This window comes from Microbispora sp. H10836 (genome assembly GCF_012999525.1).
GTDB lineage: Bacteria > Actinomycetota > Actinomycetes > Streptosporangiales > Streptosporangiaceae > Microbispora.
Genome location: NZ_JABBWU010000039.1, coordinates 1 through 44,612, shown reverse-complemented (window position 1 = coordinate 44,612; position 44,612 = coordinate 1). Strand labels below are relative to the sequence as shown.

Genomic DNA, 44,612 nt, shown 5'->3' with positions numbered 1-44,612 from the left:
GCACGTCAACCGGACCAAAATGCTCAAGCGGCAGATGTACGGCCGTGCCAACCCCGATCTCCTGCGCAAACGCCTCCTGCTGGCCGACTGATCGGGGTCCAGTCACGGAAAGTGTGCCTGATCCAGTATTGGAGCGCCGCCGTCACGCGGTGACCGTCCAGACCAGCACGTGCCGGTTCGGAGTGTGCGGCCAGGTGCAGTCAGACAGACCCGCCCGAAGTAGGCATACAGCGTCGAGTGCGATCGTGGGCGAGCGCGTTCGTCTCCTGTCGGAAACCAGCAGCAACCACGCGCGAATCTCGGCACGGAATCCGGGCGGCGCCGCCGCATGGCAACTGTGGTCGATCCAGGCCCGCATCGTGGGCACGGTGTCGTCGACGAGCAGCCCCGAGCTCGTCCAGGACCTGCGCCATCCGCGACCATCAAGACACCGTCGGGGAACGCCTGTCGGACCATTGTTCCGGCCTGGACCGCGAGCCGCGTCTTCCCGCCCCCTCCCGGACCAGCGAGGGTGAGCAGGCGAGAGGCCTCCATAACGCCGCTTGATTTGGGCGAGCTCGCCATGGCGGCCCCCAAGCTGCTGATCGTGGCAGGTTACCGCGGGTCGCGTCGTCCTCTGCTCGTCCACGAGGCGGACTGGCACGCCGTTCGCGCGTCTCTTGAGCCCGTCGAATGGCGTTGCGCGCAGTTTCGCGACGAATGACGTAGGCGCGCCGAGTCAAACCTCCGCGCCGGTCCGGTCATTCGCGAGTTACCCCTGCTTCACCAGACGCTTAGCGTTGTTGCCGTCGTCCTCGACATCTGACTTCCTACCGTGAATCGAACAGCCGAGAAAGGCGATGGCTGCAGCAATGGCTGGGGAAGAGCGCCCCACCGCGCAGGCGATCAGCGCCTGCGCGCCCGGCAGGTCGCCCAAGCCGCCGGACACGACCGGGCGGTCGCATCTCATCAGTACCACGCCGACCTCAGTCTGTGCCGGGACTTCCACGCGGCTCGCAGCGGCGGGTTCAAGTCCATTGTGCAGACGGAGGGCCACCAGCGGGTCTACCCGGTCGTCGGCGACGTGCTGCTGTGAGCGACCCCGTCATCGTCCGGACCAGCCGTAAGGCCTCGGCACCTACACCATGCGTCCCCTACTGGAACGGCTCGGCGTTCGCTGCGTCGACGCCGACGATTCGGAGGAGTTTCGATGAGCACTTTCGTCCTGATCCACGGCGCCTGGCATGGCGGCTGGGCGTGGCAGCGCGTTGTCCCGGAACTACGCGCCGCCGGTCACGAGGTGCACACGCCCACCCTCAGCGGCGTGTCCGACCGCGCCCACCTGCTCCATCCCCAGGTAGGGCTCTCCACCCACATCCAGGACGTCGTCGCGCTGATCGAGGCGCACGACGCACGGGACGTCGTCCTGGTCGGTCATAGCTACGCCGGTCAGGTCGTCACCGGGGTGGCCGACCGGATCCCGGAGCGGCTCACCAAGCGTATTCATCTTGACGCCTTCGTCGGCGAGGACGGCGACGCGGCGATTGACCTGCTGCCCCCCACCGTCGCGGGCCACTACCGGGAGTCGGTGGCCGGTCCCGGGTTCGGCTGGCTCATCCCGGTGCGGTCGCTGGCGAAGCTCGGTGTGACGGATGAGGCGGACGTCGAATGGTTGACTCCACGGCTCACCCCGCATCCCTGGCTCACCTACACCGAGCCGCTGAGGCTGACCGGCAAGGACGACCAGGTCCCGGCGGCGTTCATCGAGTGCGTGGACTGGATGCGGGTGTTCACCCCGCAGGCCGAGAAGGCTGCCGCGCGCCGCTGGCCCACCTACGAGATCGCTACCGGCCACGAGGCCATGGTGACCGCACCCGACGAGCTGGCCGCGCTGCTGCTCGACGTCGCCGCCGCCTGAGCCGAGAGGGAGAGCCCCGTGGAGTTTCTGGTCCGCACCGAGAACCCGCTGCCGAACGACACCCCGGGCGAGGTCCGGGACCAGTCGAAGAAGGGTGAGCGCGAGCGCGCGGTGGGGCTGCGCGAGGCGGGCGTCCTCAAGCGGCTCTGGCGAGTGCCGGGCCGCAGCGCCGCGATCGGCCTCTACGAGGTGGAGGACCCGGCTACGCTGCACGACGCTCTGGTCTCGCTGCCTATGTGGAAGTGGATGGATATCACCGTCGGAGCGCTCGCCACTCACCACCAGGGGAAGAAGCCGTGAACCCCCGGCTGACCGGCGTGGTCGCGATCGTAACCGGCGCGGTGGGCGGTCTGGGGAGCGCGATCGCGCGACGGCTCGCCGCCGACGGTGCAACCGTTGCCGCTCTGGACCTGGTGAAGGACCCAGACCAGCCGCACGGGGACGGATCCCCGGGATCCATCGCCCACTGGACCTGTGACGTCACCGACCGGACGACCGTCAACCGCACCGTCGGCGAGGTCGTGAACCGATTCGGCGGAGTGGACGTCCTGGTGAACAACGCCGGGCTCCTCTCGGGCCGGGCGAGCCTGCTGGAGGCGACGCCGGAGGAGCTGCACCGCTACTACGACGTCAACACCGTCGGGCCGCTGCTCATGGTGCAGGCCTGCTTCCCCTACCTCCGGGAGAGCAGGCACCGGGGCCGGGTCTTGAACGTCGCCTCGCGCACGTTCTTCACCGGGGCACCGGGCCAGATCGGCTACATCGCCAGCAAGGGCGCCCTGATCGGGATGACCCGGGTGATGGCCCGCGAGCTGGGTGGGCACCGCATCTGCGTGAACGCGGTGATGCCGGCCCAGGTCGCGACGCCCGGCACCCGCGCGCACTCCGGAGACGAGGTCTTCGCGCGGACGATGTCCCAGCAGGCCATCCAGGAGTTCGTCACGCCCGACGACTTCGCCGGGCTGGTCGCGTTCCTGGCCTCGGCCGACGCCGCCCGAATCACGGGGCAGTCGATCGTCTGCGACGGCGGCGGCTTCCTGCACTGATCGTCACCGAATGTCGTGGCCACCCCACCGGACGGCCGCGCTGCACGCCCCAGCCGACCACGGCGCTGTTCACCGAGTTCGGCACCTCCACGGCGGTGTCCGTGCTGGTCGCGGTGGTGTGCCTGTTCAGCCTCGTCGCCATCCTGTCGGCGAATCACCGGATCCACTTCGCGGCCGAGCCGTCGACGACATCACCTGCTGTGTTGCCGGCGGGCGAGTCCGCGAGCTGACGGCACCTGAGACCCGGGGCCGGGGACGGCTGCCAACCGTCTCCGGCCCCGTCCCGCCCTTCGGGGCGCGATCGCCCTAACCATAGGAAGGACGCTTACCATGAGCACCACCCCGTTTCGAGCCGAGGTCGTCGGCTCGCTACTGCGCCCCCGGCACCTCGTGAGGGCCCGCGCCGCCCGGCATGACGCGACCATGGGTGCGCCGGAGTTCAAGCGCATCGAGGACGCCGCCGTCGACCGCGCGATCGCACTGCAGGAGGGCAGCGGCCTCGACGTCGTGACCGACGGCGAGCTGCGCCGCGGGATCTTCACCGGCCCGTTGACCGAGAACGTCGACGGCCTTGAGTACGTCCCCGGCGTCACACGCATCTGGTACACCGACGAGGGGCCGGTCGAGGAGGAGCTCCCGGTCGTCGTGACCGGCGCGCTACGCTTCCGGCGGTCGGTGGCGACCGAGGAGTTCGTCTACGCCCGGGCCCGCGCCCGTCTGCCGGTCAAGATCACCCTGCCGAGCCCGTTGATGATGTTCCTGCGCTGGTCTCCGATGCACTCGACCGCGGCCTACCGGGACGCCTTCGCCATGGCCGCCGATGCGGCCGACATCGTTCGGGAGGAGGTCCGGGAACTCGCGTCCCTGGGCTGCACGTACGTGCAGATCGACGCGCCGGAGCTCGCCACGCTCGTGCAGCAGGAGACCAGGGACTGGTACGAGCGCCAGGGCATCTCGACCGAACGCATCCTGACCGAGGGACTTGAGCTGCTCAACTCGGTGACCGACGTCCCGGGCGTGACCTTCGGCGTGCACCTGTGCCGCGGAAACCGGAACGGACGGTGGATGGCCGTCGGGGGCTACGACTACGTCGCACAGGCGCTCTTCCGGCGCTGTACGGGCTTCGACCGCTTCCTGCTCGAGTATGACGACGAGCGGTCGGGTACCTTCGAGCCGCTCGCCGCGACACCTGCGGATCGGACGGTCGTGCTCGGGCTGGTCTCGACGAAGACCTCGCGGGTGGAGTCGGTGGACGAGATCGTCGGCAGGCTCCACGAGGCGACCGCCCATATCCCCGCCGAACAGCTCGCGTTGTCCACGCAGTGCGGCTTCGCCTCCATGGTGGACGCCCATCCGGACCTGACCGAGGACGTCCAGGCCGCCAAGCTCGACCTGGTCGCCGAGGCCAGCGCGGCCTTCTGGAAGAGTTGATCCGGTTCACGGAGGTCGACGGTTGGGCTGCCGTTCCCTACGGCGTGCGGGGCGAGGTGCAGGCCACCCCTGGCAGTGGAGTGCGTGGCAAGGTCCATCTCGACGTCACAGTCGCGCGGCGCTTGGCGGAACCTCCGCGGGTGCCGCGCGGTCCCCGGCGTCCGTCGGCATTGCTTGGAGCACTGCGGTGAGGTGTGCTCGGAGGGCGTCGGCCGCCTCCGCCTCGTCTCCAGCGCACACGGCCTCGACGATCCGGAGGTGTTCCGCCAGGGAGGCGGTGAGCCTGTCCGGATTGAGGAGCAGGCGGAACCGACTCCGAGCTGTGTGCCCTTCTATCCGGTCGACGACCGCCTGCGCGGTGGAGTGACCGCTGCGCAGGAGACCGTGGAGTTCATGATCGAGGCGCCTGTAGCGCAATAGATCTCTCTCGCGGACAGCTGTCTCCATCGCCTCGCCGAGAGCGGCGAGTGCGTCGGCACCGTTGGGGGGTGATCCTGGCAGCGGCCGGCCTTGCGCACATCTCCTCCACGACCAGCCGCACCTCGGTAATCTCCCGGAGTTCGTGCGCGGAGACAGGGCGCACCCTCGCACCCCGGTACGGGTGCGCTCCACCAGTCCTTCGGTGGTGAGCTGCAGAAGCACCGTCCGGACAGCCATGCGGCTCGCTCCGAACCGCTCCGACAGGTCGGCCTCCACCAGACGCTGCCGGGCCGCGAACTCACCGCTGATGATCGCGTCGCGGATGAGAACCCCGACGTCGACCACTGCGCGAGATTCTTCGTGTGAGGGGGCGCGCCATACAGCTCACCCCAGAGCGGCGCGCACTGGGCGCTCCACCGCGGCCGCAGTGAGGGCGTTGGCGATCGCGGCCAACCGTCGTTCTTCGTCCTCCGCCGCCTGCGCGGCGTGCAGAGCCGCCGCCCCGCCGCCCGGGGCGGAGACCCGGGCGGCGAGGTCGCAGAGGAACCGGCCGGCAGGCTGACGGGCGAGGCCTCCGGTTCCCGCGTCGTGCGCGCTCACTGGAAGACGACCGTCCGGTCGCCGACGACCGCGATTCGGTTCTCGGTGTGCCAGCGGACCGCCCTGGCGAGCGCCCGGACCTCTGCTTCACGGCCGCGAGCGGCGAGCTGGTCGGGGCTCAGCGAGTGGTCTACCCGGATGAGCTCCTGCTCGATGATCGGGCCCTCGTCGAGATCCGCGGTCACGTAGTGCGCAGTCGCACCGATGAACTTCACACCGCGTGCGTGAGCCTGGTGGTAGGGCTTCGCGCCCTTGAAACTCGGCAGCATCGAGTGGTGAATGTTGATGGCCTTGCCCTCGAGCTGCTTGCACAGGTCGTCGGAAAGTATCTGCATGTAGCGCGCGAGCACCACGAGATCGACGTTCTCCTCGCGCACCATCTCTAGCAGTGCCGCCTCGGCCTCGGGTTTGGTGTCCCTGGTCACTGGGATGTGCTTGAACGGCACGCCGAAGCTGTCCGCGATGCGGCCGAGGTCAGGATGGTTCGACACCACCGCGACGACATCCAGGTTCAGGTCGCCGATGGAGTTGCGGAAGAGCAGGTCGTTGAGGCAGTGCCCGAATTTGCTGACCATGATGATCACACGCTGCCGGCGCGCTGCGTCGGCGAGCTGCCAGATCATGTCGAAGGTGCCGGCCAGCTGTTCGACCCGGTGTCCGAGCGCGTCGAAATCGAGAGGCGAGCCGTCGATGTGCGCGAACTCGACCCGCATGAAGAACATGCCGCTGGTGCTGGAGCCGAACTGCTGGCTCTGCACGATCGTGCACTTCTCCTGCACGAGCAGCTCGGTGACCGCGTGCACGATTCCGGGCGCGTCCGGGCAGGACAGGAGCAGAGCGCCGTGCTGGGCGCCGAGGGGCGGGGTCATGAAACCTCCAAGAGCGTGCGGGTCGGACCGGGCAGTGCGGGCCGTGCCTCCTCTATCGGCCGGCCGGTGAGGAGCCGGGCCGCGGTGACGGTGTTGCGGAGCAGCCAGACGTCGGTGACGGGGCCCACCCCACCCGGGACCGGGGTGATGGCGCGGACGCGGGGTGCGACGGCGTCGTAGTCGACGTCGCCGACCATGTGCACCTTGCCGTCTTGGCCGATGCAGGGGTTGATACCGACGTCGATCACCACGGCGTTCTCACTGACGTGCTCGGCTTTGATCAAGCCGGCCTTACCCGCGGCGACGATGAGCACGTCCGCCCAGCGCGTGTGGCGTCCGATGCCGGTAGTGCGGTCGGCCCACTCGTCGACCGACGCGATGGTGGCCTGCCGCTCGTAACCCAGCGAGATCGCCGGCTTTCCGACATTGTTGGAACGGCCGACGACCACGATCAGCGACCGGTGGTAGAAGTCGGCGCGGTCCTCGCCGACGGAGTCGAGCCAGGTGTCGAGCAGGTGGAAGCAGGAGGCCGCAGTGGAGGGGACGAAGCGCGGGACACCGAGGGCGAGCAGACCGGCGTTCTCCGGATGCACCGCCTCGATGTCCTTGCGGGGGTCGATCGCCCGGAAGACCGCGGCCTCGTCGATGTGAGCGGGCAGGGGCCGCAGGACGAGGATCCCGGATACCGACAGATCGGTGTTGAGCTCGGAGATCCGGGAGACGAGCTCTTCCTGAGAGATGTCGGCAGGCAGTACCTGGGGCGAGTAGGGCACGCCCAGGTCCTCAGCGAGCTTCCGGAGCCGCCGCTCGTAGGCCTTCGAGCTGTACCCCTCACCGACCACGACGGTGGCCAGGCCGATTCCGAGTCCCTCGCCGCGGAGGCGGGTGACGTCCGCCTCGAGGCTCACCTTGAGGGCGCGGGCACAGGCACGCCCGTCGATGACCTGGGCACTCATCGCTGAAGAACTCCTCGGGTGATTCCCCGTGGACCGGCCGGCGAGCGAGGGCGCTGGGATGACAGCACCGACCGGCCCGTGGGGGCGTTCGGAGCGCCGGTGATCGGCGCGGATGGATCAGGACAGCTTGGCGAGCCAACGCTGCCGCCAGGCCTCCGTGCTCTCCAGGTCGTTGAAGGTGAACACGTGGAAGCCCTGGAGGTTGTTGTCCGGGTGCGCGAAGGCAGGGGCGAGCCGCTCGATGAGCTTGTTCGGGCTGTACCCGCCGGGCAGGAAGAAGCGCCAGAACATGTTCTGCTGCTTCTTCAGGAACTTCGCGGATTGGCCGAGACCGAGCCCGGCCGAGACCCGGATGAGTTTCTGCCTGCTGATCGCGCCCGGGATGCCGACGCGGATCGGCAGGTCGACGCCGTCGGCGTTGACCTTGCGCGCCCAGCGGATCGTGGTGTCGGCATCGAAGCAGAGCTGGGTGATGACCTGCGTCGCGTGCGGCGCCTTGTCCTTGAGCGCCTGCTCGATGAGTTCGTCGCTGATCTTCCCGTGGCCCTCGGGGTAGCCGCCGATCCCCACGGTCGTGAACGGGTGGCCGAGGTCCTTGAGCGCCTCCAGCAGGCTGAGGGCGTCCGGGTACTCTCCGGTCTCCACCGCGTCGCCACCGATGACGAAGATGTGCTCGACGCCTGCCCCGGACAGCCGGGCGACGACGTCAGCCAGGTGCGCGCGGTCCTTGACCTGGCGCGCGGCCAGATGCGGCGCCGCCCGGTAGCCCTGCTCACCGAGCTTGACGGCGAGGTCGATGGTCGGACCGAGTCCCTTGGCCTCGGTGGTGGTCACAGTCAGGGCCACGTCCCTCGGGACGTGGGCGAGCACCTTCTCCTCGGCGCTCTTGAACGGCAGGATTTCGTAGGTCGCGTTCCTGAGGGCATCGGCGACGACCTGCCTCGCCGTCCGCGCGCCCCCGGCGGGAGTCTGCCGGTTCGTCACCGACGTCATCACTTGCTCCGGTAGTTGGTTCGGGCGAACTGGACGAAGGGCGCCGGAGCGACGGTCGCCCGGATCATCCAGGTCCTGTGCTCCTCGACCTGCGGCTTCGCCGAGTTGGGCTCCTCACCCCAGACGACGGTGACCTCGGTCCCGGGCTCGGCGTGCTCCTTGGCGATGGTCGCCAGCGAGACCATGGCGCGCTCGTTGGCGATGTAGCCGCAGTCCAGCGAGATGCCGATCTGCTTGTCGCCCAGCAGGACCTTGTCCTCCTGGTGCAGGGCGTAGCGGATCTTCGGCAGATCGAAGTACTTGGCGCCGGGCCCCTTGCCGAGCAGCGAGCCGATCGCCGCGGTGACGTCGTCGTCGTTCCAGACGAGCGTGACCTTGGTGCGCGGCGGGTTCTTCGCCAGCTCTTCCAGCGCCGCACGGCCGATGAACTCGTGGTCGAACTTGACGTTGCGGTCGTAACCGATGTCGTACGGCGTCAGGTAGTAGTCCTCGATGTCGTCGGAGTCGACGCTGCCGCCGATCGCGCCGACGGCACCGGCCGGCAGCCACTCGCGGTACTCCTTTAGCAGCGGGTCGTCGCCGAAGATCGCGGGGATCGGCGCCGGGACCCAGCCCGACTCGAGGTTGGCCGTGGAGTAGGCTTTCGCGCCCGCTCGGACCAGACCGTGCTGCTTGCCCGCTTCGAGGAGGGCCGCCAGCACGTCCTCGCCATCGGCCCACGGGCCGAACAGTTCGAACCCGGGCTGGCCTGCCATGCCGTGCCGCAGCCCGCGCACGGTGTGCCCGGCTATGGTGAAGTCCGTCATGTTGAAGAACTTGGTTTCCGGCAGCGCGGCACCGGTGGCCTGCTCCAGGACGGCCGCGGCGGTCGGGCCCTGCAGCTCGTAGCGGTAGAACTTCGGCGGCCCGGACTCGCGGACGGCGGAATTCTCGTCCCGCTCGGCGGTGACCTGGTAGCCGCCGCGCTCGAGGTGGAACAGGACCCAGTCGATCACCATGGGGTGGCCGACGAGGTCGAACAGCTCTTCCTCGAGGTGGAACAGGATCGCATCGCCGATCAGCTGTCCGCTGGGGTTGACCGCGACGAACTGCTTCGCCTTGTTCACCCCGAAGTTGGCGAAGGTGTTCACGCCGAGGTCGCTGAGCAGCTTCAGCGCGTCGGGCCCCTCCAGAAACAGGTCGGTCATGTGGTGCGACTGGTCGAGCAGTGCGCACGTCTCCGCCCAGGCACGCTGCTCCGAGCGCCAGTTGGTGAACTCCGGGGCGACGGGGAACGTGTGGGCGCGAGCCGCGGTGTTGCGCAGCAAGTCGACCGGGTTCCCGACGCGGGCGATGGCCGCCGCCAGACTCTCGGACGTCATGATCGTGTACGAACCTTTCCTCGGGTGGCCGTGATGTCGGATGCACCGCCTGCGAGGCCACCTCGGCGGCGCCGCCGGGCCGGGCTCCGGACCTGCTTCGACGCTAGAGAACGAGGCCGTAATCAGGGATCACGCGGATGACCTGATCTGGCTCGCCAGACGTCGCGCCCGGTCTACGACAGGTGACGTAGGCGCTATCGAGGGCACCGGCGCCTACGTCGGATGACGGTGACGGGACGGGCCGAACCGCCGATCCGGTCCCGGGTCATGGCGGGGCACGATTGCGGACATGCGTGAGGCCCCGGCGTCGTGAGGGCGGTTCGAGAACGTCGCCCCCGGGACGGCCACCCCCGCACGGCCGGGGCGGTGCCCTACCTCGACGTCAGCCGGTTCGCCGTCGCGAGCGCGGCCTCGAGCTCGTCGACTCCCTGCGCGGCCGGCGGCCGGCAGCTGGACATCCCCATCTCGATCCCCACCAGGAGCTCCGCATGACCCATCCGGCCGACCGTCTCGCCGAGATCGAAAAGGCGCTGGTCGCGCGATGGCCCGAAAGCAGAATCGACCCGAGCCTCGACCGGATCGCCGCGTTGACCGACCGGCTGGGAAACCCCCAGCGCGCTGTACCCGCCGTGCATATCACCGGCACCAACGGCAAGACGAGCACCGCCCGGATGATCGACGCACTGCTGCGAGCCACCGGGCGCCGCACCGGGCGCTACACCAGCCCGCACCTGCAGTCCGTGCGCGAGCGAATCGTCCTCGACGGCGAACCGATCGGCGAGGCCGAGTTCGCCGAGGTATACGATCTGGTGCTGCCCGAGGTGGAGGCGCTCGACCGTACCCTGCCGATTCCGCTGTCCTTCTTCGAAGTGATGACGGCGATGGCCTACGTGGCCTTCGTGCGCGCGGGACTCGACACGGTGGTGATCGAGGTCGGGATGGGCGGAACCTGGGACGCGACGAACGTCGTCGACGGCCGTGTCGCGGTCGTCACGCCGATCTCTCTGGACCACACCGAGTACCTGGGACCGGACGTCGCCACGATCGCCAGGGAGAAGGCCGGCATCATCAAGCCCGGTGCGCTGGCCGTCCTCGCCGGACAGCCCGAGGACGCCGAGCGGTCCCTCAGAGCACATGCCGACGTGGTCGGCGCGGAGGTCGTCGACGCCCGCCTCTCCTACCACCGTGCGGTGCCCACCTCTCGACCCGACGGTCAGATGCTGCACCTCTCGGTGGGAGGGCGGGACTTTCCCGGGCTGTTCCTCCCCCTGCTGGGCCGCTACCAGGCCGAGAACGCACTGGTCGCCGTGACCGCGGTGGACACCTTCCTGCGAGCGGAGGGCGACAGGCTCACCGCGGAGCAGGCCCGCCGCGGGCTGGCCCGGGTCACCGCACCCGGCCGACTTGAGAAGGTACGGGACGTCCCGCCTGTCCTGGTGGATGCCTCGCACAACCCGGCCGGGATGGAGGTGACCGTCCGCGGGCTGTGCGAGTCGTTCGAGGCGCTACAGGTCGAACGGCTCGTGGTCGTACTCGCCGTCCTTCGCGACAAGGACGCCGACGGCTTGATCCGAGCGCTGGACCCTGTCGCATCGGTCGTCGTAGCCGCCCAGAACGAGTCGCCGCGGGCGCTGCCGGCTGTAGAGCTCGCTGCACTGATCACCCCGATCCTCGGCCACGGCCGGGTCGTCGTCGAGCCCCGGCTGGACGACGCCATCGAGACCGCCCTCCGCTTGGCAAGCGACCCCTATGACCGCGCCGCGGTTCTCGTGACGGGCAGCGTCGTCACTGCAGGGGCGGCTCGGTCGATCGCTCTCGGAAGCTGACTCGCGCAGGCCGCCGAAGCCGGAGGAAGACCTGTCCAGGTCGTCGCCGCTGCCCCCACCTCCGGCGGCCGGCCAAGCGTGCTCAGTCGGGCAACTCGGCGGGGGACCGCTCGATGGGGGCGGCCGCGTAGGGGAACGTGCGATTGCCGGGCGGCGGCGCGTCCTCGGTCAGCCCTCCCTCGGAGGTCGGTATCAGGGCGCGTTCCCGAGCGCCGGGTGGCGGCCAAGCCTCCTCCGCCCGCCTCGGTGGGCAGATAGACATCCGCTGCCAGGCGAACGCCGTCCCGCGTCGGGATCATGACGTTGCGATGAACGTGTACGACGTCGTTCATCGGTTGATCAGGCGGCGGTCGGGCCGCCGACCGGGACAGTGTCGATCTCCCTGACCACACGTACCGCATCCGCGGAAGCGGCGACGTCGTGGACACGCACTCCCCAGGCCCCCGCCTGCGCGGCGAGCACCGTGGTCGCCACAGTGGCAGCGTCTCGCACCTGCGCGGGTCCATCGGACCGGCCGCCGGCGAGCACGCCGGCCAGAAAGCGCTTGCGGGACGATCCGACCAGGACCGGGAACCCGAGCTGGAGGAGCTCCTCCAGCCGCGCGAGCAGGATCCAGTTGTGTTCGGGAAGCTTGGCGAACCCGAGGCCGGGATCCAGAATGAGGCGCGCCGGGTCGACCCCGGCTTCTACAGCGTCGTCGACCCTCATGAGCAGCTCGTCGGCCACCTCGCGGACGACGTCGGTATAGACGGCCGCGGAGTACATGTCCCGGCTGGTGCCCCGGGAGTGGTTGAGTACCCAGGGCACCCGGGCCTCGGCGACGACCCGGGCCATGGCGGGGTCGGCCAGGCCGCCGCTGATGTCGTTGACCAGCACCGCCCCCGCAGCGACGGCGGCCTCGGCCACCGCTGCGCGTGTGGTGTCGATGCTGACCGCGATGCCGGCCGCAGCCAGGCGCTCGACGACCGGCAAGACGCGGCGCAGCTCCTCCGCGGGCGTCACGCGCTCCGCGCCGGGACGCGTGGACTCGCCGCCGACGTCGACGTAGTCGGCCCCGGCCTCCCACATCAGGGCACCGTGCGCGACCGCGGCCGTCATCCGCTCGTACAGCCCGCCGTCGGAGAACGAGTCCGGGGTGACGTTGAGCACGCCCATCACCAGGCACCGGCCGGCGCGAGGCACGGCGCCGCCCACCATAGGGGCGCAGCTGGGCAGATCAATGGACATGGGGCTTCTCCTTGCGGCCACGCCCGGACGGGCGGGCGATCAGGCGGCCTGGGTGACCCGGTTGTCGAACAGGGCCAGCCCGGCCGCGGTATTGGACGCCGGGACGTGGTACGTGGTGTGGACCTTGCGGACCTGTTCGTTCAACGCACCGCGCATGACCAGCCACATGATCAGCTCGATGCCCTCGGAGCCTGCCTGCCGGATCAGCTCCTCCCGGCTCAGCGCCGCGAGCTTCTGCGGCTCCTTCTCGATCGCCTCGAGGAACATGTGATCGAAAGTGGGGTTGATGAAGCCTGCCCTAGCCCCGGCCAGCTGGTGCGACATCCCGCCCGTACCCAGGATCCCGACCGTCCGCGCGCCTTCGTAGCTCGCGATTGCCCGCCCCAGGGCCTTGCCCAGCTCGTAGCAGCGGGCGGCGGTGGGCTGCGGGTAGCGGATCACGTTGACCATGATCGGGATGACCGGGCACGGCCACGCGTCACCGGGGTCCGGCGTCCACACCGACAGCGGCACGGTGAACCCGTGGTCGACCTCGAGCTCCTGGAAGACCGTGAGGTCGAATCCCTCGTCCACGAGGTGCTGCAGCAGGTGGAAAGACAGGTCGGGGTCCCCGACGACGTCCGGGACGGGGCGGCGCCCGAAGCCCTCGTCCGCGACCCGGTACTTCTCCGCCGTGCCGATCGCGAACGTCGGCACGATGTCCAGGTCGACGCCGTTGGCGTGATCGTTGTAGACCAGGATCGCGACGTCCGGGGTGTTCTCCGCCAGCCACTCCCGCGCGGGCCGGTAACCCTCGAACAGCGGGGCCCAGACGGGCTGGTCGGTCAACCCGCGGTCCATCGCCGCGCCGATCGACGGCACGTGCGACGTGGCCAGCCCCCAGATCACCTCAGACATCCGTGCGCCCTCCCGCCAGCATCGCGGCCTTGAACTCGTCCTCGGACATCCCGGTGAACACACCGCCGAGGTACTGCATGGAAAGCCCGTCCATCATGGCGAGCTTGTAGATGTAGAAGATGCTGCCGCCCAGGTCGAGCATCGCCTGCCAGTCCCGTTGCAGAACGGCGGTGGTCTGGTCCTCGGAGAGCCCGCAGCGGGCGCAGTACGCCGACTCGTCGGCCGTGAACTCCCTGCGGGCTTTCTCGTCGATCAGTGACATGAACATTTTGTTCATGCTGTGTCCTCGGCGGCTGGCCGGTCCGTCGAAGACGTAGGTCCCCGGCAGGTCCGGCCTGCTCTGGCTCATCATCTGTGCTCCCTGCCTCTGGCTTCGGCGACGTCGCCGAGGCTACGACCTGGGCGGGCGCTAGCCATCGTTCGCTTGTCCCGACCGTCGTAGGGCGAGGTGTCAGCCATGAGACAGGACATTTGACGTAGCGGACCACGTCTACGTCGCATGACGTAGACGGACCGGCCTGTCCCGGCCGTCCCACCCCCGCTATTCCACGGTGCCGCCGGCCTGGCCGAGTCCCTAGCGTGGCTGCCGATGGCCGTCGACCTCATGTCCGGCCGTGCATCGACGCAGAATACGCAGACCGAGAACGGGTGACAGATGAGCGCCAAGAACCTCCAGGAAGTGCTGGACCAGTCCGGGAACACCGTCGAGTTGCTCCGCAACTCTCAGCTCGGCGCCTACATCTACCCGGTCGTGCCCGCCGAGTTCACCAACTTCCGCCGTGAGGTGATCGCCTGGCAGAACACCGCGGTGCTGTTCGATCAGTCGCACCACATGGTCAATCTTTGGGTGTCCGGGCCGGATGCCTTGAAGCTGTTCACCGACACCGGCATCAACTCCACCGCGAAGTTTCCGGTGGACTCGGCGAAGCAGTTCGTACCCGTCTCCCCTGAGGGCGGCGTGATCGGCGACGGCATCCTTTTCCGGCTCGACGAGGAGGAGTTCGTCTTCGTCGGGCGCGCGCCCGTCGCCAACTGGCTGCAGTTCAAGGCCGGCCAGGGCTACAACCTCGACATCCGCTACGACGACCGCTCCCCGTCGCGCCCCTACGGCAAGCAGGTCACTCGCGACGTGTGGCGGTTCCAGATCCAGGGCCCCCGCGCCTGGGACGTCATCGAGAAGGTCAACGGCGGCCCTGTCGAGCAGGTCAAGTTCTTCCGCATGGGCTACATGAACATTGCCGGAGAGCGCATCCGCACCCTGCGCCACGGCATGGCCGGCGCCCCCGGCCTGGAGATCTGGGGCCCGTACGAGACGTACGACAAGGTCCGCGACGCCATCCTCGAGGCCGGCCGCGAGTTCGGCCTCGAGCCGGCGGGATGCCGCGCCTACTCCTGCAACACCCTCGAGTCCGGCTGGATCCCCTCCCCTCTGCCCGCCATCTACACCAGCGAGGAGCTCCGCCCCTACCGCGAGTGGCTGGCGCCGAACAGCTACGAGGCGATCAACGCCCTGGCAGGCAGCTTCGTCTCCGACAAGATCGAGGACTACTACCTCAACCCGTGGGAGCTCGGCTACGGCGGCTTCGTCAAGTTCGACCACGACTTCATCGGCCGCAGCGCCCTCGAGGCCATCGACCCGGACGCCCAGCGCCGTAAGGTGACCCTGGAGTGGAACTCCGAGGATGTCGCCAAGCTGCTGGCCTCCCCGCTGTCCGAGGGCCCCGGCTACCAGTTCTTTGACCTGCCGAACGCCAACTACGGCTCGTCGAACTTCGACGCTGTGCAGGACGCGGACGGCAACATCGTCGGGCTCTCGCTGTTCACCGGCTACAGCGCCAACGAGCGCAAGGCCCTGTCGCTGGCGACCGTCAATCCCGACGTCCCGCTGGGTGCCGAGGTTCAGGTCATCTGGGGTGAGCCGAACGGCGGCTCGAAGAAGACCACGGTGCAGCCGCACGAGCAGCTCGCCGTGCGCGCGATCGTCAGCCCCGCGCCGTACACAGCGATGGCGCGCGAGTCCTACCAGCCGGGATGGCGAACCGCGGTCAACGCCTGATCATCGACCCATCTGCGACGCCGCCCCGCTCACCGGGGCGGCGTCGTCGTCTGTCGGGGTTCGCCCGCCACGGCCACGATCACCGGCCGCAACTCCTCCACGAGGGCCTCGGCGGGCAGAGGGAGGACCCCACCCCGCCTGCGGTAGACCCCGAAGCGCCGGGCGCGGGTCCCGCCCGGGACGGCGAGCGCTTCGATCGTCCCGGCCGCGCGCTCGGCGCTGAACAGGGGCCTGGGCATCACGCTGAGGAAGCCGGCGTCCGCGACCAGTGCCTTAAGCGCGGTGATCGAGCGCGTCGTGACCGTCACCCGCGGCGCCTCCAGACCCGCGCGGCGGAACATCTCGACGAGAGTGCGGCGCGGCTCGGTCCGTCGCGGCGGCATCACCCACCGCTGCGGCACGAGGTCCGCCAGCTCGAGCCCGGGGTGCTCCCGCAGGGGGTGGCGGCCGGCCGCGACCACGACCACGTGGTCCCGCCACCGGAGGCTGCCGACCGGCGCGACGCGGTCGTCGGCATCGAGCTCCCCGCTGACGGCGAGGTCGATCTCCCCCGCGACCAGCGCCTCGACGAGGCGGTCCTCCACGCCCTCGACGATTCGCACCTCCATTCCCGGATGCCGGGCGAGCAGGCCGTCCACCGCCCGGGGCAGAACGTGGGCCAAGAGCGAGCTGACCGCGCCAAGGCGCAGCGTGCCGCGGCCGCGCCCCTGCATCGTGCGGATCTCCTCCACCGCCCGCTGGGACTCTTCCTCGATCGAGCGGGCCCGCGGCAGCAACGTCCGGCCGAACTCGGTCAGCCGCACGCCGGTGCTGTGCCGCTCGACCAGCGGTGCTCCCAGGTCGAGCTCGAGTCGATGCAGCGCGCGGGTGACCGCGGGTTGGGTCAGGCCGAGCTCGGCCGCGGCCCTACCGATCCCCGCGTGCTCGGCGACCGCCAGGAAGATCTGCAGCCTCCGCGCGTCCAGGGTCATGAGCGAAGGTTATGACATTAGCTTTCTCCATGCATGGGATCGCACCCTTGCGGGGGCGCACCATTCCGGGGCCGACGCTGTCGCACAGGAGGGATGCGTTCGTGAGCACGACCGTTCGTGAGGTCGTCGTCGCCCAGCTCAGGGCACGAGGGATGACCACCGTCTTCGGGAACCCGGGTTCGACCGAGCTGCCGATGTTCCGAGACTTCCCCAACGACTTCCACTACGTCCTCGGCCTGCAGGAGTCCGTCGTGCTGGGCATGGCCGACGGCTACGCCCAGGCCACCGGCTCCGCGGCCCTGGTCAACCTGCACTCCGCGGCCGGGGTGGGGCACGCGATGGGCAACCTGTTCACCGCCTGGCGCAACCGAACGCCGCTCGTGGTCACCGCCGGTCAGCAGGCCCGCTCACTGTTGGTCGGCGAACCCTTCCTGATGAACGATCGCGCCACCGAGCTGCCCCGCCCGTACGTCAAGTGGAGCTGCGAGCCCGCCCGGGCGCAGGACGTACCCGCCGCCCTCGCCCGCGCCTTCCACGTCGCGATGACCCCGCCCCGCGGCCCGGTGTTCCTGTCGATCCCGGTGGACGACTGGGACCGGCCGGCGGATCCCGGGTTCGACCCGAACCCGCGCCCGCTCGGAGCGACGATGCGCCCGGACCCCTACCTGGCCGAGGCGCTCCGCTCAGCGCTGGACGCCGCCGAGCGCCCCGTCATCGTGGTAGGCGCGGAGGTGGACCGCGACCACGCCTTCGACGAGGTCGTCGCCCTCGCCGAACGGCACCAAGCCCGGGTCTGGGCCGCACCGCTGTCGCCGCGCTGCGGCTTCCCGGAGGACCACCCCCTGTTCGCCGGGTTCCTCCCGGCCGCACGCGGGCCGCTGCGCGAGGCCCTGACCGGGCACGACCTCGTCCTGGTGCTCGGCGCCCCGGCCTTCACGTTCCACGTCGAGGACGAGGGGCCGCTGCTGCCGCCGGAATGCTCGCTGTTCCAGGTCGTCGAGGACGCCGACACCGCGGCGTGGACCCCTCTGGGCACCTCCCTCGTCGGCGGCGTGCGTGCCACGGTGGCCGAGATCCTGACCCGGTCCTCGCCCGCGCCGCGGCCGACTCCTCCGCCACGCGAGCGGCTGCCGCGGGTTTCCGACGACGTGCTCACCGAGGCGCTGCTGCTCCAGACACTCGCCGACGAGCGACCGGACGCGTCCATCGTCGTGGAGGAGGCGCCCACCACCCGGGTCGCCATGCAGGCCAGGCTGCCGTTCGTCCGCCCGGAGTCCTTCTTCACCTGCGCCAGTGGCGGCCTCGGTCACGGGATGCCCGCCGCCGTCGGGGTGGCACTGGCCCGCCCCGCGCAGCCTGTGGTCGCGCTGCTCGGCGACGGCTCGAGCATGTACTCGATCCAGGCGTTGTGGTCCGCCGCCCGAGAAGGTGTCCCGGTGACGTTCGTGGTGGTCGACAACGGCGGCTACGCGGCGCTGGACGGCTTCGCCGAGCGCTTCCGGATCAGCAAGCCGGTCGGCACGTCGGTCACTGGCATCGACTACGCCGGGCTCGCGCGCGACATGGGCTGCACCGGCCTCACCGTGCGCTGGCCCGACGAGCTCGTATCCGCGCTGCGCCAGGCGTTCGCCTCGACGGTCCCCACCCTGCTGCACGTCCACGTCCACTGACCCGCACACCGACTCGAAGGAATCGACGATGATGTCCACCTACTCCGACGACGCGCGGGTAGACGCGCCGACACCGGGATCGGCCGCGCCGCGGGACTCGCGCAGGTTGCTCGCCTCGACCTTCCTCGGCACGACGATCGAGTGGTACGACTTCCTGGTCTACGGCTTCCTCGCCCCGGTCGCCCTGGACGTCCTGTTCTTCCCGAAGCTCAGCCCGCTGGCCGGGACGGTCGCCGCATTCGGCGTGTTCGCCGTCGGGTTCCTCGCCCGCCCCCTCGGCGGGGTCGTCTTCGGACACCTCGGGGACCGGTTCGGCCGCAAACCGATCATGATCTGGACGATGGCCGTGGCGGGCGCGGCCACGACGGCCATGGGTCTGCTGCCCACCTACGCCACGCTCGGGCTGGCCGCCCCCCTCACGCTCGTAGTGCTGCGGTTCGTGCAGGGCTTCGCGCTCGGCGGAGAGTCCGCAGCCGGACCACTGCTGGCGGCGGAGAGCGCTCCCGGAGGCAGGCGCGGGCTGTTCGCCGCGATCGTGCAGAGCGGCGCGGCCGGCGGGTCCGTCCTGGGCGCCGGCGTAGTGCTCGTGGTGGGCCTCCTGCCCCGCGAGATCCTGCTGAGCTGGGGGTGGCGGCTACCCTTCCTCGCCAGCGCGCTCATCTTCCTGGTCGGGCTCTACATGCGTGTCCGGGTCGCCGAGTCCCCGGCGTTCACGCGTGCCATCACGGCCAGAGGGACCGCACGACTACCGATCGCCATCGTCCTGCGCAGTCACAAGCTCGCCACGCTGCGCGTCCTGCTGACCGCCATCGCCGAGTCCTCGATCTTCTACTTCACCGCGATCTTCGGACTGTCCTACATCACCGGCACCCTGCAGCTCAGCCCCGTCCTCCCGCTACTGGGGATCGTAATCGGCAACGGCCTCGGCGTGCTGACGAACCCGCTGTTCGGGTGGCTCAGCGACCGAGTCGGCCGACGGCCGCTGCTCGTGCTCGCCTACGTGCTGGGGTGCATTTACGTCGCGGCGCTGTTCTTCCCACTGCTGCGGACCGCCGATCCGGCACTGGTGGTGCTCGCCATGGCGATACCGGGCGCCATCCTGCAGCCGATGTCGTTGGCGGTCACCGGCAGCTTCTACCCGGAACAGTTCGACGACGCCCGGGTGCGGCTCTCCGGCGTCGCTCTTGGCCGCCAGATCGGCACCGTCCTGGGCGGCGGCCTACTACCCGTGATCTCCGCAGGTCTGGTCGCCGCCACCGGCGGCCTGACCGCGTCGCTGAGCTACTACGCCGTCCTGTGCGCCTTCGGGATCGGAGCGGTGCTGTGCTCCCAGGAGAGCGCTCGGAGCGAGCTGCCCTGAACCCAAGTCAGGCTTCGGTTCGACCCGTCAAACATGAGACGGCCCGCAAGGTGTTCAACCTGTGACCCCCCGCCCCTGCCCCTGCCCCGGAGGTTCCGCATGTCCGTGTCCGACCTGGTGACTGGCGAGGCCACCACCTTGCTCCACATCGGGGGACGTGACGTCCCCACACCGGAGACACTCCCGGTCCACGATCCTGCGGCCCCGTCGCGGATCGTGGGTCGGATGGCCGCCGCCACCCCCGCCCACGCGTCGGACGCCGTCGCCGCCGCCCACGCCGCCTTCCCGGCGTGGGCGCGTCGGTCGGCCCCCGAGCGCGCCGCGGCGCTGACCGCGGCGCTGGATGCGCTGCCAGCCCTCGCGGCCGAGTCCGCCGCGACCCTGACCGCGGAGAACGGCAAGGTCCTCGGCGAGTCACACGCCGACCTGGCCGTGTTCGACATGCGGTGCCGCCACGCCACGAGCCTCGCGGACTCGTTCGAGACGCGGACCGTGCTTCCGGCGCCGCCCTTCGACACCGAGGTGCTGCGGCTGCCGATCGGTGTAGTGACAGTGGTTGTGCCGTTCAACTGGCCGCTGGCCATCCTGGCGGCGAGCATGCCCTACGCCCTGGTCGCGGGGAACACCGTCGTGGTCAAGCCGCCGCCGACGACCCCGCTGTCGGTGGTCCGCACCGTCCGCGCCGTCGCCGAGCAGTTGCCGCCCGGCGTGCTCAACGTGGTCACGGGCACCAACGAGGCCGTCGAGCCCCTGCTCACCGACCCGCGGGTCCAACACGTAGTCTTCACGGGCAGCACCGGCGGCGGCCGCGCCGTCATGGCGTTGGCGGCGCAGTCGCTGGCCGGGGTGACCCTGGAGCTGGGCGGCAACGACCCGGCGATCCTGCTCGACGACGTGAACCTCGACGAGAAGACGGTGTCTGCGCTGGTCAATGCGACCTTCATGACCAGTGGCCAGGTGTGCATGGCCGTCAAGCGGCTCTACGTGCCCCGCTCCCGCTACGTCGAGACGGTCGACGCGCTCGGCGCCGCCCTCGACCGGCAGAGCGTGGGGGCCGGCACGGACCCGGGCGCGACGATGGGGCCGCTGCACACCGCCGCGGGTCGGGACCGCGTCGTGGCGATGCTCGACCAGGCACGGGCGCGCGGCGCCGAGGTCCGCGAGTTCGGCACCGTGGCGGCGTCCGCGACAGCGGACGGGTACTTCCTGCGCCCATCTCTGGTGCTGGACCCGGCACCGGAGCTCGCGGTGGTCGTCGACGAGCAGTTCGGGCCCACCCTGCCGGTGCTGCCCTACGACGACGTCGACCGGCTCGTCACCAGCCTGGACGACGAGTGGTCCGGCCTGTGCTCGTCGGTCTGGTCCGCCGATCCGGACCGCGCGCGGGATGTCGCGCGACGGATGCGAACGGGCACCACTTGGGTGAACCAGGCCAACGCCACCGCCGCCGACGACCGGGCCCCCTTCGGCGGCTTCCGGCAGAGCGGCATCGGCCGCGAGATGGGGCAGGAGGGGCTCCACGCGTTCACCGAGCCCCACGTCGTGACCAGCCCCGCGGGCTGATCATCCGTGGCAGCGGGCGGCGCCGACCTCGGTCGGCGCCGCCCGTTCCGCGCGTCCGGATCAGTCGGCCACGGCGCCCGCGGCGATCCGCCGAGGGACCTCGACGCGGCAGTAGTCGAGGAAGGCCCGCACCTTGTCCGGCAGCCGCATGCCCGTCGGGTAGGCCGCGATCATCACACGGGGACGGACGGGCTCGCGGATCGGCCGGGTCACGACGCGCGAGCCGGCGTAGGTGCGCGGGTTGCGGGGCCGCTGGACGAGGACGGCGTACCCGAGCCCCTGGCCCACCAGGCACCGGGTGGTCTCGAAGCTGCGGGTCCGGTAGGCCACGAGCGGTTCCAGGCCGATGTCGCTGACCATCTCGACCCAGTGGTCCCGGCTCGGGGACACGTCGAAGAGGACCATCGGCTCGACGGCGAGGTCACGCAGGCTCACTGCCTCCTGGTCCGCGAGCGCGTGTCGCTCAGGCAGCACCACGTGCGGGAGGACGTCGGCCAGCGGCTCGACGTCGAACCCGACGTGGCACGCCGCGGATGGAAAGCAGGAATGAGAACCAGACAATCGCCAATAAGCGTCAAGGCCTGAGCAGCCCGGAGCGTCTGGAGAATCGTCGGCCGGGGCCAGTGCCGATCCAGACCGCGAAGGCATTCGTCGCCTGGACTCAGCCTCACCCCGCTCCGCCAGCCGGTGCCGGGTCCGTCTTGGTGGGCAGGTCGGCGACGGGACGCTCGGCGGTGTCGGCGTTGAGCTCCATGCGGTGACCTCCGGCCGATCGACGGCCGGCTCTCGCGGACTTCGATACGAGGCCTACATGAGCTGCGTCAATTGTCTCGGGTGCGATCGGCGCGATGCCCGTCGCAGCGACCCGACGGCGACCGCTTGACTGACGGTCGACGGGTCAACGACACCCGCCGTCTACATCGTCCAAGTGATCGAGAGGTATCGAGGCCATGGGTTCTGAGAGCTTGGAAGCCGCCATCCAGCGGGCCGGCGGTGTGGTGGAGTTGCTCCGCAACTCCCCAGTACGCCCCCACACGTTCCCGGTCGCGCCCGAGTTCACCAACTGGCGGTCCGAGCAGGCAGCCTGGCGTACCTCTTGCGCTCTATTGGATCAGTCCCATCACATGACCGATCTCTTCATTCAGGGGACGGACGCGCTGAAACTGCTGATGGACTTCGGTGTGAACAGCTTCGCGGACTTCGTGCCGGGGAAGGCCAAGCAGTACGTCGCGGTCAACGGCGACGGCTACCTCATCGGTGACGCGATCCTCTTCTACCTTGAGGATGACCTCTTCGACGTCGTCGGCCACCCGACCGTCATCAATTGGCTGCAGTACAACATCGAGGTCGGCGACTACGACGTGACCTCGGAACGCGACGACAACTCCTATGACCGCAAGGCGGGTCCGCCCAAGCTCTACCGCTACGAGCTGCAGGGACCGACCTCGACCGGCCTGCTCGAGAAGCTCACCGGCGGGCCACTCCCCCAAGTCAAGTTCTTCAACATGACGGAGTTCGTCATCGCCGGTCACCGCGTTCGCGCCCTCCGCCATGGCATGGCGGGTCAGCCGGGATTCGAGCTGTTCGGCCCATGGGAGCAGGGACAGGCTGTCCTCGACGCCATCCTCGAGGTCGGCGCCGAGTTCAGCCTCGTTCGCGCCGGTGCCAAGGCGTACTCCACCTCGAACCTTGAGTCGGGGTGGATCCCGTCGCCGCCCCCGGCTGTCTTCGGCGATGACATGAGGGCCTACCGAGAGTGGCTGCCGGCCGACGCCATCGGGGCTCTCGGCGGCAGCTTCGATGCCGCCGACATCAGCGACTACTACGTGACGCCATACGACCTCGGTTATGGCAGGACCGTCAAGTTCGACCACGACTTCCTGGGGCGCGAGGCGCTGGAGCAGAAGGCCGCCGAGCAGACGCGAACCAAGGTGACACTCGTCTGGAACGCCGACGACGTGGCGGCGGCGGTCCGATCGCTGTTCGAGCCCGGCCTGCCGGCGAAGTACATCGAGCTGCCCAAGTCCCGTTACGCCCTCTATCACGTCGACAAGGTCCTCAAGGACGGCGTGCTGGTGGGCTTGTCCATGGACCTCGGATACATCGCCAACGAGCATGCCTATGTCTCCCTCGCCACGGTCGACGTCGAGCACGCCGAGCCGGGCACCGAGGTCGTCGTGGTGTGGGGTGAGGATCCCAACAGTCGCAAGCCCGCGGTCGAACCTCACCGGCAGGTTGAGATTCGCGCCACTGTCGCCCCGGCACCGTTCGTCCAGGAGGTCCGCGACCACTATCGCGCTTCTTGAGGTGCGGCGAGCGCGCCACCTCGGCAACGCCTGGCGCGCCCCCCGGCAACATCCGGGGCCTGCACATTTTCACGTTCAACGAGCTCGAGGGCACCGAGAAGCGGCGACGCGCTCTGCGTGCCCGGCTCGGACTCGCCCCAGCAGCTCGCGAGCAGGAAAGGACACCCCATGGCATCGCATCAGTCGCGCCCAGAAGAGGGCCGGCTCATCGTGCAGGGCGAGGACCGGCCCGGCATCGTCTCGGCCGTCTCCTCAGCGCTCACCAGCGTGGGTGCGAACATCGTCTCGCTCGACCAGTACTCCTCGGACCCCGGAGGCGGCCGCTTCTTCCAGCGGACGGTCTTCCACCTGGTCGACCTGTCGAACCGCCTTCAGGAACTCGGCAAGATCCTGGACGCCCGGCTCGGCGAGGAACTGGGCCTGACATGGCGGTTGGTAGAGGCGCGCAAGCCCAAGCGCGTAGGGATTCTCGCCTCGAAGGCGGATCACTGCCTGCTCGACCTGCTGTGGCGTCAGCGCCGCGGCGAGATCCCGATGACCGTGCCCATGGTGATCTCGAACCACCCCGACCTCGGCGACGACGTACGGCAGTTCGGCATCCCCTTCATTCATGTCCCGGTGACCAAGGACACCAAGGCCGAGGCGGAGAAGGAGCACCTGAATCTGCTCAAGGGCAACGTGGATGTCGTCGTCCTCGCGCGGTACATGCAGATCCTCTCGGGCGACTTCCTCGACGAGATCGGCGTACCCGTCATCAACATCCACCACTCGTTCCTTCCGGCCTTCATCGGTGCGGGGCCGTACCAGAAGGCCAAGGAGCGCGGGGTCAAGCTCGTCGGCGCGACCGCGCACTACGTCACCGAGGACCTCGACGAGGGCCCCATCATCGAGCAGGACGTTGTCCGGGTCAGTCACGAGCACACGACGGCCGACCTGCAGCGCCGGGGCGCCGACGTCGAGCGCCAGGTGCTCTCCCGCGCAGTGGCCTGGCACTGCGAGGACCGCATCATCCGTGACGGCAACACCACCGTCATCTTCTGACCGGGCACATCAACACAGTCATGAGGAGATCGAAATGACTTCTGCGCGCGACTCGGTCCTTGTCATCAGCGCCCATGCCGGCGACTTCGTCTGGCGGGCCGGCGGCGCGATCGCTCTCACCACGTCCAGGGGCGGACGTGCGATGGTGGTCTGTCTCAGTTACGGCGAGCGCGGCGAGTCCGCCCGCGCCTGGCGTGAGGGCAAGAACCTCCAGGAGATCAAGGCCATCCGCCGGGCCGAGGCCGAGGCGGCGGCCGACATCCTAGGAGCGGAGATTCGTTTCCTCGACGCCGGTGACTATCCGCTGCTGGAGTCCCAGGAGCTCGTGGACCAGTTGGTCCACGTCTACCGGGAGACCGAGCCGACACTGGTGCTGACTCACACCCTGGTGGACCCCTACAACGGCGATCACCCCGCGGCGGCGCGGATGGCGATCCAGGCCAGAATCCTGGCCCAGGCGGTCGGATATGAAGCTCCGGGTGCCCCCTTGGGAGCCCCTCCTGTGTTCAGTTTCGAGCCGCACCAATCAGAGATGTCGCAGTTCCATCCGGATGTGTTGCTCGACATCACCGACGTCTTCGAGATCAAGCGCAAGGCGATGGAGTCGCTGCCCGCTCAGCAGCACATGTGGAGTTACTACACCGACCTCGCCACCCGTCGCGGCGTCCAGGTCAAGCGGAACGCCGGCCCTAACCTCGGCATCTCGGACGGCACCAAGGGCGAGGCGTACATGAGGCACTACCCGCACGTAACAGATCGGCTGAACTGAACATGCGAAACATCGTCGTCACCGGACCGCCCCGCGCCGACCAGGATCTCGTCCGGCGCCTCGGCGAACTCGGGACCGCCACCGTCCACGAAGCACAGGGCAGGTCCGGATTCCTCGGCCCCGCCTTCAGACCGGCATGGGCAGGCGCACGAAGGGCCGGCACCGCGGTCACGGCCCTGTGCTGGCCAGGCGACAACACCATGATCCATGTCGCGGTCGAGCAGTGCCAGGCAGGCGATCTCCTGGTTGTGGCCACCACCTCGCCGAGCACGGATGGCCTGTTCGGCGAGCTCTTCGCCACCGCCCTCCAGACGAGAGGAGTCCGAGGCGTCGTCCTGGGATGCGGGGTCCGCGATGTCGCCGAGCTTCGTGAGCTGGGCTTCCCGGCATGGTCGACCACGGTGAGCGCGCAAGGGACGGTCAAGGCGACCCTAGGGGCGGTGAACGTGCCCATCGTGCTCGGCGGACAGCGGATCCGGCCGGGAGACGCCGTGGTGGCCGACGACGACGGTGTCGTTGTCGTGCCCCGGACCGAGGTTCCCGCCGTGCACCGGGCCGCCGAAGCCCGGATCGCCAAGGAGGAGGCCACCCGTGCCGCCTTCCGGGCAGGCGAGCTGGGGCTCGACCGCTACGGCATGCGCGAGCGACTGGCGGCCCAGGGACTTGAATACGTCGCCTGGTCAGACCTGGACGATCCCGACAACCCCTGACACCTAAGCCGCGCGGTCCGGCGGCACCCGAACGCGCGTAATCCTGAGGAGATGACGGATGCCCGGCGAGATCCTGGACGGTACGGCCACAGCGGCAGCGATCTATGATCGCCTCACAGCCGAGGTCGGTGAGTTCCTCGCGAAATACGGCAGGCGACCGCTCCTGGCCACCGTGCTGGTGGGAGACGATCCCGCGTCCCACACCTACGTCAAGATGAAGGCGAACCGCTGCCGCGAGGTCGGCATGCTCTCGCGAAGGATCGAGCTGCCCGAGGCCACCACCACCGAGGAACTCGTCGCCACGATCACCTCGCTGTCCGCTGATCTCGAGGTCGACGGCATCCTGCTCCAGCACCCCGTCCCTCCGCAGATCGACGAGCGTGCCGCGTTCGAGGCGATCGCTCCGGGAAAGGATGTGGACGGAGTGACGAGGACGTCGTTCGCGATGATGTCCTTCGACGAAGGGGGCTTCCGCTCGGCCACTCCGGGAGGGATTCTGGCCCTCCTTGACGCGTACGAGGTGCCGATCTCCGGCAGACACGCTGTGGTGGTGGGACGGAGTGCCATCCTGGGCAGGCCGGTCGGCATGCTGCTACTGGCGCGGGACGCCACGGTCACCTTCTGTCACTCGCGCACGCCGGATCTGGCCGAGCAGGTCGCTCGGGCGGACATCATCGTCGCCGCGGTCGGCAGACCGGAGCTGATCAAGGGTGAGTGGATCAAACCGGGCGCCGTCGTTGTGGATGCCGGATACAACCCCGGCAACGTCGGCGACGTCGAGTACGAGGCGGCCCGCCGGCATGCCAGCCTGATCACGCCTGTACCCGGTGGTGTCGGGCCAATGACGATCGCCACGCTGCTCGATCAGACCATGCGGGCCGCCGAGGCCCACCAGACCCAGTCGGACAGACCCCTCGTCGGCTCGCTCGCCGGGGAGGTGCGGTGATGGAGTTCCTCGTCCGGTTCGAGGCCAATCCGCCCGCGGACATGCCGGCGGAGGAACGTGACCGGCTGCGCAGCCAGGAACGGCAGCGCGCGGCCGAGTTGCGCGCGGCGGGCGTCCTGATCCGCCTCTGGCGGGTACCGGGCACCCGCGGAGTGGTGGGGCTGTGGAGCGCCGCGGACGCCACCGAGCTCCATGACGCGCTGGCCTCTCTCCCCATGTTTCCGTGGATCAGCGCCACCGTCGAACCACTCGCCACGCATCCACAGGAACGCTGACACGATACTGAGTACGCGTCTACGTCATTTGTCCTAGACGAGCCGGCCTCATTGTCTCCAGTCCGCGCCGCACGTCATTGCTAGGTTCCGATGTCGAAGGGAAGGGCCGGGCGCGTCTCTCCCGCGCCGGGAGAGGGCGAATGTTCTGGCCAACCTGGCCCTTCGCGGTCCCCGGCGACGGGTGGGAAGGGGATCAGGAATTGAAGAGGTCCCACGAGATCGGCCCTGCTCGCGCCGGGCGCCGAGACGGCCATATCACTCTCACGCCCTCGCACCCGAAGGAAGAGATGAAGATCGACGACCTCATCGCCATCGACGTCCACACTCACGTCCTGGCGTCAACGCATAATCCCACCCGGGGCGGCGAGTCGGACAAGCTCTCCGGCACATTCGGCAACATTCCCGAGCTGACCGTCCCGGAGCTCGCCGCTTACTATCGCGAGCGGAGAATGGCTGCGGTCGTTTTCACCGTCGACAGCCCGGCACGTACTGGGCGAGGCCCGACGGTGTCCAACGAGGAGATTGCCGGGCTCGCCGCCGATGCCTCGGACGTGCTCATTCCCTTCGCGAGCATCGACCCGCACCGCGGCGCGGAAGGCGTCGCGGCCGCCAGGAGGCTGATCGAGGACTTCGGCGTGCGTGGATTCAAGTTCCACCCGAGTGACCAGGGCTTCTACCCCAACGACCGACTCGCCTACCCGCTCTACGAAGTGATCGCCGAGGCTGGGATCCCGGCCCTCTTCCACAGCGGCCAGACAGGCGTGGGCGCGGGCCAGCGTGGAGGCGGTGGCATCCGGCTCAAGTACAGCAATCCCCTGCACCTCGACGACGTCGCCGTCGACTTCCCCGACATGCCGATCATCATCGCCCACCCGTCGTTCCCCTGGCAGGACGAGGCTCTCGCCGTGGCCGGGCACAAGCCGCAGGTCTATATCGACCTGTCCGGCTGGTCGCCCAAGTACTTCCCTGACAGTCTCGTCGCCCAGGTCAACTCACTGCTCAAGCACAAGGTCCTGTTCGGCTCGGACTTCCCGGCCATCACGCCGGACCGCTGGCTCGGGGACTTCGCGAAACTCCCCATCAAGGACGAGGTCCGGCCGCTCGTCCTCCGCGACAACGCAGCGCGCCTCTTCGGAATGGAAAAGAAGTAATGGACACGGGATTCGCCACCATCATCGAGCAGGTAGCCAGCGCCGTGCCCGGCCGTACGGCGATCTCCACGCCCGTTCGCGCCTTCAGCTACCGGGAGTTCGACGAGCGGGCTGCGCGCCTCGCTACGGTGTTCAGGCAGGCGGGCCTGGGCGAGGGGGACAAGGTCGCCTGCTACCTCTACAACGTCCCGGCCTACCTCGAAACGGTCTTCGCCGCTATGAAGATCGGTGCTGTTCCCGTCAACGCGAACTACCGCTACACGGGCGGCGAACTGGCGGCGCTGCTCAACGACGCCGACGCCAAGGCCCTGGTATTCAGCGACAGCCTCGCCGACAACGTCGTAGGCATCACCGGCCAGGTCCCCACCCTCGCACTCGTTCTCCGCGCCGGAGGCTCCGCAGAACACGATGAGTTCGAGCGTGCCATCGCGAGCGCTTCGCCACACCCCCGCGAAGAACGTCCCGGCACCGACCAGCTCTTCATGTACACGGGAGGGACGACGGGACGTCCGAAGGGCGTGATCTGGCGGCAGCGCGATCTTTTGCACTCGCTGGCCGTGCCCGTATACCAGCCCGTGGGCGTCGAGCTCCCCTCGACCCTGGATGAGGCAGTCAAGGCGGCGATCCTCGCAGGTGACGACCGGCTGCCCGTCACCATGCCCGCGGTGCCGCTGATGCACGGCACGGGGTTCTTCAATACTCTGGGCACCATGTTGCTCGGCGGTCACGTGGTCCTCGCGGGCGGGACCCGGCTCGACCCCGCGGCCGTGTGGAGGCAGGTCGGCGCCCAGCGCGTAAAGACGATCATCATCGCCGGCAACGCCGTCGCGACCCCGCTCCTCGACGAGCTGGATCGACTTCGCTCGCAGGGACTGAGCTACGACCTGTCCTCCCTCACTCACGTGCTGACCTCGGGCACAGCGCTCAGTGACGGGCTGAAGCGACGCCTGCACGAGGCTGCGGACCTGACCATCACCGATGCCATCGGGTCCAGCGAGGGCGGCCCATTCGCGTTCGCCATCACGACCTCGGCCGACGATCTGCCCTCACGCTTCCTGCCCATCCCGTCGACCAAGGTGTTCGATGACGACGACGCCGAGGTGGAGCCCGGCAGCGGCCGCGCCGGTATGCTCGCCTACAGCGGACCCTCACCACTCGGTTACTACAAGGATTCCGCGAAGACCGCGACGACCTTCCGAACCATCAAAGGTGTCCGGTATTCCATCCCGGGAGACCGGGTCATGGTCAACATGGACGGCTCGGTCCGCTTCCTCGGCAGGGACTCCGGCGTGATCAACAGCGGCGGTGAGAAGGTTCACCCTCAGGAAGTCGAAGAGGTGCTCCTCGAACATCCGGCCGTGCGTGACTGTGTCGTGGTCGGCACTCCGGACGAGACGTGGGGGGAGAAGGTAGCGGCGGTCGTCGCCACGGGTTCGCAGGCCGTGCGGGACGAGGAGTTGCGTGACTGGGTAAGGACGCGACTCGCCGGCTACAAGGTACCGCGCACGATCGTGATGGTGCCGGAGCTTCCCAGGACACCAACCGGAAAGATCGAAGTTGCCTGGGCCAAGGAGCGGGTTCGTGAATGAGTCGACGCCGGCCGACGCCGCCCACGCGGCGGATGCCTGGTGGGACGCCGCTCCCGTCGGCCTGGCGGAGGTGGCGCCGGACGGCGTCTTGGTACGGCTCAACGCAACGGGGCGGGCCATCCTCGGGTCCGCCTGGCAATTGGGGAGCCCTTCACCCTTCCCCTTCGATTCGGCAGGCCATGCGGTAGGCGATGCCGAGCGGTCGGTCGAGTGCACGGTGGGGGACGGGTGCCTGGCCGTGATCACCTACCGGCTGGGCGCGTTGCCGAGCGGCTTCGTCGTCACCTTCCGCGACGTCACCCTGCAGCGTCGTCAGCAACGTCATGTGGCGGCAGTCGCGGCCACGGCCGCGAGTGTCGCGTCCGAACGTTCCCTCGAGGTCTCACTGGGCGCCATCGCACGCGAGGTGGCGCAGGCCGACGGGCTCTCCGGTGTGCAGATCCTGGCGGCAGACCGGCGTAAGGACCCGGGGCTTCGGGTCATGGGATCGGCGGGCTTCCCGCACTCGGAAGAGTTCTTCGAGTTGCTCATGCTCTGCCGCGAACGAGGCGCCTCCCTCAAGATGCTGGAGGCCTTCGAAACCGGCGAACCGGTTGTGGTGCGAAACCGGTATACCGCAGTGCTGGCGGACCCGGCGTGGGGCCCGCTCCATGACTACCTGCGCACGCCCCCGTGGTCAGACTTCGCCTCGATTCCCCTGCGGGCGAACCATCGCACCGTCGGCGTCCTGAACGCCTTCTTCAACCCCAGCCAGCACGTCACCGACGAGGTGCTCGCGTTCCTGTCCACCATGGCGGATCAAGCATCACTGGCGATCGACTACGCCGAACTCCTGGAACGTCAGCGGCAGGACGCTGGACGAGCGGAGCGTCAGCGGCTGGCTCGGGAGCTTCACGACTCCGTCGTTCAGCAGGTGTTCTCGATCGGCATGCAGACCGAGGCGCTCAAGCTGCTTTCCAATCGCGGCGGCCAGCCCAGCTGGGCGCGGGTGGCCCCGGTCGCCCAGGAACTGGAGGACATCACCAGGTCGGTGCTCCAGGACCTGCGCGGCCTGATCGCCCAACTCCATCCCGCACCACTCGCGGCCAACGGCCTGAGCAGGGCTCTGACCGATCTCGTCCTGGCCACGCAGCGACGTTCCTGCGTCCAGGTGGCGCTCGACTGCCCGACGAAGTTCGACAAGCTGCCGGAGGACCTCGCCGAGGACGTCTACTTCGTCATCGCGGAGGCTCTTCACAATGCCGTCAAGCACGCGGCGGCCCGCTCGGTGACGATCACAATCAGGCGAGGACCGCAGGAGCAGCTCGTAGCCGATGTCGTCGACGATGGCCGCGGGTTTCCGGCCACCAGCGGAGAAGAGGGGGGCTACGGCTTGACGAGCATGCGAGAACGCGCGAAGACCTGGCGGGGAGAACTCATCATCGGACCGGGAGACAGGAGTGGGACCGCCGTCCGGCTGCTGATCCCCGCCGCGCCGAATCATTTCAGCAGCCCGATTGGAACACTCTCGTGACCGGCAACGACGCAGCGATCCTCAAGGTCCTGGTGGTCGACGATCACACGGTCGTACGGCGCGGCATCACCAGCTACTTCGACCTCCTCGACGACATCGAACTCGTCGACGAGGCCTACGACGGGCGCAACGCGCTGGACAAGCTCGCCGCGCTCTCGGCCTACGACTCACTGCCCGACGTCGTGCTCATGGACCTGCTGATGCCGCGTATGGACGGCATCGCGGCAACGGCCGAGATCCGAAGGCGTTATCCGGCGGTCGCCGTCGTCGTCATGACCAGCTTCGGCGAAACCCAGCGCGTCCACGCCGCCCTGGAGGCCGGCGCCACCGGCTACCTGCTCAAAGACGCGGGCCCGGCAGAGGTCGCGGCGGCCGTTCGGGCCGCCTTCCGGGACGAGGTCTTCATCGACCCCGCCGTCGCGCGTGCGCTGACCAGGGAAATGGTCGCGCCGCCCACCGGGACCGCGACCCTCACCGACCGGGAACGTACAGTCCTCATCCTCGTAGCCGAAGGCAAGTCCAACCGCGAGATCGCCAGAGAGCTGGACATCAGCGAGCGCACGGCACGCACCCACGTGAGCAACATGCTGACCAAGCTCAGGCTCCAGTCGAGGACCCAAGCCGCCCTGCTCGCCATCAAGGAGGGGCTCGTCAACCCCTCCTGACGGCCCCGCCGCCGGCTACGTCATTTGTCTCGGCCGGCCTCGCTGGATTCGGAGGCGGCATCCAGTCATTGGTCAGATCTCCGAGCAGGCACCGGCCCCTAGCGTCTTCCATGAACTGCACGTCAGAACCTCATGGAGGACGTATGGAGGGCACCTTCCTCAACGGTCGGGTGGCCATCGTCACAGGTGCCGGTCGCGGGCTCGGCCGATCTTACGCGCACGCCCTGGCCGCCGCGGGCGCCGCTGTGGTGATCAACGACCTCGACGGCGACGTCGCCGAGGCGTGTGTCGAGAGCATCATCAGCCGCGGCGGACGCGCGGTGGCCGAGGTTGCCCCGGTCGGCAGCAGCCGGGTGGCCGACCAGCTCGTGCATCGGGCACGATCGGAATTCGGCCGCCTCGACATCATGGTGACCAACGCCGGCGCCCTGCGCGACAAGACGCTCCGCAACACCAGCGACGAAGACTTCGACCTCGTCGTGAACAGCCACCTGCGTGGGACCTTCACGTGCGGACGAGCCGCCGTGGAAGCCTTTCGCGAGCAGCGCGAGGGCGGCCGGCTCATCCTGGTCGGTTCCCCTGCGGGACAACGAGCCAGCTTCGGGCAGACCGCCTACTCCGCGTCGAAGGGCGCCATCGTCGCCATGATGCGCACCTGGGCAGCCGAGTGCCGCAAGATCGACGTCACCGTGAACGCGATTATTCCTACGGCCCTCACCAGGATGGTCGCGACCATCCCCGGCCTGGCCCCGCTGGTCGAGCAGGTCGAGCGCGGTGAGCCTATCGATCCCAAGATCAGGCGGGTCGGCCTCGGCACTCCCGACGACGTGGCACCCCTCGTCGTCTGGCTGGCGTCGTCACGCGCCGCAGCCGTCACGGGTCAGGCCATCGCCGTGGGCGGCGATCGGATCGGCTTCTGGACCCATCCAAGCGAGACCGGCTACCACTACCACGACGGCGGCTGGTCGGTCCCCAGCATCGACGAGCTCTTCACCAGCAGCGGTGCCGAGCTGCAGGACTACATGCCTTCCCCACTTGATTTCTGATTGGAGGAGCCGATGAGCACCCTTTCAACCGCAACCGACCCCTATCGTGTCGACGGTGTCGCCGACGCCCTCGCACTGCCGCTGGGTCAGGTACTCGGCCACAGCTCATGGGTCGAGATCACTCAGGAACAGGTCAACCAGTTCGCCCAGGCCACCGGCGACCACCAGTGGATCCACGTGGACGTCGAGGGGGCCAAGGACGGCCCGTTCGGTGGAACGGTCGCGCACGGATACCTGACCCTCTCGTTGATCCCCAGCCTGCTTCCAGAGGCTCTCGAGTTGCGGGGATTCTCCATGGGCGTCAACTACGGATGTGACCGCGTCCGCTTTCCCGCGCCGGTGCCCGTGGGCAGCCGGCTGCGTGCCTCCGTGGTAGCCGACGCGGTTACCGAGGTCGCCGGCGGTGTCCAGCTCACACTCACGCTGACGTTCGAGCTCGAAGGCGGAGGGAAGCCGGCGTGCGTCGCCACCATCGTGATCAGGCAGTACCCGTGAGCGCGACCATGTAAAGGCAGACCTGGGGCCGCGCAGGACACGTACGTCTCCGACATCGCTCACGCCCGACGTGGCGCGCGCCCAACCGGCTCTGCGGCTCGCTCAGCCGGCGGTGAACCGGATGACGCTGATTCGGCTGATCCAATCCCTGCCCGACCCCCCGAACCCAACAGCGGACCCAGGGTGTTGGGCGTGGACGACTTCGCCCTTCGCGGTCGCACCTACGGGAGGATCCTGATCGAAACCACCACCAGTCGGCCGGTCGACATGCTGCCCGAGCGGTCAGCCGATGCGCTGGCCGCCTGGCTGGGTACACATCTTGGGGTGCAGTCGTCTACCGGGACAGGGCCGGCTGCTACGCCGACGGCGCCGCCCGCGGTGCACCCCAGGCCATCGAAGTCGCCGACCGATGGCACGTGTGGAAACCTCGGCGACGCCGTCGAGCGCACCATCACCAAGCACCGCGCCCACCTACGGGAGCTGGCGGCCGTCACCCCGCCGGACGAGGCACCCGCGCCGGCACCGGTCACCATCCCACCTGCAGATGAGTCCGCTCGCCGGCGCCACCCACCGTCCGCCAGGCCGCCGGGTGCTTCCTCCGCCAGCTCGGCACCCTGGAGGCCGCCGAACACCACATCTGCAGGTATTGATCACAGCCTGCCCGGCCCTTGCCACGGTCCGCGAGCTCGGCTGGGACGTGTGCGAGGTGGCCGGCGGGCACGAGGCCATGGTGACCGCGCCGGACGAGTTGACCGCGACCCTTCTGCATCTCGCCGCTGTACCCGGAGACGCGGCTGAACGCCGCCCCGACCTTTCGCCGCCATTACGCGACAGATGACGTAGGCGACCTGCGCAGATCGGTCACCGAAGCTCATCGTTGCACCGATCCAGGAGTGAGGCCCCCGTCACTACGGTCACAGCATGAAAGACACCCGAGAAGGGGCTGTGCCGCACACCGAAGCACGCCGCTCAGCCTCCGAGGGGCTGGTCGTGGACGAGGCTTGTGTCCGGTACGGCGCTTCGACACAGGTCCTGACCACCGTATCCCTGACGGTTGCACCTGGCGAGGTCGTAGCCCTGGTCGGCGCCAACGGTGCCGGCAAGACGACGCTCGCGCGAACCGTCACGGGAATGCTGGGCTTCCACGGTGGCCGGGTGACGCAGGGACGAGTGCACTGGGCCGGCCAGGACACGACCACCTGGTCGGCGCCGCGCATGGTGCGATCCGGCGTCAGCCAGACGCTCGAGGGCCGCCGGGTCTTCGCCGACCTCACCGTCGACCAGAACCTGGTCGCGGGAGGCATGACCCAGCGCGATCGCAAAGCCCTACGAGAGCGGAGGGAGTGGCTCTTCGAGCTGTTTCCCCGACTCAAAGAGCGATATCAGCAACAGGCCGGACTCCTCTCGGGCGGAGAGCAGCAGATGCTTGCGCTGGCGCGAGCGCTCATGCAGTTCCCGCGCCTCATCGTCCTCGACGAGCCGTCACTCGGTCTCGCTCCCAAGATCGTAATGCAGATCGCGTCCACAGTGAAAGCCATCCGCGAGGCCGGCACCAGTGTGCTCCTGATCGAGCAGAACGCCACCATGGCGCTCTCCATCGCGGACCACGGCTACGTGCTGGCGCACGGAAAGGTGACTCGTTCCGGCCCTGGTAGGGAGCTCCTGGCCGACAAGGACATCCAGACGTTCTACCTGGGGCTTTCCGAGGACGACGCCAACCGCCAAGCGGAGCTGGATCGAGCGGTAGGAGCGGCGGACGCATGAACGAAAAGAAACCACTGCTCGAAGTGAGCAACGTGAGCCTGCGATTCGGCGGAGTGACAGCGCTCGACGGGATCAGCTTCGCGGTGGAGCACGGAGAGTTCTTCGCGATCATCGGGCCGAACGGCGCAGGAAAGACAAGCCTCCTCAATGTGCTCAACGGCTTCTACCGGCCTCAGCAGGGCGAGGTCGCCCTCGACGGCCACTCATTGATCGGCCGACGGCCGTCGACCATCGCCTCCTTGGGGGTCGCACGGACCTTCCAGAACCTCGCCCTGTTCGACGAGCTCACGGTCCTGGAGAACGTCGTGCTCGGCCGCCACCACCTCATGCGATCGGGGATCCTGTCCGGAGCATTCTGGTGGGGCCGGGCGCGCAAGGAGGAGTACGCGGCACGGCGCGAATGCCTGCCGCTGCTCGAAATGACAGGACTGGACGGCATTGCCGGCAGACCTGTGCGCGATCTGCCCTACGGGGTGAAGAAGCGGGTTGAGCTGGCTCGCGCGCTGGCGCTGAAGCCTCGCCTGCTCCTGCTCGACGAGCCCGTGGCAGGGATGAACGCGACGGAGAGCAACGAGCTGGCCAGCTGGGTGCAGACCGCGCAGCGTCAGCTCGACCTCACCGTAGTGATGATCGAGCACGACATGGCGCTGGTCCGCCGGGTGGCCGATCGCGCCCTCGTCATCGACTTCGGACAGGTCGTCTGCCTCGAAGCGCCGGACCTGGCCATGCGCGACCCGCGCGTCGTCCGTGCCTATCTCGGCGGAACGGATGACGCCCTCGTCCACGCCGCCGTTCGGGGGGACTCCCGGTCGCCCAACCCTCAGGAAGGACCACAATGACCGAGAACGCCCAGATCCTCGCCTCAGGAGTGGCCGCAGGCTGCGTCCTGGCCCTAGTGGCGCTGGGCTTCGTGATCGTAAGCAAGGCGACCGGTGTCCTCAATATCGCCCAGGGCGGGTTCGTCGCCCTGGGCGCGTACCTCACCTACTCAGGCCAAGAGATCTTGAATCTACCGTTCTGGCCCGCAGTCCTTCTCGCCACCGTACTCGTGGCCGTGGTGGCGGCCGTGCTCGAGGCCACCATCGTCCATCGGGTCGCGCTCCAAGGCCTCTACCCTCCGATCCTCGTCACCTTCGGGATCTCCATCGTCGTCCCGGCGGTGATCGCGGGGGTGTGGGGCACAGCCCAGCTCACCCTGCACGACCCGTGGGGTCTTGCCAAGGTCAGCATCGGAAGCCTGAGCATCGGTCAGCGAGATCTGGCGGTCGTGGTGGTGACGCTGGTCGTGCTCGCGCTCTTCGTGCTGTTTTTCCGCTTCTCACGCCTCGGCCTGGCGATGCAGGCCGCCGCCGAGGATCCCGAGGCGGCGATGGCCCAGGGGATCAGTGACCGGCTCGTGCACCGCCTGGCCTGGGCCATCTCCGGCGCACTCGGAGCGATCGCGGGCTCCCTCCTCGCCACCACCGGAGGCGGCGGAGTGCGTCCGGGCATGGAGGTCCTCGCGCTGCTCGCCCTGCCTGTGATCATTTTCGGCGGTCTCACCTCGCCGACCGGCGCCGTGGTCGCGGGCCTCGTCATCGGCGTAGTCCAGCAGTTCGCCGTCGTCCGCCTTCCAGACGCGGTAGGCGACGGGTTCCACGAGGTCGTGCCCTACCTGCTGATGCTCGCCATGCTGCTCGTTCGACCGCAGGGCCTCTTCGGTTCCGCTCAGGCCAGGAGAATCTGATGACTTCCGCGACAGTGGCCGGCAACGGCACCCCTATCCTCGTCCCCCGGCTGACATCCAGCCGGGGAACGAGAGTCCTCATCAGTCTGGGGCTCCTCGCCGTCGTCACGATCCCGCTCAACGTGGGCAGCTCGTACTGGCTGGGTGTACTCAACGCCGCGGGTGTGGCTGCCATCGCGGCCACGGGACTCAACGTACTCACCGGGTATGCCGGACAGCTTTCCCTGGGGCACGCGTTCTTCGTGGGCGTCGGGGCGTTCACCGGTCAGTACGTCGGCGGAGCGCTCGGGTTGCCCATGATCCTCTGGCTCCCCGCCGCAGGACTCCTGGCCGCCGTCGCCGGTGCAGTCATCGCGCCGTTCGCACTGCGGCTGAGAGGTCCGTACCTGGCCATCGTCTCGCTGAGCCTCGTGTTCATCGGGATCTACGCCGCCCGGAATCTCGGCTCGGTCACAGGCGGCTTCAACGGCACGGTCGTCACCGCGCACGCCTCGCTCGGCCCTGCCGACTTCGAGCGGCTCCAGATCACCAGCCTGCTCTTCGCCCGCGAGCAAGGCATGTTCATCCTCATCTGGTCCGTCCTGGCCCTGACGCTGCTGGTCGTCGCCAACGTCATGAGGACCCGGAGCGGCCGCGCCATGCAGGCGACGCGCGACCATGACATCGCCGCCGAGGTCCTCGGAGTGCGCATGCTGCGCACCCAGGTCAACGCGTTCGTCCTGGCCAGCGGCATCGCCGGGATCGCCGGTGGGCTCCTCGCGGCGAACCTCCAGTACATCCGGCCCGAGAACTTCGACGTCGCCCTGTCGGTGCAGTACTTGGCGATCATTGTCATCGGCGGTCTCGGCACCCTCTCCGGACCGGTTCTCGGCTCTCTGTTCGTCAGCCTGGTCCCGGTGGCAGTCGATGCGCTGGCGGACTCCCTGCCCTTCATGTCCGAAGCGGGCGGCTCGGGCCTGAGCACCACGGACCTGACCCTGATCCTCTACGGATCGCTCATCGTCCTCTTCCTGACGCTTGAGCCCCGAGGGCTGGTCCACGTTATCCGCCGCGTACGGGCGCGTCTGGCCGGCGTCGCTCGTCACAAGTCCACGGCGGCAGTCGGCAAATGAAAGGAACGATCCTCATGTCTCCTCGCTCGCACCGGCTCGCGGCCGTGTCAGCACTGCTGACCATCGTGGCCACCAGCATGGGCTGCGCCGCCCAAACGACCTCGGGAAACAGTGGTGCCGCCGGCGGCCCCTCGGCGGTGCCCGGCTTCGATCCCCAGGCCGGGACGATCAAAGTGGGCAATGTCCTCGCGCTGAGCGGACCGATCTCCGCGACCGCCAAGGAGCAACTGGTGGGTCAGCAGGCGTGGTTCGACAAGGTCAACGCCGCCGGCGGCATCGCGGGAAAGTACAGGGTCCAGGTGGTGACCGCGGACAACCAGTACAACCCACAGCTCGCCGTCCAGGCCTATCAGAAGATCGCCGGCGACGTCGTGATGCTGTCCGGAGTGCTGGGCTCCCCCTCGGTGAACGCTCTCGTCCCGATCCTCGACCGAAGCTCCGGGATCATGGTCCCAAGCGCCCAGGACTCCCACCTGCGCACCATTCCCGCGGTTCTCCCGCCCTTCTCCTCGTACCAGACCAACGTCGTCAACGCCGTCTCCTACCTCGTCAAGACGTCCCCCACCATGGCCAAGGCCCGCTACTGCGCGCTGGTGATGGACAGCGAGTGGGGCAAGGCCGATACCGACGCGGTGACGTTCATCACCAAAGCCGTAGGTGCCCCACTCGGGATTGTGACGAAGTTCGCACCCCTGGACACCGCCTTCACCGCTCAGATCAGCGAACTCAAGCGCGACGAATGTGACGTGGTCGTGTTCGGCGGTGCCGCCAACAACCTGCCTTCCGTCGTCGCCGCAGCCACCCAACTGGACTTCCAGCCGCAGTGGATCGCCGAGTTCATTGCCAACTCCACCGCGTTCAAGAAGTCACCGATCGCGGAGTACCTGACAAAGCATGTCCTGTTCACCGGGCCAGGAGCCAAGCTCGACGACACCTCCGTCGAAGGCATCCGCGTCCTGCGCGAGGCCCTGGGGCAGACCGAGATCACGGTTCAACACGTCTATGGATACATGCAGGCACTCGCCACGACCCAGCTGCTGGAGAAGGCCGTAAAGAACGGCGACCTGAGCGGCGCAGGTCTGCGGCGGGCCAGCACGGAGCTCGACAAGCTCACCTTCCAGGGCCTCGGCGGCGAAGTGAAGCTCGGAGCACCCGCTGACCGCGTGCTGCCCCGCACGAGCACGATCTATGCCTACGACGTGGCCGCACCCTCCGGACTGAGCGCGGTCGCCGTCCAGTACCAGGCGCCCGAGGGCTCCAGTCCCGACTTCTGAAGCCATGCCTGCTCCTGACCCGCCTCAGCGCACGGCCATCTCGCCGCGGGTGCACCGACAGCCGATCGATCTCCGGGAAGAGCCGATCGACCTGCTGGTGCGCCTGCGGGACCGCCCCTACCTTGTCGGGCTCCTGGGCCGCTGGCACGCCAGATGCCCGATCATCACCTGGAATCCGGCGAAGGTGGCGGACGAATCCGAAGACCCCTTCATGCTGGTCGACGATGTGCCGGACACCCACACGACGGAGGACGCGTTCGGCGGCGGATGGCTGGGAGCCTGGGGCTACCAGCTCGGCGGCGCACTGGAGGCTCTCGGTCCCGCACCGGCCCGGCCGGTGCCCCAGCCTCTCCACCGTCTGGCCTTCTACGACCTGGTGCTCGTCCTCCGTGAAGGTCGATGGTGGCTGGAACAGCTCATCGGCCTCCACGAGGAATCCGAGGAACGCGACCGGCGTACCCGGTTCATCGAGGACCTCGCGTCTGCCTGCGGCGAGCCGCGCCCGTACCGGCTGGGGTCGTTCCGCCCGATTCCGGGCGAGCAAGACCACGTCGGTGCTGTTCAACGCACCCAGAAGGCCATCAGGGCGGGTGACCTGTTCCAGGCGAACGTCACCATGCGTCTGGAGGCGGACCTGAACGGCGGGGCCATCGATCTGTTCGCCCGTGGCGTGCGAAGGCTCCGGCCGGAGTTCGCCGCCTTCCTCGGCTGGCCCGACGGCCAGATCGCGAGCTTCTCACCCGAACTCTTCCTGCGACGGTACGGCCGGCAGGTGATGACCTCGCCCATCAAGGGCACCGCGCCGGCCACAAGCGATCCCGGCGTTCTGGCCACCTCCGCCAAGGACCGCGCCGAGAACGTGATGATCGTGGACCTCATGCGCAACGATCTGGCCCGGATCTGCCGCCCGGGGAGCGTAGAAGTGCCGGCCCTGAATCGGATCGAGGCGCACTCGGTGCAGCATCTCGTCTCCGACGTCAGCGGACTCCTTGACGAGGGTGTCACCGACGGTGATCTCCTGCGCGCCACCTTCCCACCCGGGTCGGTCACCGGAGCCCCCAAGGTGGCGGCCATGAGGCTGTGCAACGAAGTGGAGACAACCGCACGCGAGGCCTACACCGGCGCCATCGGCTACGTCAGTCCAGTGGCCGGCTGCGAGCTCTCCGTGACGATCCGCACCTTCGAGATCGCCGCCGCTCGAATCTGGCTCGGGGTGGGTGGCGGCATCACGATGCTGTCCGACCCCGGAGCCGAATTGGAGGAGTGCTTCGTCAAGGCGGCTCCGCTAATGACGGCGGTCGGTGGCACCGTCGAGCGGGGCGCGGCCCGAGAGCCCGAGGTGGCCAACGCGGGCACCCCTCTGAATCCCCCGCTGCGATCAAGGTGGCGGCCTGCCTTACCTGATTGGCCGCCGAACATGGAGCGCCCCCGTGTCCTGATCATCGACAATTACGACTCCTTCGTCCACAACCTGGCTCACTACGTAAAACAGGCCGGAGCCTCCGCCTGGGTCGTACGCAACGACGCCATGACGATGGAGCAGGTCATGACCCTGCGGCGGCGGGGTCTGGTGACACACGTGCTGATCTCCCCTGGTCCTGGCGCACCTGCTGACGCAGGCATCATCGTGCCGTTGATTACTGCGCTGGCGCCGACGACGCCCGTGCTCGGGGTCTGCCTGGGGCATCAGGCGATCGCGGAGGCCTTCGGGGGCAAGGTTGTCCTTGCGCGCACCGCAGTACATGGACGCCCCGACCGGCTCCGCCACGACGGCCGGGGCGTACTCGCTCGGATGCCGCAAGACGTAACGGTGGCGCGCTACCACTCACTCGCTGTCGACCCGACGTCCCTGCCCCGATGGCTGGAGCCGACCAGCTGGTGCGAGGACGGAGAGCTCATGGGCGTGAGACACAGGCTGTACTCACACGTCGAGGGCGTCCAATGGCACCCCGAGTCGATCCTCACCAACCGCGGCCAGGACGTCATTCGGTCATTCATCACCACAAGAGCCGGCGCCGCCGGCATTCGGCATCGAGCTCCAGACGGGAAGTCCGCATGAAGCTGCAACCTCGCGCTCAGCGACTGCTCGATCGGCTGGCCGACGGCCCGCCACTCGTACGCGGCGTCGTCAACGTCACGCCGGGCTCCTTCTCCGACGAGGGCCGAAACACCGACACCAGTTTCACCGTGCGGCACGCGCTGCGACCGGCGTACGAGGGCACCGATCTCCTCGATATCGATCCAGGGACCAGTCTGGCTCTGCATGAGCCACAGCTCGCATCCGCGTGTCCCTGGGCGTCGTGCCGTCGGACGATGACAGGAGCTCTCACCCGCGACTGTCGGGGACCTACGGCGAATGACCCGCACGATCCGGCCCGATTGCTAGCGGACACGCTGTTCTCCAGTTGAGCGGCCAGATTTCTCCAGGCTGATGGCCATCGAAATTCCTGGTGTGGTCACCGGAATTCCTGGTGGGTGGCCAGGTCGTTCTCCTGGTGGGCGGTCAGGTCAATGGGACCACCCCGCGTCCGGATAGGGCCTCGGCGAGGCGGTGGGAGTCGCCGCTGGTCTCCACGAGGTGGGCGTGGTGCATCAGCCGGTCGACGGTCGCGGTGGCGAGCGTCTTGGGCATGATCGTGTCGAAGCCGGGCGGGTGGATGTTGCTGGTGACGGCGACCGAGCGGCGTTCGTAGGCGGCGTCGACGAGGCGGTAGAACGCCTCGGCGGTGTCGTGGCTGACCGGGAGCAGCCCGATGTCGTCGATCACGATGACGTCGCTGCGGCAGATCCTGGTGATCGCGCGGGAGACCGACCCGTCGATCTTGGCTCGGCTGATGGCGGCGCTGAGCGACTCCAGGGTGAACCAGGCCACCCGTAGGTCTTTCTCGATCGCCAGGTGTGAGATCGCCTCGGCGAAGTGGGACTTGCCGGTCCCGGACGGGCCGGCGATCACCAGGTTCTCCGCGACACATGACGGGGGCGCGAGACGGCGCAGGAGACTGGAGGATTGCCACCGCGCGAAGCTGCGACATGGAGTTCCAGATTCCTAGCTGGTTCTGCCTGCCAGGCAGCTTCATGTCGGCGACAATCTGCACATCAGCGGTTGCAATGAGCAACAGAGGGTGGGCCCCACGCTGTCTCACCCACACTGCTATGAAGGATGTCGAGGCGGAGTGAACCATCCCTGGGCCATCTACCTGCGGGCGTACCTGGGTGTTCGGATTCAGCGCGCCCGAACAGCCCCAACGCGTGGAGCCTCAGCCGTTGAGTGGGTGATCATCACGGCCATCATCGCCGGCGTCGCGCTGGGCTTGGCCACGTTGATCAAGACAGTGGTGGAGCAGAAGCAGGGCGAGCTCCAGAACACCCTCGGGGGCGGCAGCACGGACAGCTGACCGGCTACCGCCCATTTCCCACGACGGTCGCGCCGCCCCAAGATTGGGTTCGGGTCAGCGTCCGCCCGGCCATACCGCCGCTCTGCAGGCACCCCACCTGACACGCTTGTCCGCACCGATCTGCCCCTGGCACAGCTTGAAGACCTTGACCGATCCGAACAGGGAACTGTCGGTAGCACAGCCGCCCTGCGGCGCCCGCACCTCGAACGGCTTGCGCGCGTCGACGGGATTGTCGTTGTGCCACACGGCCTTGTAGGCCACGTTGTCCTTCCTGCCGTCGCAGACCTTGATCGTCGATCGATCCACCGGAACGCTCACGCGGCCGTCGCCATAAGCATCGCTCCAGCCTGGCGCGCTGGCCCAGGCCGATCCGACCGTCCCCATAACCAGCGCCCCGGCCAGCAGCGCGACGGACAACCCTGCCCTCGATGCCATGTCTCCCCCGTTGATCCTTGACAGCCATCCCTACTCTAAGTAATCAATCCTGCACTTCAAGCATTCACGTTGGCGTTTCTGACAACCCAAGCGCCCTCTCTTGGCCGCCGTACAGCCGGGCCACTGCGATCGCTCTGATGAGGGACGTGAGGAATGCTGTACGAGCGCGGTAGCCGGGGGTCACCGAATCATGCCGTAGCGGTCGTGCTGTCTCCCGAGCCGCCACTTGCGAGCATTTCGGCGATCCGATGGAGCACCTGATTGAGCTGTTCGGGCGGCAGCGCGAGATCGAGCACATGAGCGGTTACGGTGATGTCCGACTGTGTGATTCGGTACGGCATAGCGGCGGGACCGCCCGCGGCGTATACGAGATGCCCGTCTCGGATGCCCAGTGCGGTGCAGTAGGAGATGAGCTGGAACAAGTGGCTGGTGGGAGGCGGTCCGCCCAGCTCCCGATACTTCGCGTCGATCACGGCCGCCGGGCGCCCTCCACCGTAGGCGACGATGTCAGGCCGGAAGAGCACACTGCCGCCGCGGTCGAGGCGGTGGTGCCCTTGCTGCCCTGCACAGCGCAGGCCGTATGGCTGCAGAAGCTCGGTCAGCCGGGTCGTGAGGAACCGCTCGAAGATCTCGGCTGAGGTTCCCCCCGTAGCACGGACACCTGTGGTGTGGTCACTCGATGGTGTCTGAGGGCAGGTAGAGGCTCTCGAACGTGACGGGGCTGTGCATTCCGATACTGGAATGACGACGGTATGGATTACACCAGCATTCGATCCATTCGAATATGGCGTTGGCGAGCTCTTCGCGGGTTTCCCAGGTCCGGGTATCGAGCAGTTCGAGCTGCATCGTCCCCCAGAACGATTCCATCATGGCATTGTCGTAACAATCGCCGACCGTGCCCATCGAGCCGAGCAGCCCGGCGTCCCGCAGACGCTTTCCAAACGCCCAGGACGTGTACTGCGTGCCGTGGTCGGAATGCAGAATAGTCGATTCCCGGTTCGGATTACGCCTCGCCACGGCCATCGCGAGCGCTCCGACTACCAGATCGGTATCCTGACGCGAATCGATGGACCAGCCGATGATGCGCCGTGAATAGGCGTCCATGACGGCCGCGCAGAACAGCCTTCCCGCGCGGCTGGGATGTTCGGTGATGTCGGTCAGCCACAGCACATCGGGGGCCTCGACGGTGAAGCGGCGCTGCACCAGGTCCTCCTCGGTGGCCTGGTTCACCAGGTTGCGGCGGCCCTTGCGCCGGTA

At 68.4% G+C, this 44,612-nt stretch carries 46 protein-coding genes; 29 read left to right on the top strand and 17 right to left on the bottom strand.

All coding sequences use genetic code 11. The annotated features are described in order from the left end of the window. Window positions 1-751: 751 nt before the first annotated feature. On the bottom strand, window positions 752-916 hold the full coding sequence (locus tag HHX30_RS39475; protein ID WP_169989055.1) for a hypothetical protein: 165 nt from the start codon (window positions 914-916) through the stop codon (window positions 752-754). Between the two features lie 273 nt (window positions 917-1,189). On the opposite strand from HHX30_RS39475, the gene HHX30_RS39470 reads away from it, so the two are divergent. From HHX30_RS39470 to HHX30_RS39455, 5 genes are all read left to right on the top strand, one after another. Beyond that, the gene (locus HHX30_RS39470) at window positions 1,190-1,897 is read left to right on the top strand and encodes an alpha/beta fold hydrolase (protein ID WP_169989054.1); all 708 of its coding nucleotides are present in this window, start codon (window positions 1,190-1,192) and stop codon (window positions 1,895-1,897) included. A gap of 18 nt (window positions 1,898-1,915) precedes the next feature. Then, a complete protein-coding gene (locus tag HHX30_RS39465; RefSeq protein WP_169989053.1) occupies window positions 1,916-2,197 on the top strand; it encodes a muconolactone Delta-isomerase family protein in 282 nt (93 codons plus the stop codon). Then, window positions 2,194-2,943: an SDR family oxidoreductase gene (locus HHX30_RS39460; protein ID WP_211593425.1), complete on the top strand. Its 750-nt coding sequence runs from the start codon at window positions 2,194-2,196 to the stop codon at window positions 2,941-2,943. The genes HHX30_RS39465 and HHX30_RS39460 overlap by 4 nt, the downstream gene beginning before the upstream one ends. A 95-nt stretch (window positions 2,944-3,038) precedes the next feature. Then, complete coding sequence (locus tag HHX30_RS43065; protein ID WP_283246999.1) at window positions 3,039-3,173, top strand: hypothetical protein; 135 nt, start codon at window positions 3,039-3,041, stop codon at window positions 3,171-3,173. A 100-nt stretch (window positions 3,174-3,273) separates the two neighbouring features. Further along, window positions 3,274-4,374 (top strand): cobalamin-independent methionine synthase II family protein, encoded by a 1,101-nt coding sequence (locus tag HHX30_RS39455; protein ID WP_169989052.1) that lies wholly within the window; start codon window positions 3,274-3,276, stop codon window positions 4,372-4,374. 105 nt (window positions 4,375-4,479) lie between these two features. Here the strand turns inward: HHX30_RS39455 and HHX30_RS43590 are convergent, their stop codons facing one another. The 7 genes from HHX30_RS43590 to HHX30_RS43055 all read right to left on the bottom strand — a co-directional run bounded on the left by HHX30_RS43590 (window position 4,480) and on the right by HHX30_RS43055 (window position 10,070). Then, window positions 4,480-5,139, bottom strand: a complete 660-nt coding sequence (locus tag HHX30_RS43590) for an FCD domain-containing protein (protein ID WP_211593424.1) — start codon at window positions 5,137-5,139, stop codon at window positions 4,480-4,482. Between the two features lie 39 nt (window positions 5,140-5,178). Next, entirely contained in the window at window positions 5,179-5,394 is a 216-nt protein-coding gene (locus HHX30_RS41085) for a hypothetical protein (protein ID WP_211593422.1), read from the bottom strand. Next, entirely contained in the window at window positions 5,391-6,263 is an 873-nt protein-coding gene (gene purU / locus HHX30_RS39440; RefSeq protein WP_169989051.1) for a formyltetrahydrofolate deformylase, read from the bottom strand. Before purU (HHX30_RS39440) ends, HHX30_RS41085 begins: the two co-directional genes overlap by 4 nt. Beyond that, window positions 6,260-7,219, bottom strand: coding sequence for a bifunctional 5,10-methylenetetrahydrofolate dehydrogenase/5,10-methenyltetrahydrofolate cyclohydrolase (locus HHX30_RS39435; protein ID WP_169989050.1), 960 nt, complete (start codon window positions 7,217-7,219; stop codon window positions 6,260-6,262). Before HHX30_RS39435 ends, purU (HHX30_RS39440) begins: the two co-directional genes overlap by 4 nt. A gap of 117 nt (window positions 7,220-7,336) precedes the next feature. Then, on the bottom strand, window positions 7,337-8,212 hold the full coding sequence (locus HHX30_RS39430; protein ID WP_169989049.1) for a methylenetetrahydrofolate reductase: 876 nt from the start codon (window positions 8,210-8,212) through the stop codon (window positions 7,337-7,339). Then, window positions 8,212-9,573: an aminomethyl transferase family protein gene (locus HHX30_RS39425; RefSeq protein WP_169989048.1), complete on the bottom strand. Its 1,362-nt coding sequence runs from the start codon at window positions 9,571-9,573 to the stop codon at window positions 8,212-8,214. Before HHX30_RS39425 ends, HHX30_RS39430 begins: the two co-directional genes overlap by 1 nt. 371 nt (window positions 9,574-9,944) lie before the next feature. Then, on the bottom strand, window positions 9,945-10,070 hold the full coding sequence (locus HHX30_RS43055; RefSeq protein ID WP_283246998.1) for a hypothetical protein: 126 nt from the start codon (window positions 10,068-10,070) through the stop codon (window positions 9,945-9,947). Here HHX30_RS43055 and HHX30_RS39420 point away from each other — a divergent pair. Then, the gene (locus HHX30_RS39420; RefSeq protein ID WP_169989047.1) at window positions 10,062-11,399 is read left to right on the top strand and encodes a folylpolyglutamate synthase/dihydrofolate synthase family protein; all 1,338 of its coding nucleotides are present in this window, start codon (window positions 10,062-10,064) and stop codon (window positions 11,397-11,399) included. The genes HHX30_RS43055 and HHX30_RS39420 overlap by 9 nt on opposite strands. A gap of 339 nt (window positions 11,400-11,738) precedes the next feature. Here the strand turns inward: HHX30_RS39420 and folP are convergent, their stop codons facing one another. The 3 genes from folP to HHX30_RS39405 are packed head-to-tail and all read right to left on the bottom strand — an operon-like array spanning window position 11,739 to window position 13,800. Beyond that, window positions 11,739-12,626 (bottom strand): dihydropteroate synthase, encoded by an 888-nt coding sequence (gene folP, locus HHX30_RS39415; RefSeq protein WP_249350983.1) that lies wholly within the window; start codon window positions 12,624-12,626, stop codon window positions 11,739-11,741. A 39-nt stretch (window positions 12,627-12,665) separates the two neighbouring features. Then, window positions 12,666-13,523, bottom strand: a complete 858-nt coding sequence (locus HHX30_RS39410; protein ID WP_169989046.1) for a class III extradiol dioxygenase subunit beta — start codon at window positions 13,521-13,523, stop codon at window positions 12,666-12,668. Continuing rightward, window positions 13,516-13,800, bottom strand: coding sequence for a hypothetical protein (locus HHX30_RS39405; RefSeq protein WP_211593420.1), 285 nt, complete (start codon window positions 13,798-13,800; stop codon window positions 13,516-13,518). The genes HHX30_RS39410 and HHX30_RS39405 overlap by 8 nt, the downstream gene beginning before the upstream one ends. Window positions 13,801-14,178: 378 nt before the next feature. On the opposite strand from HHX30_RS39405, the gene HHX30_RS39400 reads away from it, so the two are divergent. Then, window positions 14,179-15,579 (top strand): aminomethyl transferase family protein, encoded by a 1,401-nt coding sequence (locus HHX30_RS39400; protein ID WP_169989045.1) that lies wholly within the window; start codon window positions 14,179-14,181, stop codon window positions 15,577-15,579. A 29-nt stretch (window positions 15,580-15,608) separates the two neighbouring features. On the opposite strand, the gene HHX30_RS39395 is transcribed toward HHX30_RS39400, so the two are convergent. Next, window positions 15,609-16,550, bottom strand: a complete 942-nt coding sequence (locus HHX30_RS39395; RefSeq protein WP_169989044.1) for a LysR family transcriptional regulator — start codon at window positions 16,548-16,550, stop codon at window positions 15,609-15,611. Window positions 16,551-16,651: 101 nt separating this feature from the next. Here HHX30_RS39395 and mdlC point away from each other — a divergent pair, with 101 nt between their 5' ends. The 3 genes from mdlC to HHX30_RS39380 all read left to right on the top strand — a co-directional run bounded on the left by mdlC (window position 16,652) and on the right by HHX30_RS39380 (window position 21,143). Continuing rightward, window positions 16,652-18,220, top strand: coding sequence for a benzoylformate decarboxylase (gene mdlC / locus HHX30_RS39390; protein WP_211593418.1), 1,569 nt, complete (start codon window positions 16,652-16,654; stop codon window positions 18,218-18,220). 28 nt (window positions 18,221-18,248) lie between these two features. Beyond that, window positions 18,249-19,580 carry an MFS transporter gene (locus tag HHX30_RS39385; RefSeq protein ID WP_169989042.1) on the top strand — a complete coding sequence of 444 codons (1,332 nt, stop codon included), beginning with the start codon at window positions 18,249-18,251 and terminating at the stop codon, window positions 19,578-19,580. A gap of 99 nt (window positions 19,581-19,679) precedes the next feature. Continuing rightward, the gene (locus tag HHX30_RS39380) at window positions 19,680-21,143 is read left to right on the top strand and encodes an aldehyde dehydrogenase family protein (RefSeq protein WP_169989041.1); all 1,464 of its coding nucleotides are present in this window, start codon (window positions 19,680-19,682) and stop codon (window positions 21,141-21,143) included. 60 nt (window positions 21,144-21,203) lie between these two features. Here the strand turns inward: HHX30_RS39380 and HHX30_RS39375 are convergent, their stop codons facing one another. Continuing rightward, the gene (locus tag HHX30_RS39375) at window positions 21,204-21,791 is read right to left on the bottom strand and encodes a LysR substrate-binding domain-containing protein (protein WP_249350980.1); all 588 of its coding nucleotides are present in this window, start codon (window positions 21,789-21,791) and stop codon (window positions 21,204-21,206) included. A gap of 302 nt (window positions 21,792-22,093) precedes the next feature. Between HHX30_RS39375 and HHX30_RS39370 the strand changes: the two genes are divergently transcribed. From HHX30_RS39370 to HHX30_RS39285, 18 genes are all read left to right on the top strand, one after another. Beyond that, window positions 22,094-23,449: an aminomethyl transferase family protein gene (locus HHX30_RS39370; RefSeq protein ID WP_169989039.1), complete on the top strand. Its 1,356-nt coding sequence runs from the start codon at window positions 22,094-22,096 to the stop codon at window positions 23,447-23,449. A 168-nt stretch (window positions 23,450-23,617) separates the two neighbouring features. Then, window positions 23,618-24,490 carry a formyltetrahydrofolate deformylase gene (gene purU / locus HHX30_RS39365; RefSeq protein WP_169989038.1) on the top strand — a complete coding sequence of 291 codons (873 nt, stop codon included), beginning with the start codon at window positions 23,618-23,620 and terminating at the stop codon, window positions 24,488-24,490. Window positions 24,491-24,524: 34 nt separating this feature from the next. Continuing rightward, window positions 24,525-25,259 (top strand): PIG-L deacetylase family protein, encoded by a 735-nt coding sequence (locus HHX30_RS39360; protein WP_169989037.1) that lies wholly within the window; start codon window positions 24,525-24,527, stop codon window positions 25,257-25,259. A gap of 2 nt (window positions 25,260-25,261) precedes the next feature. Beyond that, entirely contained in the window at window positions 25,262-25,969 is a 708-nt protein-coding gene (locus HHX30_RS39355; protein ID WP_169989036.1) for a 4-carboxy-4-hydroxy-2-oxoadipate aldolase/oxaloacetate decarboxylase, read from the top strand. Between the two features lie 58 nt (window positions 25,970-26,027). Continuing rightward, window positions 26,028-26,915, top strand: coding sequence for a bifunctional 5,10-methylenetetrahydrofolate dehydrogenase/5,10-methenyltetrahydrofolate cyclohydrolase (locus HHX30_RS39350; RefSeq protein ID WP_169989035.1), 888 nt, complete (start codon window positions 26,028-26,030; stop codon window positions 26,913-26,915). Beyond that, on the top strand, window positions 26,915-27,190 hold the full coding sequence (locus HHX30_RS39345; protein ID WP_169989034.1) for a muconolactone Delta-isomerase: 276 nt from the start codon (window positions 26,915-26,917) through the stop codon (window positions 27,188-27,190). Before HHX30_RS39350 ends, HHX30_RS39345 begins: the two co-directional genes overlap by 1 nt. A gap of 287 nt (window positions 27,191-27,477) precedes the next feature. Continuing rightward, window positions 27,478-28,341 (top strand): amidohydrolase family protein, encoded by an 864-nt coding sequence (locus HHX30_RS39340; protein WP_169989033.1) that lies wholly within the window; start codon window positions 27,478-27,480, stop codon window positions 28,339-28,341. Continuing rightward, the gene (locus HHX30_RS39335; protein WP_169989032.1) at window positions 28,341-29,930 is read left to right on the top strand and encodes an AMP-binding protein; all 1,590 of its coding nucleotides are present in this window, start codon (window positions 28,341-28,343) and stop codon (window positions 29,928-29,930) included. The genes HHX30_RS39340 and HHX30_RS39335 overlap by 1 nt, the downstream gene beginning before the upstream one ends. Beyond that, window positions 29,923-31,443 carry a GAF domain-containing sensor histidine kinase gene (locus HHX30_RS39330; RefSeq protein ID WP_169989031.1) on the top strand — a complete coding sequence of 507 codons (1,521 nt, stop codon included), beginning with the start codon at window positions 29,923-29,925 and terminating at the stop codon, window positions 31,441-31,443. Before HHX30_RS39335 ends, HHX30_RS39330 begins: the two co-directional genes overlap by 8 nt. Further along, a complete protein-coding gene (locus tag HHX30_RS39325; RefSeq protein WP_169989030.1) occupies window positions 31,440-32,108 on the top strand; it encodes a response regulator transcription factor in 669 nt (222 codons plus the stop codon). The genes HHX30_RS39330 and HHX30_RS39325 overlap by 4 nt, the downstream gene beginning before the upstream one ends. A 143-nt stretch (window positions 32,109-32,251) precedes the next feature. After that, window positions 32,252-33,154 carry an SDR family NAD(P)-dependent oxidoreductase gene (locus HHX30_RS39320; RefSeq protein ID WP_169989029.1) on the top strand — a complete coding sequence of 301 codons (903 nt, stop codon included), beginning with the start codon at window positions 32,252-32,254 and terminating at the stop codon, window positions 33,152-33,154. A 12-nt stretch (window positions 33,155-33,166) separates the two neighbouring features. Next, complete coding sequence (locus HHX30_RS39315; protein WP_169989028.1) at window positions 33,167-33,649, top strand: MaoC family dehydratase; 483 nt, start codon at window positions 33,167-33,169, stop codon at window positions 33,647-33,649. Between the two features lie 921 nt (window positions 33,650-34,570). Further along, a complete protein-coding gene (locus HHX30_RS39310; protein WP_169989027.1) occupies window positions 34,571-35,413 on the top strand; it encodes an ABC transporter ATP-binding protein in 843 nt (280 codons plus the stop codon). Then, entirely contained in the window at window positions 35,410-36,252 is an 843-nt protein-coding gene (locus HHX30_RS39305) for an ABC transporter ATP-binding protein (RefSeq protein ID WP_169989026.1), read from the top strand. Before HHX30_RS39310 ends, HHX30_RS39305 begins: the two co-directional genes overlap by 4 nt. Further along, window positions 36,249-37,139: a branched-chain amino acid ABC transporter permease gene (locus HHX30_RS39300; protein ID WP_169989025.1), complete on the top strand. Its 891-nt coding sequence runs from the start codon at window positions 36,249-36,251 to the stop codon at window positions 37,137-37,139. Before HHX30_RS39305 ends, HHX30_RS39300 begins: the two co-directional genes overlap by 4 nt. Next, entirely contained in the window at window positions 37,139-38,251 is a 1,113-nt protein-coding gene (locus HHX30_RS39295; protein ID WP_169989024.1) for a branched-chain amino acid ABC transporter permease, read from the top strand. Before HHX30_RS39300 ends, HHX30_RS39295 begins: the two co-directional genes overlap by 1 nt. Next, the gene (locus HHX30_RS39290) at window positions 38,248-39,525 is read left to right on the top strand and encodes an ABC transporter substrate-binding protein (RefSeq protein WP_169989023.1); all 1,278 of its coding nucleotides are present in this window, start codon (window positions 38,248-38,250) and stop codon (window positions 39,523-39,525) included. Before HHX30_RS39295 ends, HHX30_RS39290 begins: the two co-directional genes overlap by 4 nt. Window positions 39,526-39,529: 4 nt before the next feature. Then, the gene (locus tag HHX30_RS39285) at window positions 39,530-41,584 is read left to right on the top strand and encodes a chorismate-binding protein (RefSeq protein ID WP_169989022.1); all 2,055 of its coding nucleotides are present in this window, start codon (window positions 39,530-39,532) and stop codon (window positions 41,582-41,584) included. A 444-nt stretch (window positions 41,585-42,028) separates the two neighbouring features. Here the strand turns inward: HHX30_RS39285 and HHX30_RS39280 are convergent, their stop codons facing one another. Next, entirely contained in the window at window positions 42,029-42,478 is a 450-nt protein-coding gene (locus HHX30_RS39280) for an ATP-binding protein (RefSeq protein WP_311923040.1), read from the bottom strand. A gap of 319 nt (window positions 42,479-42,797) precedes the next feature. Between HHX30_RS39280 and HHX30_RS43050 the strand changes: the two genes are divergently transcribed. Beyond that, complete coding sequence (locus HHX30_RS43050; RefSeq protein WP_283246997.1) at window positions 42,798-42,920, top strand: hypothetical protein; 123 nt, start codon at window positions 42,798-42,800, stop codon at window positions 42,918-42,920. A gap of 54 nt (window positions 42,921-42,974) precedes the next feature. Here HHX30_RS43050 and HHX30_RS39270 read toward each other — a convergent pair whose 3' ends face one another. From HHX30_RS39270 to HHX30_RS39260, 3 genes are all read right to left on the bottom strand, one after another. Continuing rightward, window positions 42,975-43,337 carry a hypothetical protein gene (locus HHX30_RS39270; protein WP_169989020.1) on the bottom strand — a complete coding sequence of 121 codons (363 nt, stop codon included), beginning with the start codon at window positions 43,335-43,337 and terminating at the stop codon, window positions 42,975-42,977. Between the two features lie 206 nt (window positions 43,338-43,543). Beyond that, entirely contained in the window at window positions 43,544-43,984 is a 441-nt protein-coding gene (locus HHX30_RS39265; RefSeq protein WP_311923043.1) for a 5-methylcytosine restriction system specificity protein McrC, read from the bottom strand. Window positions 43,985-44,027: 43 nt separating this feature from the next. Then, on the bottom strand, window positions 44,028-44,612 hold a 585-nt coding region (locus tag HHX30_RS39260), incomplete at its 5' end, for an IS3 family transposase (protein ID WP_169989019.1).

Coding starts and splice junctions, on each gene's coding strand:
- HHX30_RS39435 (WP_169989050.1), bottom strand. CDS start 7,219: ATGAGTGCCCAGGTCATCGACGGGCGTGCCTGTGCCCGCGCCCTCAAG.
- HHX30_RS39285 (WP_169989022.1), top strand. CDS start 39,530: ATGCCTGCTCCTGACCCGCCTCAGCGCACGGCCATCTCGCCGCGGGTG.
- HHX30_RS39395 (WP_169989044.1), bottom strand. CDS start 16,550: ATGACCCTGGACGCGCGGAGGCTGCAGATCTTCCTGGCGGTCGCCGAG.
- HHX30_RS43055 (WP_283246998.1), bottom strand. CDS start 10,070: ATGGGTCATGCGGAGCTCCTGGTGGGGATCGAGATGGGGATGTCCAGC.
- HHX30_RS39470 (WP_169989054.1), top strand. CDS start 1,190: ATGAGCACTTTCGTCCTGATCCACGGCGCCTGGCATGGCGGCTGGGCG.
- HHX30_RS39295 (WP_169989024.1), top strand. CDS start 37,139: ATGACTTCCGCGACAGTGGCCGGCAACGGCACCCCTATCCTCGTCCCC.
- HHX30_RS39380 (WP_169989041.1), top strand. CDS start 19,680: ATGTCCGTGTCCGACCTGGTGACTGGCGAGGCCACCACCTTGCTCCAC.
- purU (WP_169989038.1), top strand. CDS start 23,618: ATGGCATCGCATCAGTCGCGCCCAGAAGAGGGCCGGCTCATCGTGCAG.
- HHX30_RS39410 (WP_169989046.1), bottom strand. CDS start 13,523: ATGTCTGAGGTGATCTGGGGGCTGGCCACGTCGCACGTGCCGTCGATC.
- HHX30_RS39300 (WP_169989025.1), top strand. CDS start 36,249: ATGACCGAGAACGCCCAGATCCTCGCCTCAGGAGTGGCCGCAGGCTGC.
- HHX30_RS39385 (WP_169989042.1), top strand. CDS start 18,249: ATGATGTCCACCTACTCCGACGACGCGCGGGTAGACGCGCCGACACCG.
- HHX30_RS39345 (WP_169989034.1), top strand. CDS start 26,915: ATGGAGTTCCTCGTCCGGTTCGAGGCCAATCCGCCCGCGGACATGCCG.
- HHX30_RS39290 (WP_169989023.1), top strand. CDS start 38,248: ATGAAAGGAACGATCCTCATGTCTCCTCGCTCGCACCGGCTCGCGGCC.
- HHX30_RS39405 (WP_211593420.1), bottom strand. CDS start 13,800: ATGAACAAAATGTTCATGTCACTGATCGACGAGAAAGCCCGCAGGGAG.
- HHX30_RS39360 (WP_169989037.1), top strand. CDS start 24,525: ATGACTTCTGCGCGCGACTCGGTCCTTGTCATCAGCGCCCATGCCGGC.
- HHX30_RS39375 (WP_249350980.1), bottom strand. CDS start 21,791: ATGCCTTCGCGGTCTGGATCGGCACTGGCCCCGGCCGACGATTCTCCA.
- HHX30_RS39455 (WP_169989052.1), top strand. CDS start 3,274: ATGAGCACCACCCCGTTTCGAGCCGAGGTCGTCGGCTCGCTACTGCGC.
- HHX30_RS39340 (WP_169989033.1), top strand. CDS start 27,478: ATGAAGATCGACGACCTCATCGCCATCGACGTCCACACTCACGTCCTG.
- HHX30_RS39350 (WP_169989035.1), top strand. CDS start 26,028: ATGCCCGGCGAGATCCTGGACGGTACGGCCACAGCGGCAGCGATCTAT.
- HHX30_RS39310 (WP_169989027.1), top strand. CDS start 34,571: ATGAAAGACACCCGAGAAGGGGCTGTGCCGCACACCGAAGCACGCCGC.
- HHX30_RS39400 (WP_169989045.1), top strand. CDS start 14,179: ATGAGCGCCAAGAACCTCCAGGAAGTGCTGGACCAGTCCGGGAACACC.
- HHX30_RS39355 (WP_169989036.1), top strand. CDS start 25,262: ATGCGAAACATCGTCGTCACCGGACCGCCCCGCGCCGACCAGGATCTC.
- HHX30_RS39320 (WP_169989029.1), top strand. CDS start 32,252: ATGGAGGGCACCTTCCTCAACGGTCGGGTGGCCATCGTCACAGGTGCC.
- HHX30_RS39430 (WP_169989049.1), bottom strand. CDS start 8,212: ATGACGTCGGTGACGAACCGGCAGACTCCCGCCGGGGGCGCGCGGACG.
- HHX30_RS39425 (WP_169989048.1), bottom strand. CDS start 9,573: ATGACGTCCGAGAGTCTGGCGGCGGCCATCGCCCGCGTCGGGAACCCG.
- HHX30_RS39315 (WP_169989028.1), top strand. CDS start 33,167: ATGAGCACCCTTTCAACCGCAACCGACCCCTATCGTGTCGACGGTGTC.
- purU (WP_169989051.1), bottom strand. CDS start 6,263: ATGACCCCGCCCCTCGGCGCCCAGCACGGCGCTCTGCTCCTGTCCTGC.
- folP (WP_249350983.1), bottom strand. CDS start 12,626: ATGTCCATTGATCTGCCCAGCTGCGCCCCTATGGTGGGCGGCGCCGTG.
- HHX30_RS39420 (WP_169989047.1), top strand. CDS start 10,062: ATGACCCATCCGGCCGACCGTCTCGCCGAGATCGAAAAGGCGCTGGTC.
- HHX30_RS39335 (WP_169989032.1), top strand. CDS start 28,341: ATGGACACGGGATTCGCCACCATCATCGAGCAGGTAGCCAGCGCCGTG.
- HHX30_RS39305 (WP_169989026.1), top strand. CDS start 35,410: ATGAACGAAAAGAAACCACTGCTCGAAGTGAGCAACGTGAGCCTGCGA.
- HHX30_RS39370 (WP_169989039.1), top strand. CDS start 22,094: ATGGGTTCTGAGAGCTTGGAAGCCGCCATCCAGCGGGCCGGCGGTGTG.